The organism is Enterobacter sp. BIDMC 27 (genome assembly GCF_000534415.1).
In the GTDB taxonomy this organism is placed as follows: Bacteria; Pseudomonadota; Gammaproteobacteria; order Enterobacterales; family Enterobacteriaceae; genus Enterobacter; species Enterobacter hormaechei_C.
Genome location: NZ_KI973178.1, coordinates 4,374,761 through 4,429,379, shown reverse-complemented (window position 1 = coordinate 4,429,379; position 54,619 = coordinate 4,374,761). Strand labels below are relative to the sequence as shown.

Below are 54,619 nucleotides of genomic sequence, written 5' to 3'. Positions count from 1 at the left end.
ATCTGGGTCTGGAAGGACTCTTCCGAAATGGTGCTCTGCACCGGCTGCACGGTAATGCCTTTGCCCGGCAGGTCAGCGGCAACTGCGCTGGTGGAGACAAGGGTCGCAAACGCTGTGGCAAAAAGTACGTTATGTCGCATCGTTGTTCCTTATTTTGTAAATGGGCGGGTGAGTAACCCGACAGGGCCGGTGGTGTACCAGCGACGGTTGCCGCGACTACGTGAATCACGACCGACAGCCTGGGTCAGGCGGTCAAGAATGATGGCGAGGATCACAATCCCGACGCCGCCGACGGTCGCCAGCCCCATATCGAGACGGCCAATGCCGCGCAGTACCATCTGACCTAACCCGCCAACGGCAATCATCGAGGCGATCACCACCATGGACAGCGCCAGCATCAGCGTCTGGTTAACACCTGCCATAATGGTCGGCATCGCCAGCGGAAGCTGAACCTTAAACAGCATCTGACGCGGGCTGGCGCCGAACGAGCGCGATGCCTCTATCAGATCCGCAGGCACCTGGTTAATGCCCAGAATGGTCAGGCGAATAATCGGTGGCAGGGCGAAGATAATGGTCACGACCACCCCCGGTACGTTACCGATGCCGAACAGCATCACGATAGGCACCAGGTAAACGAACGCTGGCGTGGTCTGCATCGCATCCAGCAGCGGGCGGATAATCTTCGCGGCCCGGGGGCTGCGCGCCAGCCAGATCCCCATCGGCAGGCCGATCACCACGCAGAACAGCAGGGCGGTCAGCACCAGCGCCAGGGTGATCATCGCCTGAGACCACGCGCCAATCGCGCCGATGGCAATCAGGGAGATGAGCGTGGCGATCCCCATACCCGCGCTGCCGAACTGCCATGCGATCAGCGAGAACAGGATAATCGCCACCGGCGCGGGCATGCCCAGCATCAGCTGCTGGAAGCCGTTCAGGATGTAATCCACCGGGATGCGGATCCCCTGGAACACCGGACGGAAGTGGGTAACGACCCAGTCGATCCCCTCCGTTACCCAGCTATCCAGCGGGATCAGCGTCTTGTGGAACGGATCCATAATATTGAAATGCTCTGGGGCAGGCGCTGGTGCGCTGTTGAGCCAGTCTGCCGCGCCGCCGCCATCGGCAGGCGCAGGCGTCGACCCCCACGCATCGGCAGATTGCGCCGCGCTGTCCGCTGCTTCAGTGGTGCCCCATGGGTTTGATTGATCAGCCATTGTTTGTCCCCTCGCGATCTAAAGCCTGTAGCAGCATCCGTTTTGAGATGATGCCAACGTACTGTTGTTCTTCACCGACGACCGGCACGGCGCACGGCGCCTGACCCACGTGAGAGAGCAACTCGCTGAGCGGCGTTTCGGCGTCCACGGCAAGCGGAGCGTCAATCAACGCCGCATCGATTCCCTGGTTTTCGCTCAGGGCGGTTTTCAGAGAGTCGATGGAGACCACGCCGACAAATTTATTGCCGCGTTCAACCAGATAACCGTATTCACGGTCTTCGTCCTGCAACAGCTTCAGCGCGGAGCGCGGGCCAAAACCTGGCGTTTTACGAATAATGCCGTTTGGTGTTCGACGGGCAATATCTTTCGCACTGAATACGTGGCTAATATCCACGCCGCGGAAGAAGGTGCGCACATAATCATTCGCCGGATTATTGAGAATTTCATCCGGTGTGCCGACCTGCACCACTTCACCATTTTGCATAATGGCGATACGGTCGCCAATACGCATGGCTTCATCCAGATCGTGAGAAATAAAAACAATGGTGCGCTGATGTTTGGCCTGTAATTTTACCAGCTCATCCTGCATCTCGGTGCGAATTAAGGGATCGAGCGCCGAGAAGGCTTCGTCCATTAATAAAATGTCCGGATTAATCGCTAATGCACGCGCTAATCCCACACGCTGACGCATACCGCCGGAGAGTTCATCCGGATACGCATGAGCATAATTTTCCAGCCCGACCTGACGCAGTGCATCAAGGGCTTTTTCCTGACGTTCCTGAGCGGGCGTGCCGGCTAACTCCATGCCAAAGGCGGTATTATCGAGTACCGTCATGTGCGGCATCAGTGCAAATGACTGAAACACCATCGCAATTTTCTTTCTGCGCACCTCACGGAGATCTGCGTCTGATATTCTGGCGATATCCACGCCGTCTATCAGCACCTGTCCGCGGGTGGGTTCAATCAGGCGATTGAGAAGGCGAACCATAGTGGATTTACCCGAACCGGATAATCCCATGATGACAAAAATCTCGCCTTCTTCAATGGCCAGACTGGCGTCTTTAACGCCAAGCGATAGCCCGGTTTTTTCCAGAATTTGCTCTTTCGAAAGGCCTTTCTCAATATATTTGAAAGCACGCTGCGGGTGCTCGCCAAATACTTTATAAAGATTTTTCACTTCTAATTTAATTGCCATGCAATAGAGAGTGTCCTGTTATTTGTTTATGTCGATATGATTACCATGGTAAATAGTTAACTGGCATTACCCTAACATACTCAGAATCTGAGACAACCCTGGGCCGGCCTGAGGCCGGAATTTTGCCGCAAGCGAAACGGCTGAATTTCCCATGAATAAAGGGCTGAGGGCGGTTTGAATTTTTCTCAATTTTTTGCTGTTGCATGGGAGAATTTCGCCTGAATCGGTGTGATTCAGGCGAATATGACGGGGAAATTACAGTGTAGTACGTCGTGGAATATTCGGCTGGAAATAATGAAATGCAGAGTTAATTAATGAACGTTAATTCATTCATTAAAAATCCCAGTCCTCGTCTTGCGTTTCCACCGCTTTACCCATCACGTACGACGAGCCGGACCCGGAAAAGAAGTCGTGGTTTTCATCGGCGTTGGGCGACAGCGCCGCGAGGATCGCCGGGTTCACCTCCGCCATTTCTGGTGGGAATAACGCTTCGTAGCCCAGGTTCATCAGCGCCTTGTTGGCGTTGTAGCAGAGGAAGGCTTTTACGTCCTCTTCCCAGCCCGTTCCGGCGTACAGCTCTTCGGTATAGCTCAGCTCGTTGTCATACAGATCCATCAGTAAATCGAGGGCAAAACCTTTGAGTTCCTCGCGTTTTTCCGCGCTGACTTTCTCCAGCCCTTTCTGATACTTATAGCCGATGTAATACCCGTGTACCGCTTCATCGCGGATGATGAGGCGAATCAAATCGGCGGTGTTGGTGAGCTTGCCCCGGCTCGACCAGTACATAGGCAGCCAGAAGCCGGAATAGAAGAGGAAAGATTCCAGGAACACGCTGGCGATCTTCTTCTTCAGCGGCTCGTCGGCCCGGTAATATTCCAGCACCAGATCTGCCTTGCGCTGCAATGACGCGCTCTCTTCACTCCAGGCGTAGGCCGCGTCCACGTCTCTGGTCTGGCACAGGGTGGAGAAAATCGAGCTGTAGGAGCGGGCATGGACCGCCTCCATAAAGCTGATATTCGACATTACCGCCTCTTCGTGCGGGGTCAGCGCATCACTCATCAGCGCGGGCGCACCCACGGTATTCTGAATGGTGTCCAGCAGCGTCAGGCCGGTAAAGACGCGGATTGTCAGCTGCTGCTCGGCATGGCTCAGGGTTTGCCAGGCCGGAATATCGTTGGAGAGCGGGACCTTTTCCGGCAGCCAGAAGTTGCTGGTCAGGCGGTTCCAGACCTCCAGGTCTTTATCATCCTGAATTTTGTTCCAGTTAACGGCACTTACGCGTGACAGTTTCATCCTTTCTCCTTACAGCGCGCAGGACACGCAGCCTTCAATTTCGGTGCCTTCCAGCGCGAGCTGGCGCAGGCGAATGTAGTACAGCGTTTTGATGCCTTTCTTCCAGGCGTAGATCTGCGCTTTGTTGATATCCCGCGTGGTGGCGGTGTCCGGGAAGAAGAGCGTCAGCGACAGCCCCTGATCCACATGTTTAGTCGCCTCGGCGTAGGTATCAATGATCTTTTCCGGGCCAATCTCATAGGCGTCCTGGTACAGCGCCAGATTCTCGTTGGTCATAAACGGGGCGGGGTAGTAGACGCGCCCGGTTTTGCCTTCCTTACGGATTTCAATCTTCGACACGATGGGGTGGATGCTCGACGTGGCGTGATTGATATAGGAAATGGAGCCGGTTGGCGGCACCGCCTGAAGGTTCTGGTTATAAATGCCGTAGCGCATCACCTCTTCACGCAGCTGTTGCCACATCTCACGCGTCGGCAGGGTGATGCCAGCGCGGGCAAACAGCGCGCGTACTTTTTCGGTTTTCGGCTGCCAGTCGCCTTCCAGATACTGGCTGAAATACTCTCCGCTGGCGTAGCGGGACTGCTCAAAGCCTGCGAACCGCTGGTGGCGTTCGCGCGCCAGCATCATCGAGGTATGCAGCGCATGCCAGGTGATGGTGTAGAAATAAAGGTTGGTGAAATCCAGCCCTTCCGGGCTACCGTAGGCGATGCCCTCCCGCGCCAGATAGCCGTGCAGGTTCATCTGCCCAAGGCCGATGGCATGCGACGCGGCGTTGCCCGCCTCAATGGACGGTACGCTGCGGATGTGGCTCATGTCCGATACCGCCGTCAGCCCGCGAATGGCGGTCTCTACCGTGCGGCCAAAATCGGGTGAATCCATGGTATGGGCAATATTCAGCGACCCGAGGTTACAGGAGATATCCTTGCCCACGTCCGCGTAGTCGAGGTTTTCGTCGTAGGTGGACGCGCTGTTGACCTGCAAAATCTCCGAGCACAGATTGCTCATGTTGATGCGCCCGGCAATCGGGTTAGCGCGGTTCACCGTGTCCTCGTACATGATGTACGGATAGCCGGACTCAAACTGAATTTCAGCCAGCGTCTGGAAGAAATCGCGGGCGTTGATGGTTTTTTTGCGAATGCGATCGTCGGCCACCAGCTCGTCGTACAGCTCGCTTATCGCCACGTCGCCAAAGGCTTTGCCGTAAATCCGCTCAACGTCATACGGTGAGAAGAGCGCCATGTCGGCATTCTCTTTAGCCAGCTTAAACGTGATATCCGGGATCACCACGCCAAGCGACAGGGTTTTGATGCGGATCTTTTCGTCGGCGTTTTCACGTTTGGTATCCAGAAAACGCAGAATGTCCGGGTGGTGCGCGTGCAGATAAACCGCACCCGCGCCCTGACGTGCGCCAAGCTGGTTGGCGTATGAGAAGGCATCTTCCAGCATCTTCATCACCGGGATGACGCCGGAAGACTGGTTTTCGATGCGCTTAATCGGCGCGCCCGCTTCCCGCAGGTTCGAAAGCAGAAACGCCACGCCGCCGCCGCGTTTCGAAAGCTGTAGCGCCGAATTCACCGCACGGCCAATCGACTCCATATTGTCTTCAATACGCAGCAGGAAGCAGGAGACCAGTTCGCCGCGCTGGGCTTTCCCACAGTTAAGGAACGTTGGCGTGGCGGGCTGGAAGCGACCGGAGAGGATCTCCTCCGTGAGTCTTTCGGCCAGCGCTTCATCGCCCTGCGCCAGCGTCAGCGCCACCATCACCACCCGATCTTCAAAGCTTTCTAAATAGCGTTTGCCGTCAAAGGTTTTCAGGGTGTAGCTGGTGTAATACTTCCACGCGCCGAGAAACGTCTGGAAGCGAAAACCGCTGGCGTGCGCCCGTTCAAACAATGCCACCACGAAGGCGCGGTCGTAGCGTGTCAGGACACGCTCTTCGTAATAACCCTCTTTTACCAGCCAGTCGAGACGTTCCTGCTGGCTGCCAAAGACGACGCTGTTCGGGCGTACATGAGCGGCAAAAAAGGCGTCCACCGCCTCATGATCTTTGCCAAACTGAATGCGCCCCTCGCGGTCATAGAGGTTTAGCATGGCGTTTAATGCGTGGTAATCCGGCGTCGCCTGAATCACGCGTTCTGCGGTTGTCGTTGCCAAAATTCGTTCACTCCTTTACGCACGTTCTCTACGTCCTGCTGTGTCCCCATCAGTTCAAAACGATAGAGATACGGCACGCCGCATTTTTGAGAGATGACATCCCCGGCGCGGGCAAAGGCCTCGCCGAAGTTGCGATTGCCTGCGGCGATCACGCCGCGAATCAGCTGCCGGTTATGGGGATCGTTCAGAAAGCGGATCACCTGACGAGGCACAGCCCCTGCGGTGCCGCCACCTCCATAGCTGGGCACCACCAGAATGTAGGGTTCGTCTACCTGAATACGCTCCCGCTCGTTCAGCGGAATGCGTATCGCGGGCAGCCCGAGACGCTCCATAAACCGAAGCGTGTTTTCCGAGCTGCTGGAAAAGTAGACCAGCGTGCTCATGCACTGACGCCCTGAGCGGCAAGGCGGTTGATCATGTCCGGACGGAAGCCAGACCAGCTGGTGTCGCCGGCAACGACAACCGGAAGCTGACGGAAACCCTGCGCCCGCAGGGTGTCTGCCGCGTCGGGCACCTGATCAATATTGACCATCTCAAATGCCACGCCGCGGCTCTCCATCGCCCGTTTCGTGGCGTGGCACTGAACACAATCGTTACGAGTGTAAATAATAATGCTCATGATTCGTATTTCCATTTAGAATGAGAGAACGGCGCGAGTAAACGCGTCATGTTGTGTGTGTCTTTCTAAAGGGAATACTAGATGTAGTTGCGATAAGTTTCAACCACACAAGATATGGGAAATACAGATTAATAAGGCCCCAACGATGAGCCTGGCGGGGCAGGGCGGGCTGTGCGGGTTTTTCAGGCTGTCAGGCAAAGAAAAGCCCCGGCGCCTGAGGCGACCGGGGCTGAGAACGCGCGCTTACTTACGCAAGCTAAGCAGGGCGCCGACAAAAATCCCGACCGCCGCGACCGTTCCCAGCGTACAAAGTGGTTTTTCACGTACGAAGGTGGTGGCGCAGCTGGCCATGTCGCAGGCCGCCTGAGTGGTACGTGAGCGGCCATTCATCCTTGCCCGCGTTTCACGCAGCAGAGACTGAGCCTTACGTTTCGCGGCATCTGCTTCGTCCTTCGCGTCAGAGCCCCAGGATTTCAATACGGCTTCCAGCGTGTCCGCTAATTGGCTGACATCGTTACGAATATCCTGTGTGTCGTCATTAATATCGTTTCGGTTCGGTCTGTTAAACATACGATCCTCCATAATTTGTGTTCCCGTTTAGTTTAGTCCAGAAATGTAATATCTGAAGCGAGTCACGGCTTATCGGGCAGTTTATGGAATATTCTGAAAGCCCTGCTAATGCTGAATACTGTAAGGTTGCCGGGCAGGAATGATAATGAGGAAAAGATATGTATTTACGACCCGATGAGGTGGCGCGCGTTCTTGAAAAAGAAGGGTTCACCATGGATGAGGTAACATCAAAAGCGTACGGATATCGCCGTGGTGAGAATTATGTTTACGTCAACCGTGAAGCAAGAATGGGGCGTACTGCTCTCATTATTCACCCGACACTCAAAGACAGAAGCCTGTCATTTGCTGAGCCCGCCTCGGATATTAAAACCTGCGATCATTATCAGCAATTTCCGCTCTATTTAGGCGGCGAGACGCATGAACATTATGGTATTCCGCACGGTTTCAGCTCGCGTATGGCGCTGGAGCGGTTCCTGAAAGGGCTGTTTGGCGACGTACAATAACTCTGCGACTGGCCTGAGCCAGTCGCCTTACCTTACGCTTTTGCCTGGCTATAAGGGCTGACTTTAAACAGGCGGCGGCAGTAGTCAAGAAAGTAACCGTACACCGCACCCATCAGCATGGATACCACGATATTTGAACTTACCGCAGCGGCGATTTGATGCCAGTCTGCGCCCACCGTCAGCAAAATAACCACATACACCGGGGACTGGAACGTTACGTAAGCCAGCACGTCCGCCAGGTTTTTTACCCAACCCGCCGGGCTAATACGCCGGGCTAAACGCATCACTGCATCGCGATACAGGCCGTACGGCCAGGCAATCATGATATTCACCGGAATGGCCACCAGGCGCGACGAGAGGGATTGCTCAAAGGACATTCCCGACAGGAAAATTTCAATCAGCATATTCACGACGGAACAGTAAACGACCATCGCGAACGTATCCGCTACCGCATGGCGCAGGCGAGACTGCGGTGAGAACATGTCTGAACTCCTCGAACAGGACAAAAAAGTGGCGTTTTACCTGCGGCCCTTAGTGCTTTAGGTTGGTTTGCTATGAGTGTATAGCGTATCTCTCTGGCTTTTAACTAACAAGTAGTGATTAATTTTTATTTGCAGGCGCTTTGGCCATAAAATTCTCTAAAGTTGTGCGTTTTTTGCGCGCTTCGTTATTTTCTCTCCCTGTCTATATTTTATTAAAATAAATCAATGGATTAGCTTATCAGTGCGCGTGTAAAACCTCTGTTGTGTGGGAGAGTGGAGGCGGTTTTTTGAACTGTTTTAAACAGGGGTTTTTGGCCTGGGGAAGGGCGGTATATTACGCATTAAAACAGACATATATTTCGGGGTTATATTAACGGGATATTCTAAAACATTTACAATAATGTCAAAACGTCAGGGTGGGTAGATATCAGAACAAAAATCAATTATTCTGTTGCCTGATTTATGTTATACACACGAAGAAAGGTTTTTCATTATTATGGCTTTAACGTTACAGAATCTTAATAATATTCGTACCCTCCGGGCGCTGGCACGTGAATTATCCATGGATGTTCTGGAAGAAGTGCTGGAAAAATTCCGGATTGTCACTGAAGAAAAACGCAGCGAGCAGGCTGAATTAGAGCGTCAACGCGCTGAACAGCAGGATAAAATTAATGCTCTGCTGGAACTGATGAAAGCTGACGGTATTTCTCCGAGCGATCTGTTAGGCAGTGATCTGGCGCAGGCGGGTCAGCCGACGAAAAAACGTAAAGCGCGTGCGGCGAAATATCGTTTTACTGACGCGAACGGTGAAGAAAAAACCTGGACCGGCCAGGGGCGTACGCCAAAGCCAATTGCAACCGCACTGGCAAACGGTAAATCGCTGGACGATTTCCTAATCTGATGATTATTCGGGCGGTGTATTCCGCCCGATTATTGACTTAGCAGACGCCAAAGTCACCGTCTTCGGAGTACAGAACCACGTCCGCCGCTTTCAGGTGATATTTCTCGCCCTGCTCATTGCTGGCCTGCACAGCCACAATGTTTTCACCATTCACTTCGAGCACTTTCAGTTTCGGACCGCCCTGACGCGGTTGGACATAATCACCGACAGAAAACATAGCACCTCCTCATCATTGTCATGATCTTCACCATAGCCCACGTCCGGGGGCGGGGTACAGCCTAATCTTTCAGATACTCCTTATCAGGTACGTCGGTTCCACGGCATCACTTTCAGCAATCAGCGCGTTTGCCTGCTGCGGCGAAATAAGAGAAAGAGACATTGCGTTTCCTTAAGGTCAATTTCAGAACAGTAGAGCATTTAAGGCGGGGGTTTAAGCCAGTGTAAAGAGGGTAAAGGCAGGTAAAAGCGCGAGAGACGCATGGCAGTTAACCGTAAACTGGCTACGCTTAGAGAAGTGTCTTTTATAATTTTCAATTGGTTAGCTTGCACGGAGTTTTTTATGGGTTTTTGGCGCGTTGTTTTTACGATTATTCTCCCGCCGCTGGGCGTGCTGCTTGGCAAGGGGCTGGGCTGGGCGTTTATTCTGAATATCCTTCTGACCATCCTGGGCTACTTCCCCGGTCTTATCCACGCGTTTTGGGTTCAGACGAAGAGCTAGGTACGCCACAGTAAGTCACTGTAGATCCGGGTCAGCACGCCTTCCGGGCCAAACTGCTGTTTGATCCAGCGCGTGACCTGACCGGTCGCCGCATGCTGCGTGGCGAGCAGCATGCGCGAATCCTGACGTGGATTATTGATCCGCCGCGTTACCAGCAGCCCTTCCTCCACCGCCTCACGCGTCATATATTCCGGTAAAAAGCCAATACCTTCCCCCAGGATCTGACACTGGCATTTCGTGTTGAAGTCCGGCACCAGAATCGCCTCCTGACCGTGAAGCAGCCAGCCCACCTTCTTGTTGATGGTATGCGCGGTGTCCTCGACCATGATATTGGGATACAGACGCAGCTGACTTTCGGAAATGGGCTCCGGGGCGAACGCCAGCGGATGCGTGGGCGCGATGGCAAATACCCAGCGGATCGCCCCTATCTCGGTGTAATCAATGCCGCCGCCGTCCAGCAGCGTATCCGGCGCGCCAATGGCGATATTGGCCTGATTATTAATGATGGAATCCCAGACGCCGTTATACACCTCGGTCGTCACTGTGATCTGGCAGGTGGGAAACTGTTTTTTCAGCACCTGGAGCAAACGCGCGGTATGGCGTGGCGTATACAAAAGCTGGTTTATGCAGATGCGCACCCGCGTCTCAATGCCCTGAGAAATGGTATCAATCCCGCGCTTGATGGCATGAAAGTCATTCAGCAGGTCGGTCGCTTTACGATAAAAATAAAAACCGGATTCGGTCAGCTCAATGCTGCGCGTGTTGCGTACAAACAGCACCACGTCCAGTCCGGTCTCCATGCGTTTGATGGTGTAACTGATGGCGGAGGTGGTTACGCCCAGCTCGGCAGCCGCTTTGCTAAAACTGCCAAAACGTGCCGCGGTGGTGAAGGCCAGCAAATTCTCTTCGGTAAAGATGGAATTCATATTATGGCTCCTGGTGACCATCAGTTTTGAACATATTTTAACAGCGGCGTTACATCATAGTTGATGTCGATCACAGTTCTGGATTTTTACGTAGAACCGCGCTGTGTAAGGCTTTTTCAGCCATAAGGATAATGCACCCTGAAGCGCGTAAAAGCGGTAAAACATAAGAAAAAGGTTGCACAGACGCACATTTCTCCCGGACCGTTGAATTTAACTCAACAATGAATTGCGTGTCGATGAATCATTTTTAAGCGGATTCTTTTATGACCAGGCTGTTGCTATTCTCAGGTCATCAGAAGTGAAACATAGGGAGTCTGAATATGTCTGCAACTGCACTGGTTACAGAATTTCTGCTGGCGGCAGAAGAGGGCAATATCGACGCGCTAAAAGCCTGCCTGGAGAAAGGCGTGGATATTAACGCGACCAACCGCCAGAAAAGAACCGCCATTATTATTGCCAGCCTGAAAAAGCATTACGCCTGTGTGGAGTTTTTAATTGCCGCCGGGGCGGATATCGATAAACAGGACCAGACCTGTTTTAACCCCTTCCTGATCGGCTGCCTGACCAATGATTTAACCCTGCTGCGCATTGTCCTTCCGGCAAATCCGGATCTCGATCGTCTGACGCGCTTTGGCGGCGTGGGCATTACCCCTGCCAGTGAAAAAGGGCACGTTGAAATCGTGCGTGAGCTGCTGGAAAAAACCGACATCAACGTCAACCACACCAATTTTGTCGGCTGGACGCCGCTGCTGGAGGCCATCGTATTAAACGACGGCGGCGCAAAGCAGCAGGAAATTGTGAAGCTGCTGCTCGATCACGGCGCGAACCCGCACATGACCGATAAATACGGCAAAACCCCGCTCGAACTGGCGCGGGAAAAAGGCTTCAACGCGATCGCAGACCTGCTGCTGGCGGCAGGCGCATAGTGCATTCGGTCAGCCTTCCCCTGGCTGGCCGTTAATCAATAAACGCATTGTTACCGACGTGCATTTAGCACGACGGCGGCCCCCTTTTATCTTAAACAGGTGAAAATAATGCCAACCAAAATCGTCATAAAAAAGAATACGTATTTCGATTCGGTTTCCTTAATGTCGGTTTCCACCAAAGCCAATAAATTGCCGGGCGTCGAGCAGGCGTTTGTGGCGATGGCGACGGAGGTGATGCTGCCAACTTACTGATTTAGTGTATGATGGTGTTTTTGAGGTGCTCCAGTGGCTTCTGTTTCTATCAGCTGTCCCTCCTGTTCAGCTACTGACGGGGTGGTGCGTAACGGCAAAAGCACTGCCGGACATCAGCGCTATCTCTGCTCTCACTGCCGTAAAACATGGCAACTGCAGTTCACTTACACCGCTTCTCAACCCGGTACGCACCAGAAAATCATTGATATGGCCATGAATGGCGTTGGATGCCGGGCAACCGCCCGCATTATGGGCGTTGGCCTCAACACGATTTTCCGCCATTTAAAAAACTCAGGCCGCAGTCGGTAACCTCGCGCATACAGCCGGGCAGTGACGTCATCGTCTGCGCGGAAATGGACGAACAGTGGGGATACGTCGGGGCTAAATCGCGCCAGCGCTGGCTGTTTTACGCGTATGACAGGCTCCGGAAGACGGTTGTTGCGCACGTATTCGGTGAACGCACTATGGCGACGCTGGGGCGTCTTATGAGCCTGCTGTCACCCTTTGACGTGGTGATATGGATGACGGATGGCTGGCCGCTGTATGAATCCCGCCTGAAGGGAAAGCTGCACGTAATCAGCAAGCGATATACGCAGCGAATTGAGCGGCATAACCTGAATCTGAGGCAGCACCTGGCACGGCTGGGACGGAAGTCGCTGTCGTTCTCAAAATCGGTGGAGCTGCATGACAAAGTCATCGGGCATTATCTGAACATAAAACACTATCAATAAGTTGGAGTCATTACCCGCCTATATGACTAACGCCGCATATAACATTAACTCGGTGGTGGCGAATACGAACGGGATGATGCTTCAGACGTCGCTGCATAAACCACTGTCGCCAGAGATGATCAAACACACCCACAACCTGCTGAAAGAGGCGCGCAAGGAGATGGATGCTTTCGCGCAGGTGAAATTCAACAGCCTGGCAGAGACAAGGGCTGCTGAGGAGCTTCGCGCCAAATTTGACCTGGTTTATAACACCGTCCAAACCAAGCTCGGCTATCTTGAGCGACCGGAAGGATACCCGGGCTCGATGAACGGTGATATGGAACTGCGTACCGAGCTGCGTCAAAAAATTGAGAAGTATTCAGAAATCTCATCTGACCGGGGGTACGAATATGTATCAGTAGCTGAAAGCAGCTACAAGATGATGATTTGGGTAAGCGTGGTGATGATGGCCATCGCGATTTGCGTATTGTTAGCCGTTCGCTACTGGTTGCGTATTGCGCTGGTGCGCCGGATGGAAACTACCGTTGAGATGCTTCAGCGCGTAGCGGCAGGCGATCTGAGTCATGCCATAGAGACTGGCGCTGATAACGAAATTGGCAAAATGCTCAGGGAGCTTGAGAAGATGCGTGTCTCCCTGACCAACACCATTACCGGTATCCGTGAAGGGGTAGTGAATATCCATTCTAACGCCCAGGAGATTGCTCAGGGCAACAGCGACCTTTCCTCCCGTACCGAAGAACAGGCTGCGGCCCTTCAGGAGACGGCTGCCAGCATGGAGCAAATTAAAACTACCGTACGCCAGAATGCGGATAACGCACATGCGGCGCGCAGTCTGGCAGAAGGGGCAAGCATGAATGCCCAAAATGGCGGCGAGGTGATGGTAAACCTGGAAGCTATCATGGCGCAGATTACCGAAAGCTCCCGTCAGATTGCTGATATTAACGGCGTCATCGACAGTATCGCCAATCAGACCAACATTCTGGCCTTGAACGCAGCGGTTGAAGCCGCTCGAGCGGGAGAGCAGGGGCGTGGCTTTGCGGTAGTTGCGGAAGAAGTGCGTAACCTCGCCAAGCGCAGCGCCGATGCAGCGAAAGAGATTAATCAGCTGATTAATACCAGCGTTAACAATATTGATACAGGTTCGCGCCAGGTAAGCCAGGCGAGCGGCGTCATGCAGGACATCGTGACTTCGGTTGCTGAGGTGACGCAGATTATGGGCGAAATCAGTTCGGCCTCTGACGAGCAAAGTGCGGGTATCAATCAGATTTCGCAGGCCGTGAACGAGATGGATCTGGTGACTCAGCAGAACGCGGCGATGGTGGAAGAAGCGGCCATGGCGGCAGGCAAACTGGAATCTCAGTCGGACGAGCTTGAGCAGCTTGTTGCCCAGTTTACCCTGCGAGATGAAAAAGTTGAAAAACGCCATACGCCCGCGCCGGAAAAAATGACGTTGCGTCACGTTGAAAATGATAATGCGCAGTGGGAAACGTTCTGACATCTGCGGAAAGAGAATAATTGGCGTCAATAGTGCCGCCAATTATTCCTGTCAGGCAGCGCGATGATTAAATTAACAGAATGCGCATTTTTATAAAAGCTTATCGCACTTTTTGATTATGTGGTTTCAACTGATAATTGAGAATGTGAAGATTAGGTGGAAGAAATGCGTGGACGGTATATACACAGCTGAAGGGCTGGAGAATAAAACGGCATTGTGGTCAAAATACCATTTTATCGTCAGGCAAGAAGCGCTGCGTTTGCATAAGAGACTGCCTGCCAATGTCGAATTAGACGATCTCATTCAGGCGGGCTCCATGGGTTTTTTGAGTGCCATTGATAGCTTTGACCCTAAAAAAGGGGTGGCCCTTAATGCCTGGATCTCACAGCGTGTGAAATGGGCATTAATGGATGAGCTTCGGGAAAGTGATTGGGTTCCACGGCGCGTGCGATCGCATTCGCGGGAAATTGTGTCACTTATTCATCAGATCGAACAGGAAAAGGGGGGAGAAGCGACCGAAGCTGATATTGCTGAACGTATGGGCGTTTCGCTAAAGGAATTTCAGCAAATGCTGGCTGATAATAATAGCAGCCAGATGTACTCTATTGATGAACTTCAGGAAAACTATTCAGACAGTTGGGAGAGTAATGACGGCGAAAATGCACAGCTTAATCCGTTGAATGAGGCCATTCAGGAAAACTTGATAGCCAACATTGCTGAGCATATCCGAATGATCCCCAGGCGTGAACAGCAGATATTGCAGTTTTATTATCAGCAGGATCTGAACATGAAAGAGATTGGATTAATTTTGGGCGTTACCGAAACGCGCGTTAGCCAGTTGCACAGTTTAGCGATAAAACGCTTACGAAGCAGAATGGATCGGTTAAGGAAAGAATAACATAGCGATAACATTAACAAGATTAACAATATTTCCTAAGTAAAGTTAATTACGTTGCGTGATAATTAAGAATGTTTAACAATGTGTATTTTTATAGATAAATCATTTAGTTATGATAGTTTTCTGGTGCGCGTTGTTTTCTTAAAGCTTGCTAGGAAAATTCTTAATGAATATGATTTCGTCAGATTTGTGATGTAGCCATCCTTTGGCATTGAAAAGTTTTTCGATAATTTATTGAATCAGCTTGACTGAATTCAGCGATTATCAATGCCAAAAGACTCTCTGCATCGACCGGGTAAACATTTTGCCTTAACTATTTAGCCTTGTTTGTGGTTGAAAAACAGTGGGAGCTTTTTGTGTCCAATTTTGACGAGTATCTGCAAAACATTCACGATATTAATCTTTCTTATTTATTACTGGCGCAGCAGCTGATCAGACAGGACAAGTTTGCTGCCAGTTTTCGTCTCGGCTTATCCGAAGGCACGATTGATAATTTAAAAGAGTTGTCTTTACCACAGTTGATGAAACTGGCTGCGACCAATCAGTTGATTTGTCGTTTACGCGTCGATGACGAAGTGGTCATCGAAAATTTGACGAAAGATTCGCGTATTGAAGCTCTTCAGCAAATTCATACCGGCATCATTTTATCGACAAACTTACTTAATTCATTAAGCGAGTCCGATGCTGCTGTGACGGGAGAAGCATAAAATGTGCGAGAAAAGTTTATTGCAAGAAATTGAAGAGGTAAATATTGCCATGGGGTTAATTAACCTTGGGGCAAGAATGCAGGTTCTGGAATCTGAAACTTCTTTAAGTCGTCGGCGTTTACTGCGCTTGTATAAAGAGTTACGCGGCTGTCCGCCTCCAAAAGGGATGCTCCCTTTTTCTGAAGACTGGTTCATGTCATGGGAGCAGAATATTCACTCTTCCATGTTCTATAACATTTACCTTTATCTTCAGAAAACTGGGGGCGGGCGTCCTATTGAAATATTGATGAAAACCTACCGTCTTTATCTGGAGCAGTGTGGTTCTTGCTGCGACGATAAACCTGTCCTGGGGCTAACGCGTGCCTGGACATTATTACGCTTTATCGACTGCGGTATTATTTCCCGTAAGGCCTGTAGCGTTTGTTCCGGTGGTTTTGTGGTCACGACGGAATTCATCAAAAACCCGTTCACCTGTAGTTTGTGTAGCCCTCCTTCGCGGGCATTTAAGAAATCGCAGGTCAACCTCAGCGGAATCGCAGGCAATTATGCCACGCCGGAAATTATGACAGCCTGACGGATGTTCGATGGCAATGCACAGGATGGCGTTTTATTCGATGCCACGGCACTCGACATCGGTCAGCGAGTAAAAAGGAGAGAGTGTGTTAGTTATCTTTGGCTATCTTGTTGTTATTGCTACCGTATTTGGTGGGTTCGTACTGTCTGGTGGTAATCTGCTCGCGCTGTTCCAGCCTTTGGAATTGTTAATTATCGGCGGTGCCGGGGTCGGCGCTTTTATTGTTGGTAATAACATGAAATCCCTTAAGGCGACGGGTAAAGCTATCGTGAAGCTGTTCGTGGGGAAACGCTACAACAAAACGGTTTATATGGACCTGATGGCGCTTATGTTTTTGCTGCTGTCAAAAAGTCGTGTTCAGGGACTCATGTCACTTGAGAAAGACATTGAAGATCCGGCGGGCAGCGAAATTTTCAGCGCTTATCCTCGTCTGATGAGCGATCCGATGTTAAGCAACTTTATCCTCGATTACTTCCGCCTGATGATTGGCGGAAGTATGAACTCGCATGAAATCGAAGCGTTAATGGATGAAGAAATTGAAACCTGCGAAGAGGAGCTTGAGGTTCCGGCCCACAGTCTGAATACCGTCGGCGATGCCTTTCCGGCCTTTGGTATTGTGGCTGCCGTCATGGGGGTAGTGAACGCGCTCGGTGCCGCGGACCGACCCGCAGCCGAGCTCGGAATGCTGATTGGCCACGCGCTGGTGGGCACGTTCCTCGGAATTTTGATTGCCTACGGGTTTGTATTACCGCTCGCAACCCTGCTGCGTCAGATGAGTTCCGATCAGGTCAAAATCCTTCAGTGTATAAAAGTCACGCTGCTCTCCAGTCTAAACGGCTATGCGCCACAAATTGCCGTGGAGTTTGGCCGAAAAACCATTTTTACCAGCGAACGGCCTTCCTTTGAGGAGCTTGAAGAGCATGTGCGGGAAGTGAAATCCAGCGCCAGCCTTAAGTCTAAGTCTGCGGATGCCACGGCATGAAAAACGATTCCCCGATAATCATTTCGCGCAAGCGAAAGAAGAAAAAGCATGCTCATCACGGTGGTACGTGGAAAATCGCCTACGCCGATTTTATGACCGCGATGATGGCGTTCTTCCTGGTAATGTGGCTGATTTCTCAGTCCAGCACGGTGCAGCGGGAGATGATCGCCGATTACTTCCGCATGCCGCTTAAGCCATCTATGGCCAATGGCGACAAAACCAGCCTGAGCGACAGCATCATCCCCGGCGGCGGTGACGATCTGATGAAGCAGGACGGAGAAGTGGCGAATCATAAGCGGGTACAGAGCGAGCGGCAGCGCTGGATGGAGAGCCTGAAACAGGCCAGAGATAAATTGCAGCAGATGATCGAAACCGATCCCCGGCTCAATAACTTTAAATCCAACATTATGCTGCGTCTTACCAACGACGGCCTGCTCATTCAGATCACCGACAGCCAGGATCGCCCGATGTTTAGAGTAGGCAGCGAGCTGCCGGAATCCTATATGAACGGCATTTTGCAGGCGCTTGTGCCGCTGTTGCAGGAGTTGCCCAATAAAATCAGTCTCACCGGCCATACCGACTCGCTTCCCTATGCGGGCGGCACCTCCGGATACAGTAACTGGGAACTTTCTTCCGGACGCGCCAACGCCGCGCGCCGCGTGCTGGTTAAAGCAGGTCTTGACGATGAGCGTTTTCTTCGCGTGATCGGCACGGGAAGCCGTATGCCTTTAGAAAACAGTGATCCCTCAAGTCCGGCGAATCGCCGTATTAGCATTTTGGTATTAAGTAAAACCAAAGAACAGGATATCCGTCTGGAAGACACGCGCATGCATCGCCCAGAAAACGTCCTGAACAACACTACGCAGCAGGAGGTAAGGGGGTATAGCGATGGACATGAATGATTTCACCGAGATCTTTTTTACCGAAGCGGAAGAACTGCTGGCCGAGATGGAGAAGCATTTGCTGGAGATTGATGCCGCATCGCCGAATCCTGAACAGGTAAATGCCATTTTTCGCGCAGCGCATTCTTTGAAAGGCGGGGCAGGGACTTTTGGCTTTAATGCCCTGCAAGAGACCACGCATCTACTTGAGAACCTGTTTGACCAGGTGCGAGCCGGAGAACGCTCGCTTAACCGAACGACCGTTAATCTATTTCTGGAATGTAAAGACATTATGCAAGCGCAACTGGAAGCCTATCAGTCTTCGCAGGAACCTGATGAAGCGAGTTATCGCTATATTTGTGAAGCCCTGCGCAAGATTGCTCTGGAAGACAAACATGCCCAGACGGCAGTCGAGTTGCAAGACAAAGCCGTGACGCAGCAGGGGGCAGCTGATGATGAGCTTTTACTCTGCGTGACGTTGAAGAAAATTCCTGAAAGCGAGCGGGCAATGCTTCAGGAAGAGTTATCCCACATGGGAGAGATTGTCGCTACGGAGAAGGCTGATGATGGCATGGTGGTTCAGCTGCGCACGAGCGCCTCTGCCGATGATATCTCCGCGGTGCTGTGTTTTGTGCTTGAAGAGTCGCAAATCCTTATCGAGCATGTCGTTCAACCAGCGTCGGTTGAAGTGACTTCTCCTGTTACGGACAAGGCTTCTGTAGTCGCGGACCATTCAGAACCGCCTTCACGACCTGCCGCGCCGGTGCCAGCCCGCAGTAATAGTCAGGAATCGGGCAGCATCCGCGTGGCGGTCAGTAAAGTCGATCAGATCATTAACCAGGTGGGTGAGCTCATCATCACCCAGGCGATGCTATCTCAGCTTTCCAAAAAACTTGATCCAGCGAGCTACGACATGCTCTCCAGCTGCGTGGCGCAAATGGAGCGTAATACACGCGAGCTTCAGTCATCAGTCATGTCGATTCGAATGATGCCAATGGATTATGTGTTTAGCCGCTTCCCGCGGCTGGTGCACGATCTGGGTTCTCGCCTGAACAAAGAGGTAGAGCTAACTCTTCGTGGCGGCTCGGCCGAGCTGGATAAGAGCCTGATCGAACGCATTATCGACCCACTGACTCATCTGGTGCGTAACAGTCTCGATCACGGCATTGAGCAGAAAGAAGAACGTGCCCGTAAGGGGAAGTCGGTAGTGGGCAATCTTATCCTCTCGGCGGAACATCATGGCGGCAATATCATCATTGAGGTGACTGATGATGGTGCCGGACTGAACCGGGAGAAAATCCTCGCGAAAGCCCGCTCCCAGGGAATGAATATCAGCGACACCCTCAGCGATGAGGACGTATGGATGCTGATTTTCGCCGCGGGATTTTCCACCGCAGAAAGCGTGACAGATGTTTCCGGGCGCGGCGTGGGTATGGACGTGGTCCGTCGTAACATTATGGCCATGGGCGGCCATGTCGAAGTCCTTTCAAAGCCGGGAGAAGGCACGACGATACGCATTATTCTGCCGCTGACGCTGGCAATCCTTGATGGCATGCTGGTGAAAGTTGGACAGGAGATCTATGTTCTGCCGCTCGGCGCGGTAATGGAATCGCTGAGGCCCGGCGAGGATATGCTCTGCCGCTTCGTCGGGGAGGAACGTCTGCTGCAAATTCGTGGCGAATATCTTCCGCTGGTGATGCTGCGTCAGCGCCTATCGGTGCCCGGCGAGACCGCACCTGAAGATGGCATTGTGGTGATCGTCCAAAGCGCTGGATGCCGCTACGCCCTGTGGGTCGATCAGCTCATTGGTCAGCAACAGGTTGTGGTAAAAAACCTCGAACAGAACTATCGCAAAGTACCGGGCGTTTCAGCCGCGACCATTCTCGGTGATGGCAGCGTTGCGCTAATCCTCGACGTGGTTGAACTGTCGACGATGAACGGACAAAAGGAAAACCATGTCAGGCCGACGTTCGGTAAGCAAGGAGTAACAGCATGACCCAAACAACGACAAAGCCTGCGGGCGCGGACGCCATTGCGCAGGAGTATCTGGTTTTTCGTCTCGGTAACGAAGAATATGGGATCGACATTCTGAAGGTACAAGAGATACGTGGATGCGATAGCGTTACTCGTATCCCGAACGCGCCAGGTTTTATCACCGGCGTGACCAACCTGCGCGGTGTGATAGTGCCAATAGTTGACCTTCGCGTGCGCTTCAGTCTTCCTGACGTTCAGCAGGATGACAGTACGGTAGTGATCATCCTTAACCTCAATAATCGCGTTGTAGGAATCGTGGTAGACGGTGTGGTTGACGTGCTGTCGATGGACATGGATCAGATTAAACCGACGCCGGACTTCGCGTCCATGCTATCAAGCCGCTATCTTCTTGGGCTTGGCGTGATGGAAAACAGAATGATCATCCTGGTCAATATCGAAATGCTGCTCAGCCGTGAAGAGATGGATATGGTGGATTCAATGCTGGAAACTAGCCTGGCCTAGCCTGATATATACCCACCGCCATTATAAAATCCCCCTGCGATTGCAGGAGGGATTGATTAAGCATTCTATGACCGCAGGCGCTTACCGGTCTGGGCATCAAACAAGAACATTTTTTCCGCGTCTACGGTGAGGAAGACCTTCTGACCCACGTTGATATCCAGCTTTTCATGGGACACCACGATCAGCTCCTGATCGTTGATACGCACCCGGATCTCCTGTCCTTCCCCGGTCATTTCTATCAGCACGATTTCCGCTGGCATCCCTGACTCGCCGAGCCGGATATAGTGCGGTCGGGTGGCGCAGATGATCTCCATCCCTTCAATATGTGAGCGGAGGGGGCAGGGGAAGCGGTAGCCGTTGTTGAGCACAATCTCGCCGTGCTGAATCACGCCTTTAAGGGTGTTAATTTCCGGCGTGCCGATAAAGCCCGCGACAAACAGGTTATCCGGGTTACGGTACAGCTCTTCCGGGGTGCCGACCTGCTCAATATGTCCGGCATTCAGCACCACAATCCTGTCCGCCATGGTCATCGCTTCCGTCTGATCGTGCGTCACGTAGATGGTGGTGCGACCCATCCGCTGGTGGATCTTACGAATTTCTCCGCGCATTTTATGGCGCAGTTTGGCGTCCAGGTTGGAGAGCGGTTCATCAAACAAAAAGGCCTTCGGGTCACGCACCAGCGCGCGTCCCATCGCCACGCGCTGACGCTGGCCGCCGGAAAGATCCCGCGGGAGGCGATCGAGCAGATGCGTCAGGCCGAGGATTTCCGCTGCCTCTTCCACGCGCGCCATCCGTTCCGCTTTTGAGACGCTGGCAAGCTTCAGGGCAAAACTCATGTTGTCCCGCACCTTCATGTGTGGATAGAGCGCATAGCTCTGGAACACCATGGCGATATCGCGTTTTTTGGCGGGCAGAGTGTTGACCACCTCCCCGTGCATCAGCAGTTCACCGGAGGTGATGTCTTCCAGACCCGCAATCATGCGCAGCAGGGTGGATTTCCCACACCCGGACGGGCCGACCAGCACAATAAATTCGCCTTCGTGAATGCTCAGCGAGATCCCTTTAATGATGCTGACGTTGCCGTAGGATTTACCGAGATTATTTAAAACGATTTGGCTCATGTTACTCTCCTCGCCCGGCGGTGTGGCCTGGCTGCAATAATGGCATGACGTGCTGGCGGTAAAGCGCCGCCGCAGCGAGATCCTGCTGGATAATGCTTTGTGCTGATTCGCTGAAGCGCAGCGCGGCCGTACGCAGATCCAGGTGGTTGGCGCTATCAATACCCGCCAGCACCTCAGGTTCGACAATGGCTTCCCCGTGCAGCGCGCCTAAAATCGCGCCGCTCATCACCCCGATAGAGTCGGTATCACGGCCTGAATTGATGGCGTCTTCCACCGCGCCGCGAAACTCGCCTTCGCGCAGCAGGCAGAAGGCCAGCGCCATTGGCAGTTCCTCAATCGACATCAGACGCGAGGGCTGGTAGGCCATGGTCGGGACGCCCGCTTTTTCCGGGCCGTGCATCAGGTCATCACCCATCGGTGAGAAGGGCAAAAGCGCATCGTGCAGGGCGTCAACGACCTGTTGATAATCCCATGCGGTTCCACGGTAGCGATGCGCGACCTCAAGCGTTGCCGCGATGGCCTGGTGGGTGCCGTCTTTAGCCAGTTTCAATGCGATGTTGGTGATAGCCTCAATGGTGATGCCAGGAATAAATGCCGCTGCAACGCAGGCGGCGAAGACCCCGGCGGCCTCCAGCCCATAGCTCTGCTGATGCCCCTGGGTGAAATTAATGGCTTCCTGGTAAGCTGCCTCAGGGTTGCAGGCATTAATAGCTCCGATGGGGGCGGCATACATGGCTGCGCCGCAGTTCACCATATTGCCCACGCCGCCCTGGCGCGGATCGCAGGCGGCCAGTTGCAGACGATGGAAGATCCATTTTTCCGGATAAAACAGGCGCTCAATAACCAGCGCTTCCCGATCCAGTTCCGGCACCCAGCGCGGTTCCCAGGCAATCTTCCGCACAAAAGACTCCCCCATATCCCACGCATCAACGTGACGGCCCAGCTCGCTGTAAACCTCCATCAGGCAGAGCGTCATCAGCGTATCGTCGGTGATGATACCGTTGCCGCGTACGCGGTTGTTGCGCCGTGCGGACGGCTCGTCCATCCGGTGCCAGCGCTGGTGGATGGAGGTGACGCGGCCATATTTCTCCGCGATTTGCCGGGCGGAGAGTTTCTCAACCGGTCCGCCTAAGACATCACCGAACGCCACGCCATACAGCATGCCCAGAATGCGGGACGTGAACGATAAATCAGCGGCTTGAGTAACGGTCATTTTAATTTTTCCTCTGCATATTCGGTCATGGCGTTTCCACCTGCGGCTTTCCAGGCGCTGACATACTGATCCCACTGATCAAATGACGCTTTGCCAGAGACAAACTGGTACGCCCACTGGTTATAAATACTGCTGGTTGAGTCGATGGCGGCGGCAAACGACGCCGGGAAGATAAAGGCGTTATCCGCCGTAAAATAACGTTGTGAATTGTCGATATAGCGCAGCATCGCGGGCGTCCGCCACTCCACCGGCGGCTTCCAGTTGGCGGCCTGGATAAACCGCGGATACCAGGCATTAATTTTTGGCGTCACGTTTATCGTGTTGCCCTTACGAACGTAGTGCGTGTTCTCGAAGCCCATCTGCTCCATCATTTGCCCTTCCGGGCTTGCCAGAAAATCGAGCAGGATCATCACTTCCTTTTTATGTTTCGAGAGCGAGGACATGGCAAAGCCGCGCGTTTCCATGGAAACATCTGTCGCCGCCAGCCCTTTACCTGCCGGGCCTTCGGGTGGGTCGAGCAGGGTGAGGGTGGCGTCAGGATGGATCTGACGCATCTTTTCCTGGTACACGCCGACGTTGCCTGGCGATGAGACGGATACCACGCCAACCTTGCCGGTATAAAACTCATCCTCTTTTAGCTCCCAGTTGGTGGTGATGTACTGGGAGGAGAGCAATCCTTTCTGATACAGCGAATGGTAGAACTCCAGCTTGCTCCGCTCCTGCGGGCTTATCTGGGCGTTGATCAGATTGCCCTGATCGTCCTTGAGCCAGGTGGCGTGAATGCCAAACGCCGGGTTCATAAAACCGTCGAGATCGCGCAGGTCTTTCTCGGAGGTGATCCCCCAGCTATCCGTCTTACCGTCGCCGTTGTAGTCACCGGCGTGGATCGCATTGAACAGCGTGACGTACTCCGCCAGCGTTTTGGGTGATGCGCTGAATCCGCTCTTCTGTAACCAGTCCTCACGGATCACCGGCTGGCGCGCGCGCAGGGGAAAGACATACAGCAGGGTCGGATGGTTTTGCAGGCGAAGCCGGTTGTGCGGCCACAGCGCCTCTTTCAGATAGCGGGTTTGCGTAATCCACGGACGCCAGTCTTCAAGAATGCCCTGTTCGACCATCTTCTGGTCGCTGCCGTTGAAATAGATCAGATCAGGGATGGTGCCGGAGAGCAGCATCACGTTCAGCACGTCGGAGTAGCCGGAAGACGACAGGTTGACGATCTCAATGTGGATATCGTGTCCCTGGCGTGCCAGCGCCTGCTCGATTCGCTGAATATGCGCGACATCTTCGCGGTTGGTGGTCAGCAGATCTTTTTCCACAATCCGGATAGTGACCGGCTCGGCCCAGGCGGCCTGGCATAACAGCAGGCCGCAGGCGATTGCTGTGAATAATTTCATCGTCATCGCTCCTGTTAACCCTTCACCGCGCCGGACATGGTCCCTTTGGTGAAGAAGCGCAAAATAATCGGGTAGATGGCAATCAGCGGGGCGATGGTTAAGGTGATCATCCCGGCTTTCAGCGCCTTGATGCTGATCTGGCTGGCATCGGTGTAGTTCGACATGCTTTCGACGCCTACCATCGCCAGCTTATCGCCCTCGACGACAAACTGACGCAGCACCACCTGCAACGGCCATTTGTCCGGGTCGTTGAGGTACACCATGGCGCGGAAAAACTCGTTCCAGTGCAGCACCATGTAAAATAACGTGATCATGGCAATGGACGATTTGGCGACCGGCATAATGACGTACCACAGCGTCTGGAACGGGTTCGCGCCATCGAGTTCGGCGGCTTCCAGCAGCTCCTCCGGGATCTCTTCGAACAGGCGAACCAGAATAATCAGGTACCAGGCGAAGACCGCGCGATACAGGATGACGGACCAGTAGCTGTTCAGTAGCCCCAGCTTTTTCATCACCAGAAAATCGGGGATGATGCCCGGCTCAAAGACGATGGTGAACAGGACAAACATAAACAGCCAGCGGCGTCCCGGCAGGCGTTTTTGCGCCAGCGCCCAGGCCAGCAGCACGGTGAAAACTACGTTGATGATGGTGCCCACCACGGTAATCAGCATCGCATTGCCAAACCCGCGCAGCACGGCTTCGTTGGTCAGCAGCAGCTTCCATACGTCCAGCGAAAAGCCCTGCGGAATAATCTCCAGGCCGCTCATACCGGGCACGTTTGCCGGGCTGGAGAAGGATATCGCCACCAGGTTGAGGATCGGTTGTAGCGTCACGACAACCAGCAGCATCAGTACCGAGAGAATGAGCACGTATTCGATGCGCTCAAAAGGGGTGCTTCGTGATGAGATGCGCATTACCAGACTCCTTTACCCGTCAGGCGTTTTGAAACGTTATGTGCCAGCACGATAAGGATCATGCCGATCACGCCTTTGAATAACCCTGCGGCGGTCGCCAGCGAGAACTCCCCGGTGCGCAGGCCCATGCGGTAGACGTAGGTGTCGATGATGTCTATCTGACCGTTCACCACGTCGTTGGTCATGTTGAAGACCTGATCAAAACCCTGGCTCAGGAACAGCCCGACGTTGAGGATAAACAGCGTGGCGATGGTCGGGGTGATAGCGGGCAGGGTGATGTGCCAGATTTTGCGCCAGCGCCCGGCACCATCCATTTCCGCCGCTTCATACAGCTGTGGATCGATGGCGAGGATCGCCGCGATGTAAAGTAATGAATCCCAGCCCGCGCTGCGCCACATTTCAGTGAACACCAGTACCCAGCGGATAGAGCCGCTGTCGGTCATAAAGGGGATCGGGTCATAGCCCATCGATTTAATGATGTCGTTAACCGCGCCATCAACCGGCGAGAGCGTGGCAATCGCGATACTGGCGATCACCACCCAGGAAAGATAATGCGGCAGATAAATCACCGACTGGACAAATTTACGGTAACCGGATGAGCGCACTTCATTGAGCAAGAGCGCCACGATAATGGGAACCGGAAAAATAAAAATCAGCTTCATTGCGCCGATAATCACGGTGTTCTGTATCACCTGCCAGAAAACAGGGGATGACATCAGCGTGGCAAAATACTGCATCCCGACCCAGATATTCGGCGGGATAATACGGTACTGCTCAAACGCAATTTTGGTTTCCCAAATGGGTAAATAGTGCCAGATAAAAAAATAGATAACCCCAGGCAGGGCCATCACGTAGAACGGCCACCACCGGCGTAACGTCTGGCGGCAACGTGCCATGCGGGATAGTGTTTGCTGGTGAGGCATGTTATTTACCTGCGGTATCGCGCCGCCGGGTTTAGATTCTGTCAGGGCTTTCATCGGACATACTCCCATTACTGAAATGGTTGTCGTGAATATAATCTGTGTTTGCAGAAATATGCGTGCGTTAAATTTTCTCGGTGAGAATGTTTTTATCGTTATATTGCGCGAGGCGGGTCAGGACATCTTTATATTCAGGCATATTTGATGCGCCTTCTTTTTCGACGGCCAAAGAGGCGAAAGCACAGGCAAATTTTGCTGCCTGAATAATGGATTCCCCTTTCGCCATCGCGGCGGCGAATGCGCCGTTGAAGGCATCGCCAGCACCGGTGGTATCCACACATACGGCTTTCAGCGCCGGGATATGAATAAATTGCTCACCGTCATAAATAAGCGCGCCTTTCGCTCCCATGGTGATGATGACGTGACCTACCCCTTTCGCTTTAATGGCTCTGGCGGCTTCCTTCGCGCTGGCAAGGTCCACGATATGAATGCCGGACAGCAATGAGGCCTCAGTCTCGTTTGGGGTCAGAAAGTCCACGTTCTTCAGGCAGCTAACCACATCAGATGACCAGGGGGCAGGGTTCAAAACCACCTTAATCCCGTTACGGCGGGCAATTTCAATGGCCCGAAAGGTAGCGGGTAGATTATTTTCCAGCTGGGTTAAAAAAATATCTGAGTTTTTCACTTCAGGGGTAATCGCTTCAACTTCATCGGCTGTAATGGACCGATTGGCCCCAGGGCTGATGGCAATCATATTTTCACCATCACTTTGACAAACATAAATAAGCGCGGTGCCGGTTTTCTGATCTTTATCCTGATAAAGCGTGAAGCTGTCGATAGCAGAAGATGAAAGATGTTCAAAGGCCATCTGACTAAACTGATCGTTACCCACCTTACCGACAAAATGGGTTTTAACATTGCATTTGCTTACGGCCAGCGCCTGATTGGCGCCTTTGCCGCCGGGTCCAATAATGGTATTTTCGGAGAAAATAGATTCTCCGCTTTGCGGGAAACGATCGACATTAGCAATAATATCAACGTTGAATGAACCCAGAATACAGACTTTACCTTTCATCTTTCGCCCTTTATGTCGGGATTTGATCGTTTTTCTTGACTGCGCGGAGTCAAAAAAATGAATGATATTGCTATCTAAATTATTGACTGATTGGGTATGAAAAATACGGCGTTTGATAATTGCCCCACCGTGGCATCGCTCAATGCCGCCTTCCTGCGCTAATAAGTTCAGGTCGCTGCGAATCGTTTCCCTGGTGACGTTAAATACTTTCGCAAGCTGATTCACCGTCGCCCGTTCGTACCTGTTAAGCCAGGTCAAAATTGCATAATGCCGTTCTTTATTGAGCATAAGGTCACCTCTGTAGTTATATTATTGTTTCCTTGTTGTTAATGTTTTGGTGTTGTTCACAGATCGTTCGACAAAACAAAAGGAAACGGAAATAAATGAGGTGATAAATATTTAATATCAATGGTTTATGTTGATTGCGGGAAAGGGGGTGGGCTTTGATATGCAGTGCGGGGATTTCAACGATGGCACGGGCCATGACGCAACGTTAGATCTTTCTCGGACAACGACAGACACAAAAAAGCCCGCAGGGCTTGCGCCGTGCGGGCTTTCAGGACTTCATCGGATGACTCTGGTAATCACCGATGGAGAATTTTGGTGGAGCTGCGGGAGTTGAACTCGCGTCCGAAGTGTATTTAACTCATTGAAAATAAACAATTCTGTCGCTGTGGCAGGCGTCAAGTGCATTTTACGTGCATATTGAGATCTGTCTAACGTCCTGATTCTGTCCAACATTTTGAAATATTTACCCCGCTACAGAGCGGCTGAAATCGCGGTTTTACCGTCATATTCAGCTAGGTATTTACCGTAGTTGCGGAATATCATTTCCGGCCCTTTGTGGCCCATCTGTCCGGCAAGCCAGAAGAGGTTAACGCCCTGGCTAATATGCTTGGTGGCGAAGGTGTGCCGCGTCTGGTACGGGTTACGATAGCGAACGCCAGCTTTTTTCAGGGTCGGCACCCATGCTTTTTTACGGATCGCGTCGGCGTTCGCCCAGGGTTCTCCCGTTTTCGGATCGCTGAATATAAACTCACTTTTCATAAAGGTGTATTGCTTCTGCGCCTGCAGGGCCGCCAGCGCCTCACTGTTCAGCTCCACCTTACGGGTACCGGCTTTTGTCTTGGTGCCTTTAAGTACCCCTACGACACTGGCCGCTTGAACGTGGGCTGTGTTCGCGATGTTGTCGAGATCAGGCCAGCGCAGCGCGCACAGTTCGGAGCTCCGCAGACCGGTATTGAAAGCAAATCGGAACAGGTTTTCCCATTCCGGGTACCGGCAGCTCTGGTAAATAGCGAGGGTTTCCGCTGGCGTGAACGGGTCAACCTCGTAATCGTCGGCGTTTGGGCTGCTGTCGATCACGTGGTACCGGCTGGCGCTGACTAGGGTTACCGGGTTAATGTTCAGCAGGCCATCCGTAACAGCTTCATCGATGGCGCTGCGCAGAAACGAAAGGTTATTCCTGGTCGTTTTCAGCTTTGTTTTCCGGCTGGCTATCCAGTTTTTAAGGACCGCTGGCGTCAGTTCTGACACGTGGAGTTTATGCAGAGCTGACAGCGCAGACAGGCATTTTTCATAACCGTTGATAGTCGACGGGGACAGGTTGCGGTTCTGGCAGATTTTCAGGTACTCGTCCAGGTAGGACTTTATGTTTTTGGTTTTCTTCACCACCCCGAACAGTTCCAGCTTTTTGGAGTTGGGGAAATATTTCGCATATTCAAAGGTGCCACTGACGATCTGGTTTTGTATCTCCCGAGCAGGCGCTCGGCGTACTTCACACCGCGCGCGTTTGCTTCCATTTTGGAGAGGGGCTCAGCAAGCCGAACTCCAGAAGCAAACCCTGATTAGCCAGGCGAATGAATACATTGATAGTAAGCAATGGCCGTCGAAACTGGCACTCGGCCGCCTGAAAGATGATGAAAAGGCCTCATTTAATAAGTGGCTTGATTATCTTGATGCGCTCGAATCGGTAGACCCATCAAAAGCACCAGAAATAGTCTGGCCTACAATATAAAGTAAGACATCAAGGGTAATTTACGCCCTTGATGTCTTCATGTGCTTGTTAATAGTTTAAACTATCCTAAGATCTTCATTTATTACAGATGCTCCCGCCGAGATAAATTAGTAAATTTTTATCATTCTCGAAAATGGAGTATTGAGGCATGGAGTAAATAAGATTCATCTCACCATTGCAAGCCATTTTCTCTAATTCATAGGAAATCTGCCTGTCCTTGCCAGAGAACTTTATGTTCCTAATCCCATTGTTAACTAATGACTGACTTAATGTCATGTCATAGTAGTTGTTCTTTATGTGATCTAGTATTGGGAATACTCTATTTGAAGTTTTTGACGCCTCTGAATAGTCTGTTGCGCCGAATATGTATGTATTTTTCTTTGATTTTAAAAGTGAAAGCTTTTCGCTTAAGGAAAATAATACATATGAATCGTAGCGTTGCTGATGATAAAGTGAAGATGCAGTGGCATAAATCACTGATGTTGATGAGAATATCAGTGCGATAGATAAATATGCTGCGATACGATTAAAGAAATCATTGAATGTGGCGGGGATGGCAAGGGCTAGGAAAACTATAAACGCTATTGGAAATAAAACTCGCGTTGGATAGTACCCATTACTAAGAATCAGATTTACTCCAGCAGAACAAATTAATATTACAACTGGAGCAAATACCATTAGTGAAAGGTTTAAAAACCTTGAATTCCCCGCGCCCTCTTTAACTACTACAATAATATGTTTTGCGTATACAATGATAAAAGCTAACGTTGCTACTGCTATTAATATAGCAGCGACGTGACCATAAGATTGCAATGCTGTTGAAATAGAGGTCTTAATTCCTATGTAAATGTTACTTGCTAATCCAGTAGTTAAGTCTGCCCTCTTTTCAGTGGATTTAATGGTATTAAGTACAACAACGAAATAGTATAAAACGCAAGACACTACGGTTAGCCCAGCAGATTTTATTATGTACTCTATGTTTTTGTTGTTGTGTTTTTTGGATTGAATAAATGTAGTTATTACCAATATCGGGAATATTGCAATGGCTGGTTGGTAAAAAGAAAGACATGCAATAAGTGATGCTAGCGCATATATAGTCCTGTTTTTGTTTAGCAAATCCCACGCTAGAACAGGTAACAACATGGACAATATCATTGATAATGAATCAAACCTGAACAACATATTACCAAGTAACAGTGGGTTTACTGCTACAGTTATACATATTAGAACATTCCCAATGGTGATTTTATGGAATGTATTTTTAAGTAAAAGAATTGTTAAATAAGATAACGCAACAATACTCGATAACTGAGGCAAAGGTGTAATGTCGGCAAGGCGGTCAGAACTGGTGCTCAAGAACATAGCAAGCCATTCTGTTAGTGGTCTGCCTAATTCAATCCACCCAAAGTATCCTTTAATTGACCTAGTGATATCATCAACCAGATAGAGCCTGTCATTGATCAGTGGGTAGTATCCGATCGATATTATTATGAGCGAGAATATCCACGCACTGAACAATGAAAATTCTTTTTTGTGAAAGCTAACCATTTAATTTCCCTTCAAAATATAACGAGGTCTGTTTTTAACCTCAATATAAATCCTGCCGATGTACTCGCCGAGAACTCCAATACCGATTAATTGCACACCGCCGAGGAACAAAATTGATACCAATATAGAAGGATAGCCTCTTACTGGATTTCCGAATGCTATGGTGTCAATAATCATCCACGCTCCGTACATAAAGGCCATGCCGGCAACGAACAAACCGATATACGTCCACATGCGCAGTGGAAAAGTTGAGAAACTTGTAATGCCCTCTAATGCAAGGTTCCACAGCTTCCAGCCATTGAACTTAGAATCCCCGGCCACACGTTCTGCGCGGGCATATTCAACAACATCAGTGCGGCCGCCAACCCAACTCAAAACTCCTTTCATGAAAAGGTTGCGCTCTGGCATCAGCTTGATGTTTTCAACCACATTTCGAGACATCAGGCGGAAGTCGCCAACGTTTTCCTCGATCTGCGGATTGCTGATTTTGTTGTGCAGCTTATAGAACCACTCTGCGGTCTTACGCTTGAGTCGCCCATCGGTGGATCGGTCAGAGCGTTTAGCCAGCACCATATCTGCCCCAGCCTGCCACTTCTCAATCAGGTGTGGAATGACCTCAATTGGGTCCTGCAGGTCTACATCAATCGGGATAATCGCGTCACCGGTTGCATTGTCAAGCCCGGCGAACAGCGCTGGCTCTTTACCGAAGTTGCGAGTGAATGACAGCGGAACTACAAGAGGGTCAGCTACAGCAAGCGCGTTTATGATTGATTCTGTGGCGTCTTTACTGCCGTCATTGATGAAGATGATTTCAACATCATGCTGCTGCAGACCTTCAAATTCCCGTACAGTTTTATAGAAGATTGGAATGGCTTCCTCTTCATTGAACACCGGCACGACCAAAGAAATTTTCATTTCGCATCCCTAAAGACAATGAATTTTGAGTATATGAACCCGGCAACAAGACTGAATCCTGAGAACGCTAAGAGGGTTAAAATAGGCGACGCACCAATCGCATCTGCGATGTACCCTGTCATTCCAGCCATGATGCCCATGAATGCGACGAACGCGATATAACGCCCTGACGTTGCCTGTGATTTGAACGTCCATCTTGCGTTAGCGAAGAAACTAAACGTAACCGCAATGAAGAATGCGGAGACGTTTGCAACAGCCTGAGTAGCTTCGAAGAAATGAAGAAGCGCGCCGAAGCATACCCAGTGCATAGCAGTGTTAATTACGCCTACTGAAATGTAGCGACTAAATAACTTTAACATTTGAAAAATCAGTCAATTCTGAAAGATGACAAGTTTAGCATTGCGTATGAGAGTGTTCTAGATTTAATCCTGTACAAGCCACATATCGGCCTCTTCAAACATTTCCTCCAGCATACGGTTCAGTTTTTCCCGATCGCTTTTGCTGGCATCGCTATTCAGGGCGTTTGCCTGCATCGGCTTCACCTTCACCTCGGCATCAGGGAAAATCTGGTGCACTCGCTTCGTCAGCTCTGCCAGGATAATCTCTCTGGCCCCTTCGAGCCCCTCCACATTACGTTTGTCATAAACCAGTTCAACGAACATAAAAGCCTCCGGAAAACCACTGTGGTTGTATACAGTATTTTTAATGTGATAATAAACAGTGTCAAGGCGAGCGGAGCGCGAAAGGGGGTAGGTGTTTTTGTTACCCTTAGTTACAAATAGAAAAACCCCAGACCGTGAGATCTGGGGTTTTTTTAAAGTGCACGTGCATTTCACGTGCATATTTTGTCTTTTCTCGGTCTGCGCACTGTCTGGTCAGTGTCCGTAAGTGGCTGTTTTTATTGCCGCTGTCCGGTTGCAGTCCCATCAAAGTGGTGGAGCTGGCGGGAGTTGAACCCGCGTCCGAAATTTCTACATCCTCGGTACTACATGCTTAGTTTGTCTTTACATTCGCACGCCAGCTGCGGACAAACACGCCACTAACGAACTAGCCTGATTAGTTTTAACGCTTCAACCCCAGGCAGGATTTCCACGCGATCTCTTTTGGGTTTGACCTCTCTTTGATCCCCGTCTTAAGAGCGGAAGCTAGGGAGAGAGGGCTCTTAGCAGGTTATTAAGCTGCTAAAGCGTAGTTTTCGTCGTTTGCGACTATTTTTTTGCGGCTTTTAACGAGGCAAACCGCCCCTCGGCATGCACCTTGGGTTTCGCAAATCCCGTCGAATCCAGAATCAGCCCCAATAGTGTTGAACTCAGTATACCAGATTTTACTTCCTCGACACCAGCCCGAAACGCTAACTTATTGAATAGTACAATAAGTGCGCAGAATCAACGTCCTGCGTTTTTCATGATACGTGCTTTGTCGAGCTGCCACTCGCGTGCTTTCAGGTCAGTACGTTTGTCGTGCTGTTTCTTACCTTTCGCCACGCCGATTTTCACTTTGCACCAGGCGTTTTTCCAGTACAAAGAGAGCGCCACCACGGTGAAGCCTTCGCGGTTGATGCGTCCGTAGAGGGATTCCAGTTCGCGCTTGTTCAGCAGCAGCTTACGGGTGCGGGTAGGATCGCAGACGTAATGTGAAGAGGCGACGGTCAGCGGCGTAAAATTCGCGCCGAACAGGAAGGCCTCACCGTCTTTCAGGATCACGTAGCTGTCGCCGATATTGGCTTTCCCGGCACGCAGCGATTTTACTTCCCAGCCCTGCAACGCAAGGCCTGCCTCGAATTCTTCTTCGATGAAATACTCGTGGCGAGCACGCTTGTTAAGCGCAATGGTCGCCGAACCAGGTTTATGTGCTTTTTTCTTCGTCATAAGTGTCGTAAAGCCGTCGGTAATCTGATTTTAAAAAGTCACCTCATTGCGTCCTGTGAGGTCTAACGCGCTATCTTAGCACGAGATAAGGCTTAGCGTTTTTTTAACAGGTGATAAATGTTATTATTTGTCTGTTGTGTGACCATGGAAAATGCTATGCCTCAGATTAGCCGTACCGCGCTTGTTCCCTACAGCGCGGAACAAATGTATCAGTTAGTGAACGACGTTCAGTCCTATCCGGAATTTATTCCGGGATGCACCGGTAGCCGGGTGCTGGAATCCGGCCCGACGCAGATGACTGCGGCCGTGGATGTCTCCAAAGCGGGGATCAGCAAAACGTTCACCACGCGCAATACCCTGATGAGCAATCAGAGTATTTTGATGCATCTGGTGGATGGTCCGTTTAAAAAACTGATGGGAGGGTGGAAGTTTACGCCACTGAGCGCTGACGCCTGCCGCATTGAGTTTCATCTGGATTTTGAATTTACCAATAAGCTGATCGAACTGGCGTTTGGCCGTATCTTTAAAGAGCTGGCCTCGAATATGGTTCAGGCGTTCACCACGCGCGCCAAAGAGGTTTACAGTGTCGCATAAGATTGCTGTTGAGGTGGTGTATGCGCTGCCGGAGAAGCAGTATTTGCAGCGCGTGACGCTTGAAGAGGGCGCCACCGTTGAGGCGGCTATCCGGGCCTCCGGCATCCTTGAACTTCGCCGTGATATTGACCTGGCGAAGAATAAAGTCGGGATTTATAGCCGTCCGGTAAAGCTCGGTGATGTGCTGAAAGAGGGCGACAGGGTTGAAATCTATCGTCCGCTGATTGCCGACCCGAAAGAGCTGCGCCGTCAGCGAGCAGAGAAATCCGGTAAGTAGCCAAAAAAAACATTCACAAAAAAGGTGCTCAATGAGCACCTTTTTGCGTTGCTGACGCCTGATTATTTGGTCAGGGCAGGCTTGTTGTCGATGTTGGTCAGCACGCCGGCACTGCTGAAGGTCAGCGTCAGGGTTTGCTGGGTCACATCTTCATGACCAGGCTGCTGGCGGAATACATAGAACCAGGTGTTTGTGCCGAACGGATCGGACATCATCGGGGTTCCCAGGGCATAAGCGACCTGCTGTTGTGTCATACCCACGCGGATTTTGGACACATCGTTAGGGGTAAGGTAGTTCCCCTGGTTGATGTCAGGACGGTAAACCACTTTCTCCAGAGTGGAACAGCCTGCGGTCAACATCAGAAGAACCGCTGCGGCAGCGGTCAGCGTTTTACAGCGCATAGTGATTTGATTCCTTTTCGGGCCCGAGCAGTACGCGGCTCATATGTAATATGCCGATGATAATAGACCTTGCCCCACTTTGAAACCGGTCTGGCGGCGTTTTTGTTGTTCTGTATGACCCTGAGATCCCGAAAAAGTTTATGCCGCCAGCAGTTCTTTCGCATTCGCAAGCGTATTGCGGGTGACTTCACTGCCGCCGAGCAGGCGTGCCAGCTCCTGCAAGCGTGAGCGTTTATCCAGCGGCTTCATGTGCGTTTCCGTCATTTCGCCATCGGTTTCCTTGCTGACGATAAAGTGGTGATGACCACAACCGGCGACCTGCGGCAGGTGAGTCACGCACATGACCTGCGTCGATTCACCTAACTGACGCAGCAGTTTGCCGACAACGGCCGCGGTCGGGCCGCTGATACCCACATCCACTTCATCGAAAATCAACGCCGGGGTTTCCATTTTACGGGCGGTAATCACCTGAATGGCCAGGGCAATACGCGACAGTTCACCGCCGGAAGCCACTTTCGAAATCGCCTGCAAAGGCTGGCCCGGGTTGGTGGTGACGCGGAATTCTACGCGATCTGCGCCTTCCGCCGTCAGGTGATTCTCTTCAAAGCGAACATCTATGGTGAACACCCCATGCGGCATCGCCAGCGTATGCATGCTGTCGGTAATGTGCTGGCTAAGCTCCAGCGCATAGTGTTGCCGCACGTCATGCAGCCGTTTCGCCGTTTCCAGCGCCTGCTGATGATGCAGATTAACCGCCAGAGACAAGGTTTCAAGGGAATCGGCCTGATCGTCCAGCTGCTGCTGTTCCTCCAGCAGAGACTGATAGTAATTCGGCAGCTCTTCCGGGGTTACGTGATGCTTACGCGCCAGTGAAATCTGACGGGAGATGCGTTGCTCAAGTTCGAACAGACGGTTCGGGTCGAGATCCAGACGTTCGCAGTAGTGGCGCAGTTCATCCCCGGCTTCTGAAATCTGAATCGCGGCCTCTTCCAGCATTTCCAGTACGCCAGAAAGCTTATTGTCCATGCCGGTCAGTTCGGTCACAAGCTGACGCACGTTATACAGCTGGCTCTGCAAATTCACGTCTTCGCCATCCGCCAGCATGTTAAGGGCAGTCTGGCTGATGGAAAGCAGCTGACCGCTGTTGGCCAGACGCTTGTACTCTTCGTCGATTTGCTCAAATTCACCCGCCTGCGGGTTAAATTCGTTCAGCTCTTTCAGCTGATATTCCAGCAGCTCGGCGCGCGCGGTACGCTCCTGGCTTTGCTGCTGATGCTGCGCAAGTTCGCGGCAGCTTTGATGCCACTGACGATAGTGCTCCGCCATGAGTTGAGTAAGCGCGTACTCACCTGCGTAGCCATCAAGCAGGGCTTTCTGTTGTTCGGGTTTGATTAACTGCTGGTGCGCATGCTGACCATGGATCTGGATGAGCAGCTGGCCCAGCTCGCGAAGCTGGGAAAGGGGAACCGCTGTACCATTGATAAAACCGCGGGAGCGGCCATCGCTGCTGATGACGCGGCGAAGTAAACACTCACGTCCGTCTTCGAGCTGGTTCGCTTCCAGCCAGCGCAGGGCGGCAGGGGTGTCTTTCAACGAGAAGCGGGCGCAGAGATCGGCACGGGCGGCGCCTGTGCGCACCATATCCCCCTCAGCACGACCGCCGAGGCACAAGCCGAGGGCATCAATGGCAATGGATTTACCTGCACCGGTTTCACCGGTAATCGCCGTCATTCCGCTATGGAAGTCGATCTCAAGCTCACGAACAATGGCAAAGTTGCTGATGGTCAGTTGTGCCAGCATAATTGTTTTCCTGTATGAAAAACCATAACTGTGTTTGTATACAGTATAAACTGGTTTTATATACAGTAAAGTGCTGGATGCAAAATCAGAACAATTTTTTTGACCAGCCGAGCTTGGAGCTTAATGTGTTGAAATAGCTGTAATCTTTCGGGTGAATCAGGTTCAGATGGTAATCGCAGCGGCGAATGAGGACATCTTCACCTTCCTGAATGGGGAGCGCAATCTGACTGTCGCAGCTGATCTCCAGGTCGTTACGGCGATGGGAAAAACGCAGGCGGATGGTGCTGTCGCCGTTGATCACCAGCGGACGCGCCGAGAGCGTATGCGGGAACATCGGCACCAGGGTAATGGCATCCAGCGATGGCGTCAGGATTGGACCTCCGGCTGAAAGCGAGTAGGCAGTTGACCCCGTCGGGGTTGAAATAATCAGCCCGTCAGAACGCTGCGAGAAAGCGAATATTTCGTCGATATAGACTTCGAACTCGATCATGTGCGCCACTTTACCGGGATGGAGAACCACCTCGTTAATGGCGGTGCTGATGCGCTTCTGGCAGTCCTGCTGACACACCTGGGCTTCCAGTAAAAACCGTTTTTCACTGATATAGTGGCCTTCCAGCACGTCCGCCAGCTGCTGCTGCGCATTGTCCGGGTCGAGGTCGGTCAGGAAACCGAGATTGCCACGGTTAATACCAATAACCTTAATATCATAGCGAGCCAGCGTTCGCGCCGCGCCCAGCATATTGCCGTCGCCACCGACCACCACGGCGAGATCCGCCTGCTGGCCAATTTCCGCCAGCGTGCCGGTTCTGACGCTTTTAAGCTGCAACTCCTGGGCGATCTGCTGCTCGACCATCACTTCATAGCCTTTACCACACAGCCAGCGATACAACATTTCATGTGTCGTCAATGCGGTAGGGTGACGCGGATGGCCGACGATCCCAATACACCTGAAATGATTATTCATTTTCTGGAGGTCCTTGTGCCTGATGAATGATGACAATCTGCCTTGTTCCCTTGAATCCAGGAAACTGATCCCCATAATAAGCGAAGTTAGCGAGATGAATGCAGAAAAACGCGGAGAAATTCATGAGTAGTAAAGAACAGAAAACGCCTGAGGGGCAAGCCCCTGAAGAAATTATCACGGAACAGCACGATGAAGTTGAGGCAGTAGAGCCAGACACGTCTGCTGAGCAGGTGGACCCGCGCGATGAAAAAATTGCCAACCTGGAAGCTCAGTTGGTAGAAGCGCAGAATCGCGAACGCGATGGCGTACTGCGTATCAAAGCGGAAATGGAAAACCTGCGCCGTCGTACCGAGCTGGACGTTGAAAAGGCGCACAAATTTGCGCTGGAGAAATTCGTCAACGAACTGCTTCCGGTGATCGACAGCCTGGATCGCGCGCTAGAAGTGGCGGATAAAGCTAACCCGGATAACGCGGCGATGATTGAAGGCATTGAGCTGACGCTGAAATCCATGCTGGATGTGGTGCGTAAGTTCGGTGTTGAAGTGATTGCCGATACGGATGTACCGCTGGATCCAAACGTTCACCAGGCCATTGCGATGGTGGAATCCGAAGACGTTGCCGCGGGTAACGTGCTGGGCGTGATGCAGAAAGGGTATACCCTGAACGGTCGTACTATTCGCGCTGCGATGGTGACCGTGGCGAAAGCGAAAGCATAACGTGCTGCCTGTAGTGCCGGGTGGCGGCGTTCGCCTTACCCGGCCTACATTTTATTCGGCGATACTTTCGCGTAAAGGTTTAACGGGCAGGACCTTCACCTGCTTAATCATGTTGTCCTGAACGTCCAGAATATCAATATCATACTGTTCAATGCGCACGCGCGTGCCTGCCGCCGGGATCTCTTCCAGCGCTTCCAGGATCATTCCGTTCATCGTCCGCGCTTCGTCTTCCGGCAAATGCCAGTTGAACGCTTTATTGATTTCACGAATGTTGGCGCTGCCGTCGATAAGCACTGACCCGTCGTTTTGCGGGGTGACTTCTTCCGCAAGGGAAGGCGACATTGACGTGGTAAAGTCCCCGACAATCTCTTCCAGAATATCTTCGACCGTCACCAGCCCCTGTATATCGCCGTATTCATCCACCACCAGGCCGACTTTCTTCTTGTTTCGCTGGAACTTCACCAGTTGCGTGCTGAGTGGGGTGCCTTCCGGCACGTAGTAAATTTCGTCGGCGGCGCGCAGCATCACCTCTTTGGTGAACTCGTTTTTCTCAGTCATCAGACGATAGGCCTCGCGCACGCGCAGCATGCTGATGGCATCGTCGAGGGAATCGCGATAGAGGACGATACGCCCGTGCGGGGAGTGTGTCAGCTGGCGGACAATGGCCTTCCAGTCGTCGTTGATATCAATCCCGACGATTTCATTGCGCGGCACCATGATGTCGTCAACGCTGACCTTTTCCAGATCCAGCACCGACAGGAGCATGTCCTGATTGCGGCGGGAGATCTGCGAGCGGGATTCATTCACGATGGTACGCAGTTCGTCTTTGCTGAGCGCGCTACTAATGGTGACGTCTGCCTTTATACCGACCATGCGCATCAGCACCCGTGTCACCATATTCAGCAGCCAGACCAGCGGCATCATCAGAATAAGCAGCGGTGCTAACAGGAAGCTGCTCGGGTAGGCGACTTTTTCCGGGTAAAGCGCGGCGATGGTTTTGGGCAGCACTTCCGCAAACACCAGCACCACAAACGTGAGCACACCTGTGGCAATCGCCACGCCTGCGTTGCCGTACAGACGCATCCCGACGATGGTGCCCAACGCAGAAGCGAGAATATTGACCAGGTTGTTACCGATAAGCACCAGGCTAATCAGCCGGTCCGGCTTACGCAGAAGCTTTTCGACACGACGCGCGGCACGGTTACCCTGCTTGGCGCGATGACGTAACCGGTAGCGGTTCAGCGTCATCATGCCGGTTTCAGAGCCAGAGAAATAAGCGGAGATGACCACCATGATGATCAGAATGACGATCAGCGTGGTGGTAGAGATGTGTTCCAGGGGGAACTCCTTTTGTTACTTAGCCAGCAAATTGCTGTATGAAGCGGCTACCAAAATAGGCAAGCGTGAGAATGCCCGCACCCGCTACGTTGAACCAGACCACGCGACGACCGCGCCAGCCTTCATGATAATGGCCCCATAACAGGACAATATAGACAAACCACGCGATGATGGAGAGGACCGCTTTATCGATATTCTCCACGCTGAACAGGTTCTTCATATAAAACAAGCCCGTGCACAGCGTCAGCGTCAGCAGAACCACACCGACCTGGGTGATGTGGAACATCTTACGCTCAATCACCATCAGCGGCGGCATTTCGTGGTTAAACGCCAGCTTTTTATTTTTCAGCTGGTAGTCAATCCAGGCGAGTTGCATGGCGTAAAGGGCGGCGATGATCAGCGTCGCGTAGGAGAACAGCGACAGGCCAATATGCACCAGCATCCCCGGCGTGGCTTCCAGGTGAGTAATAAACTCATTGGGCATGAACGTGGCTAACGCCAGGTTGATCAGCGCAAAGGCGTAGACTATCGGCAGCAGCAGCCAGCCACGGTTTTTAGACGCGACAATGGTCATGACCGTACAGATCATCAGGCTGACCAGCGAGCCGACGTTCAGTACGCTCAGATTCTGCACGCTGCCGTCGCCGGGAATGATGCGTGATTCCAGCGCAAACGCATGGCTAATCAGTGCGATCACTGCCGAAAGAATAGCCATGCGCCGCCAGCCGCTGTTTTTTTGCAGCAGGCCAGGAATGATCAGCGCGAGGCTGACAGAGTAGGCAACAAGGGCGATCAGTGCGAAAACAGGCATATAGGCGTCGACAGTTGTCTTAATAAGAAAGAGAAGCAGTATAACGTTACGTGACGCCTGCTCCAACCGTTGCATAACAACAAAGGCGCCTTCATGTTATACTCCGGCAAAATTCTGTGTATGTGTCGCCCAGGCGACCTAACGTTTCTACCCCAGGCGAGAGACAATGTTTGATAATTTAACCGATCGTTTGTCGCGCACGCTGCGCAACATCAGCGGCCGTGGACGCCTCACCGAAGAGAACATCAAGGAAACGCTGCGCGAAGTGCGCATGGCGCTGCTGGAAGCAGACGTCGCGTTGCCGGTCGTACGTGATTTTATCAACCGCGTGAAAGAGAAAGCGGTTGGCCATGAAGTGAACAAGAGCCTGACTCCGGGTCAGGAGTTCGTCAAAATCGTCCGTAACGAACTGGTTTCGGCGATGGGTGAAGAGAACCAGGTGCTAAACCTGGCGGCTCAGCCGCCGGCCGTCGTGCTGATGGCGGGTCTGCAAGGTGCGGGTAAAACTACCAGCGTCGGTAAGCTGGGGAAATTCCTGCGCGAAAAGCACAAGAAAAAGGTGCTGGTGGTGTCGGCGGACGTGTATCGCCCGGCGGCGATCAAACAGCTGGAAACGTTGGCCGAGCAGGTTGGCGTAGACTTCTTCCCGTCCGACGTGGCGCAGAAGCCTGTCGATATCGTTAACGCGGCGCTGAAAGAGGCGAAGCTGAAATTCTACGACGTGCTGCTGGTGGATACCGCCGGTCGTCTGCACGTTGACGAAGCGATGATGGACGAAATCAAGCAGGTGCATGCCTCTATCAATCCGGTAGAGACCCTGTTTGTTGTTGACGCCATGACCGGTCAGGATGCAGCGAACACCGCAAAAGCGTTTAACGAAGCCCTGCCGTTAACCGGCGTGGTGCTGACCAAAGTCGACGGCGATGCCCGCGGCGGTGCGGCGCTCTCTATTCGTCATATCACCGGTAAGCCAATCAAGTTCCTCGGCGTGGGCGAGAAAACCGAAGCGCTGGAGCCGTTCCATCCGGATCGTATTGCCTCCCGTATCCTCGGCATGGGCGACGTGCTGTCGCTGATCGAAGATATTGAAAGCAAGGTTGACCGCGCGCAGGCGGAAAAACTCGCCAGCAAGCTGAAAAAAGGCGACGGTTTCGATCTGACCGACTTCCTTGAGCAGCTGCGTCAGATGAAAAACATGGGCGGCATGGCAAGCCTGATGGGCAAACTGCCAGGCATGGGCCAGATCCCGGACAACGTCAAATCCCAGATGGATGACAAAGTGCTGGTGCGTATGGAGGCCATCATCAACTCGATGACGCTGAAAGAGCGCGCGAAGCCAGAAATCATCAAAGGTTCCCGTAAACGCCGTATCGCAGCCGGTTGCGGCATGCAGGTGCAGGACGTTAACCGCCTTCTGAAACAGTTCGACGACATGCAGCGCATGATGAAGAAAATGAAGAAAGGCGGCATGGCGAAGATGATGCGCGGCATGAAAGGCATGATGCCTCCCGGTTTTCCTGGGCGTTAATCGCTTTTGAGATTGCTTTTTGCCCGAAAATGAGTAAAATTTTCGGGCTTTTAATATGACACCCGGGCTCCGTTCCTCGATGGGGCCCGGTTGTTTTATTCACACAAGAGGATGTTATGGTAACTATTCGTTTAGCTCGTCACGGCGCTAAAAAGCGTCCGTTCTACCAGGTTGTTGTGACTGACAGCCGTAATGCACGCAACGGTCGCTTCATCGAGCGCGTTGGTTTCTTCAACCCACTGGCCGCTGGCGCAGAAGAAGAAACCCGTCTGGATCTGGATCGTATCGCTCACTGGGTTGGCCAGGGCGCTACTGTTTCCGATCGCGTTGCTACGCTGATCAAAGCAGCAAACAAAGCAGCTTAATCTGTCACGGTGGTCATGATGAGCAATAAAGCACCTGTTGAACCGATCGTATTGGGAAAAATGGGTTCTTGCTACGGTATCCGTGGTTGGCTCAGAGTGTTTTCCTCCACTGAAGACGCTGATAGCATTTTTAATTACCAGCCCTGGTTTATCCAGAAAGCCGGTAAGTGGGAAGAGGTCGAGCTGGAAAGCTGGCGTCACCACAATCAGGACATCATCATCAAGCTGAAAGGCATTGACGATCGTGATGCCGCGAATGCGCTGACTAATTGTGAAATTGTCGTGGATTCGTCGCAGTTGCCACAGCTGGAAGAGGGTGACTACTACTGGAAAGACCTTATGGGTTGCCAGGTAGTGACCACTGAAGGCTACAGCCTGGGGAAAGTCATCGACATGATGGAAACCGGGTCAAATGACGTTCTCGTCATTAAGGCAAACCTGAAAGATGCATTTGGCATCAAGGAGCGGTTGGTTCCGTTCCTCGATGGACAGGTTATCAAGAAAGTCGATCTCACTACTCAAACCATTGAAGTAGATTGGGATCCTGGTTTTTAAATTCTCCGGATAAACGGTAAAAGACGGCGCTATGTGGATTGGCATAATTAGCCTGTTTCCTGAAATGTTCCGCGCGATTACCGATTACGGGGTAACTGGCCGGGCAGTAAAGAATGGCCTGCTGAGCATCCAGAGCTGGAGTCCTCGTGACTTCACGCACGACCGGCACCGTACCGTGGACGATCGTCCTTACGGCGGCGGACCGGGGATGTTGATGATGGTGCAACCCTTACGGGACGCCATTCACACAGCAAAAGCCGCGGCAGGTGAAGGCGCGAAGGTGATTTATCTGTCACCTCAGGGACGCAAGCTTGATCAAGCGGGCGTGAGCGAACTGGCGACGAATCAAAAGCTGATTCTGGTCTGTGGTCGCTACGAAGGGATAGATGAGCGCGTAATTCAAACCGAGATTGACGAAGAATGGTCTATCGGCGATTACGTTCTCAGCGGTGGTGAGTTACCAGCAATGACGCTGATTGACTCCGTTGCCCGGTTCATTCCGGGTGTACTGGGCCATGAAGCTTCGGCAACGGAAGATTCGTTTGCCGATGGATTGCTGGACTGTCCACACTATACTCGTCCTGAAGTGTTAGAAGGGATGGAAGTCCCGGCAGTATTACTGTCTGGAAACCATGCCGAGATACGTCGCTGGCGTTTGAAGCAGTCGCTGGGCCGAACCTGGCTTAGAAGACCTGAACTTCTGGAAAACCTGGCTCTGACTGAAGAGCAAGCAAAGTTGCTGGCCGAGTTCAAAACTGAACACGCGCACCAGCAGCATGAACATGATGGGAATGCGTAATACGCTCCCGAATATCAGTTTACCCAGGATAAGAGATTAAATTATGAGCAACATTATTAAGCAACTTGAACAAGAGCAGATGAAGCAGGACGTACCTTCCTTCCGTCCAGGTGACACCGTGGAAGTGAAAGTATGGGTTGTTGAAGGTTCCAAAAAACGTCTGCAGGCATTCGAGGGCGTGGTTATCGCTATTCGTAACCGCGGTCTGCACTCTGCATTCACTGTTCGTAAAATTTCCAACGGCGAAGGCGTTGAGCGTGTCTTCCAGACTCACTCTCCGGTAGTTGACAGCATTGCTGTTAAACGTCGTGGTGCTGTACGTAAAGCTAAACTGTACTACCTGCGTGAGCGTACTGGTAAGTCTGCTCGTATTAAAGAGCGTCTGAACTAAGATTCGCTTAAGCGACATCCTGTTAGAAAGGGCTGGCCGAAAGGCTGGCCCTTTTTTTATCCCATCGCACCTCTCGCGTTAACCCTTCCGTCATAAATCATTTACAATGTTCGCCTCTTGGGTGGAGGGTAAGTGGATAACGTACTGCATCAGCGTAACTGGAAACGCGCAGCGGCATTGACCGCGCTGTTTGCGATCCTGCTGATCGTCGTGGCGCCGCTGATCTCCGTCTCGCTGCAAAAAGATCCCATGAGCGCCATGCCGGGTATGCACCATGACATGAGCATGATGTCGATGGACGAGCATCATAGTGATATGCCGCATTCTATGCCAGTTGACCATGCGGAAGCATGCGGCTACTGCGTGCTGTTAGCGCATGTGCCGGGCGTGATGCTGGCGCTTATCGTTCTGCTCAGCGTGGTGTTGCAGCGGCTGCGCGTGAAACCGCCTCGTCAGGCGGTCAGCCACTGGCACTTTTTCCCCTGGCTTTACCCCGATACCCGCGCGCCGCCGCGTCGGTCTGCTTTCTCCCTTTAAAACAAAATCACTCACTTTTTGCCTTAAAAAGGAAAAGTATGACTACCTGCACTCCGCGCGCGGCATGGGGAAACCTGCTGCGTCGCCTCCATTTCTATATCGGGCTGTTTGTCGGTCCGTTTATCTTCTTCGCAGCGCTGACCGGAACGCTGTATGTCGCCACGCCGCAGCTTGAAAAGGCGCTGTACCATCATGCACTCCACACGGATGCCGTGGGTGAGGCGCAGCCTCTTGCTGAACAAATTGCCGTGGCGGAAAAGGCCGTGGGTTCAGCGCTGCGTTTACATGCTGTACGTCCGGGGCTGGAAGGGGGCGAAACGACCCGCGTGATGTTTGCCGACCCGGCGCTGGGTCCCTCCGAGCATCGGGCTATTTTTATTGATCCCACCAGCCTTGAGATTCGAGGGGATATGACCGTGTACGGCACCAGCGGGATTTTACCGCTGCGTCAGACTATCGATTATCTGCATACCTCGCTGATGCTGGGCAACATCGGGCGCCTCTATAGCGAGTTAGCCGCCTCGTGGATGTGGGTTGCTGCCCTGGGCGGGATCGCGCTGTGGTTCTACACCCGACCGAAGCGCCGTATTAACAATCGTTTCCAGAATCGTCGTCGCCTGCATGTGATCTTAGGCTGGACGTTACTGGCGGGAATGCTGCTGTTCTCAGTCACCGGGTTAACCTGGTCACAATGGGCCGGTGGCAACGTCGATAAGCTGCGTGCAGAGATGAACTGGCTGACGCCGCAGGTAAGCACCACCCTTTCCGGTGCGCCGGAAATGAGGGATGAACACGCCGAACATCGTGGTCATCACGGGGGAATGACGATGCCTGAAATGCCAGTCAAACTGTCGCTTTTTGACAACGTATTGCAGGTCGCCCGCCAGTCAGGGATTGATGCGAACAACGTTGAGATCCGTCCGGCAAGCAGGGTCGACCAGGCCTGGACGGTGACGGAAATCGATCGCCGCTGGCCTACGCAGGTTGATGCCGTTGCCGTGGATCCCCACTCACTGAAGGTGCTGGACAGCACTCGCTTCGGGGATTTCCCGCTGATGGCTAAACTCACCCGCTGGGGCGTGGATTTCCATATGGGGATCCTGTTTGGTCTGGCAAATCAGCTGCTGCTCATCGCGTTTGGCGTTGCGCTGTGTGTGTTAATTATCTGGGGATACCGGATGTGGTGGATGCGTCGCCCTGCAACGTCAGCCGCGAACCCGGTACAGACGCTCTGTCAAAGCTGGCTGGCATTGCCGCTGTGGGGAAGGGGAGTGACGTTCCTGATAAGCCTCCTGCTGGGGCTGGCGTTGCCGGTAATGGGCGTCAGTCTGGCGGTCTTTATTGTGATTGACTGGCTGCGCTGGCGAGCAGGTTCAGGCGTGTCGCTCGCCGGAACAGCCGTTAAATAGCCTTAAGGCGTGCTGATGACTACCGCAACCCGGCGGTTTTCAGCTCGCCCCTGCGCAGTGCGGTTGCTGCTGACAGGGTATTTTTTGCCTAAGCCCCGCGTAGTGAGATTGCTGCGCGGGATATTCGCGCCCTTCGCCCAGGCATCCGCCACAACATTGGCACGTTTTAACGAAAGCGCTTCGTTGTAGCTCTCTTCGCCATAGTTATCCGTATGGCCATCCATCCTGGCGTGGTTCAGACCGGTTGCCGCCAGGCGTGAGGCCATAGTCTGGATCTGCGTTTCACTTTCCGGGCGCAGCCTGGCGTCATTTTTATCAAACAGGATCTTATCCGACAGGCCCAGAGACCAGTCGCCATTCAGTTCGTTAAAGCCGTAGGATTTCATGGCCGCAATTTGCTCTGGCGTGAATTTCCCTTCAGGGGATGACTGGCATCCGGACATTACCAGTGATGCCAGTATTAACGGCGCAAAGTATCGCTTTAACATATCGTCTTCCTTTCAGGATATTGTTTTCGAACGCTGGTTTTTGACCAGATACATATTGCGATCGGCTTGCTCCAGTAATGCTTCAACGGAGGCATTTTCCCACGCCAGAGCAAAGCCAATGCTGAGGGACATTGATGCTGTGTGCCCGTTATGCAGATCAAACGGACGGATAAATTGCTGCGACAGAGCAGCGCAAATAAATTCGACCTCACGTGCGGTGTGGACGCCGTAAAGGATCATGGCAAATTCATCGCCGCCAAGACGGTAAGACTGATGACGTTTTTCGCCAAACTCGACCATCCTTTTGGCGGCTTCGATCAGTACGCAGTCACCCGCGGCATGACCCCAGGTGTCATTGATAACCTTAAAGTTATCACCGTCCAGGAAGAGCAGGGCAGAATTGGTTTTTGCTGAAGCGTCGTTCATTAATGCCGCAATGTTGTTGCGAAACGCGGCGCGGTTTGCAAGCCCCGTGAGCGGATCGTGCATGGCGGTACGCAACAGTTGAGCGTTTTTCGCCTGTAGCTTGAGCTGCCACTCTTCCATTTCATCCAGCAGGCTGTTGAAGTCTTCACCAAACTGGTGGAACTCTTCAATGCGGCCTTCCGTTACCCGGCGAGAGAAGTTGCGGTTAGTGCGAACGTCATGCACAACGTCAGTGATGTTTTGCATTTCAACAACCATGCCATGATGTAGCGAGCGAGTGATGGTCAATGCGACGGCAGAGGCAAAAAGAATGCAGCCGGTGAGGACCGCAAATGAGAGCCAGATAAAGTGGCTAATCAGGCTGTCTCGCGCGGTCAGACGAATTTCGCCAATCACATTGCCGTTATGTATGATGGGCTGTGCGACAGGAACAGGGAACAACCACCGGTTGACCAGCGCGCCCAGCGTGTCGGTATTATCCGCCGGGTTCCATGACCACCAGGCAAACCGTTTATGATGTGCGTTAAGCACTTCCGCCACGGCGAACTGCCCCTGCTTGCCGAGGGTCGCCAGCGTTTCATTTGCCGCCACGGCATCGTTGAACACCAGAGAGGCTTCAAGGCTGTGGCTCATGGTGGCGCCGGTAAGTTCGAGGTTTTTTTGCGCGTATTGCTTTAATGTCACCACGGAAGCGAAACACAGCAGCAACCATATAAACGTCATCGTTATAATGACGCTTATCATGCTGATTCGTCGCAACGTTCTTTTAAACGTCGGACGCGGTGTTGGTGCGACTTCCTTATTCATGCTTCTTATTCCGTGCGAGCATTAATACATCCGGATTGACTCTTACGCCACTGCGCGCCAGCGCATCCAGATTTACGGAAAACCTGACGAGGTTGTGCTCTATTATCAGACAAAATGCGCTGCCAATAACGCATTCAGGATTTTGTTCTGACATTAATAGCAACGCCTGGCCCTGATATTGATTTATTATTTCCTGTTGTTTTGCCGGCGACTCGCTCCCGAAATAGAGGGCATCACACCTTGCTGCGAGTGCTTCCCGATCGCTATGCACAATGACAGGACTATAGGGCAACGGGTTGTGTTCATCTTCACTGCTGAGCGCCTGTCTGTAATGGGAAGAGGCATAAATACAGAGCTTAGGCTGGCCGGACAGTGCTGGCCATCGGGTGTAGCTCACAATGCCAGAAACAATCGAACGTACTGATTTATCCGTTTCCGTGAACGAGCCTGCCGTTGCAGGGGCTACTAAAATGAACAGTATTAGCACCAGGGGGAGTCGGAGCAAAGCGATCAAGATTGCATTTCTCATCAGAATCCGCCAAACCGCCCCGGAAATAGATGTCCTTAAGAATTGTCGGCAGAATACCATTGTTTATCAAAGCCGTCATTATGTCAGAAATATCCCTGTTTTGACCTAAGCTAAATCTTACAGTGAGCTATATTCAGAGGAATTAAGGCAGGCTCAATTAAGCCTGCTGGAACGCATACTTTCATCCAATCCTTGTTGCCAGGATTCATGCAGTTTTACTGCATTTTCAGTTGCATCGCAGCTGGCAGGAAATGATTTGCCCGCTAATCCCCAGGCGTGAATAAAGCCCTCTTCGCATATTTTTTTCTGTCCGTCAGCGTAGCCACGAAGATATTCCGCTCGATCAACCTGAGGGTCATTAAAACTATCGGCCAGAGCCTGGTTATCTTTAACCGGAACACCATTCATAGCGTCTTCTTTACCGGCCGTGAACCAGTCCGGGCTGGTCCAGTCAGGCTGAAAAGTATAAGGATTGATCTGGCAACCCGACAAAATCAGCGACAACAACATAAAAGCAATTGAACGCATGGCTATTCTCCTTTTTGTGAGCATAGCCTGGCTTACAGGCATGCGTGTGTAATTTTAACTTTACGATTTTAGGCCATGACTTTTGCAATTAAAGGGTTGATGTAAAGTAATGTGTACGTATTTTGGATTGAAATCTTTACTTAATGTGATATCGTTGTGTCACCTCTTCGAGGAAAACCACTATCGCAAACGAGTTTGACAGGATCGCAATCATGCAAAAAGACGCGCTGAACAACGTACATATCACTGACGAACAGGTGTTAATCACCCCGGATCAACTGAAGGCGGAATTCCCGCTGAGCGTCGCGCAGGAAGCTCAGATTGAGCACTCGCGCCAGACCATTTCTGACATTATCGCTGGCCGCGATCCGCGCCTGCTGGTGGTATGTGGTCCTTGCTCTATTCACGATCCTGAAACCGCCATTGAGTACGCTCGTCGATTTAAAGCATTAGCGGAGGAGGTCAGCGATAGCCTCTATCTGGTGATGCGCGTCTATTTTGAGAAGCCACGTACGACCGTTGGCTGGAAAGGGTTGATCAACGATCCGCACATGGATGGCTCGTTTGATGTGGAAGCCGGCCTGAAGATTGCGCGTCGCCTGCTGGTAGAGCTGGTCAGCATGGGGCTGCCGCTGGCAACCGAGGCGCTGGATCCGAACAGCCCGCAGTACCTCGGCGATCTGTTTAGCTGGTCTGCGATTGGGGCGCGCACCACCGAGTCACAAACCCACCGCGAGATGGCGTCTGGCCTGTCTATGCCGGTTGGTTTTAAAAACGGTACCGACGGCAGCCTGGCGACGGCGATTAACGCCATGCGCGCCGCCGCCATGCCCCATCGTTTTGTCGGGATCAACCAGGCGGGCCAGGTATGCCTGCTGCAAACGCAGGGCAACCCGGACGGGCATGTGATCCTGCGCGGTGGTAAAGCGCCAAACTACAGCCCGGCGGATGTCGCGCAGTGTGAAAAAGAGATGGAACAGGCGGGACTGCGTCCGGCGCTGATGGTAGATTGCAGTCATGGTAATTCGAATAAAGATTACCGTCGCCAGCCTGCGGTTGCAGAATCTGTGATTGCTCAGATTAAAGATGGCAACCGTTCAATTATCGGCCTGATGATTGAAAGTAATATTCATGAAGGCAATCAGTCATCGGAACAGCCGCGTAGCGCGATGAAGCCCGGCGTCTCGGTCACCGATGCCTGCATTAGCTGGGAAACCACCGATGCGCTGCTGCGTGAGATCCACAAAGATTTGAACGGCCAGCTGGCGACGCGTCTGGCATAAGAGGGTAGTTATGGTTGCTGAATTGACCGCATTACGCGATCAAATTGATGAAGTGGATAAGGCGTTGCTGGATCTTCTGGCGCGCCGCATGGCACTGGTTGCTGAGGTCGGCGAGGTTAAAAGTAAATACGGCCTGCCGATTTACGTTCCGGAGCGCGAGGCCTCTATGCTCGCCTCCCGCCGTAAAGAGGCGCAGGCCTTGGGCGTTTCACCTGATTTGATTGAGGACGTCCTGCGTCGCGTGATGCGCGAGTCCTATTCCAGCGAAAACGACAAGGGCTTCAAAAGCCTCTGTCCGTCGCTGCGCCCGGTGGTTATCGTCGGTGGTGGCGGGCAGATGGGGCGTCTGTTTGAGAAAATGCTGACGCTTTCTGGCTATCAGGTGCGCATTCTGGAGAAAGAGGACTGGTCGCACGCGCCGGAGCTGATGAAAGACGCCGGAATGGTTATCGTCAGCGTGCCGATCCATGTGACGGAGCAAATAATCGCGAAACTTCCTCCGCTGCCGGAAGATTGCATACTGGTGGACCTGGCCTCCGTTAAAAATGGTCCGCTACAGGCAATGCTGGCGGCGCACACTGGCCCCGTGCTTGGGTTACACCCGATGTTTGGCCCGGACAGCGGAAGCCTGGCGAAGCAGGTAGTGGTTTACTGTGACGGACGGCAGCCGGAAGCCTACCAGTGGTTCCTGGAACAGATCCAGGTCTGGGGAGCACGTTTGCACCGCATTAGCGCGGTAGAGCATGACCAGAACATGGCGTTTATTCAGGCGCTGCGCCACTTTGCAACCTTCGCCTATGGGCTGCACCTGGCGGAAGAGAACGTTCAGCTTGAACAATTGCTGGCGCTTTCCTCGCCAATCTATCGTCTGGAGCTGGCGATGGTCGGGCGACTGTTTGCCCAGGATCCGCAGCTTTACGCCGACATCATCATGTCGTCTGAAAATAATCTGGCGCTGATCAAGCGCTATTATCAGCGTTTTGGCGAAGCGATCACCTTGCTGGAACACGGCGATAAACAAGCCTTTATCGACAGTTTCCGTAAAGTGGAGCACTGGTTCGGTGATTACGCCACGCGATTCCAGAGTGAAAGCCGCACGCTGTTGCGCCAGGCAAATGACAGTCGCCAGTAATGCGATGATGTATATACTGAAAGCCAGCAATGCTGGCTTTTACCATATATTGGGTGGATATGGTTTATCAACCACTTACATTAATACGTTAATAAAAACAATAAGTTAAAAAAAGCTGTAACCATCTGGAACCGTTTCTAATACCCCGAAGTGTGGACGCAATGTGGACACTCCGGGGGGAGCAGAATCTACAGCGATATCCCTCCTGAAAGCGGATTCAATGCAACGGCATTTTGCAGGTACTCCGGTGACAAATGCGCATAAGTCATCGTCTGCTGGATGTTTGCATGACCCAGTATTTGCTGTAATGCAATGATGTTACCCCCGTTCATCATGAAATGACTTGCGAAGGTATGACGCAAAATATGCGTTGCCTGATTTGCAGGAATATCGGGTTTAACCATTTTCAGCACCTTGCAAAAACTCACGTAATCGACGTTGAACAGATTCCCGCTGGCATTCTTCTTTATCAGCGATTCAAGCTCAGAAGAAATCGGTACAGTGCGCTTTTTTCCGTTTTTGGTTTTCAGGAATGTCACACGTCCGTTTACTATCTGTGCCGGTTTGAGTGTTGCCAGCTCTGACCACCGCCCGCCGGTACTAATCCCCAGCAGGGCAACCAGCAGATCATCACCTGTAAATGACTTAAGCAGCAGCGCAATTTCTGCTTTGTTAAGGAAAGCCATTTCAGGGTTAGCCTCTGCCAATGGTGGCAAACCATGAACGGGGTGCACCCCAGCAAACTCTTCAAGCTGAATCAGCTTCGTGAACATGCCTGATAAGCGGTACATGTCACGGTTTATCGTCGATGCGCTGACGCCCTCACTAAGCCGCTTTGAACGGTAATCCATAAGTGTTCTTTTGCTTAACCTTGTAACTGGCATGTCTCCCATATCACCAATGGTTTTAAGCAAATGGTTAAACTCCTTCGTTCCGCGCTCATGATTCTGTCCGTAATACTTCCACCATACGTCCAGCAATTCTGAAAGCGTTCTACGATCCGCTCGCTTCCCAGCCCATTCTTTGGTCTGTGCGTTCGCCAGCGTGTAGCGCTCAAAAGCCAGTGCTTCGGCTTTCCTGTCAAACTTCCGGCGAATGCGACGTCCTTCGCGTCCGCGCGGTCTAATGTCCACTTCGTAACGTCCATCATCGAGCTTCTTAATTGACATAAGAAAGCCCTCCGGTGGGGTTAAGACTATCTTGGTAACAAATAGTGAAAATGTAATGCTTATAAAGAGTTAACCAATCTTTTTCTCGGAGTGGTCTGATTTTGTTGGCTCTTGCCCATTGTGCGCGAAAGCCGGTGCGATCTGACCAGCTTGCGGGGCGGTTTTATCCGTCATTAACCAAAGGGTGTATTTCTGAAAAAGAGGAGCGTTGGTCACTCGAAGCACAACACTTAACCCTGGCTCCTTTTGTCCACTTTCGTAATTCTTGATCGTACCTAAAGCTATTCCGCTCATTTCACTGAATTTTGTCTGAGTTAACCCTTCGGCTTTCCTGATGGCTTTTAATTTTTCAAATGTCTGCATTTGACAGTAACCTATTGGTGACTTATATTCCCCATCGAGGTAATAAATGGATTACCTTTTTGGGCGTGAGTCCAGCGCCTCAGGAAGCATCCTGAACCGTTCTAAACCCGCTGGATCTGACAAGGTTAGCATGTAACCACATGAGAATGGAGTGTGTTATGGAAGCAAACGACTACGTTATCCAGTATCCGCTTGACGCGGTACACCCTGATAAATTCGCGGAATTGCTGGGAAAACCTCGCACCGCAGTAGTAGCAATGATTGAAAAAAACAAACTGCCGGTCATTGAGTTTCGCGACCCGGCAAAACCAAAAGCGCGTGCCGGTGACAAGCTTGTTTTCATTCCTGAGTTCAATCGCGGCGTGCGTGAGGCGTTTTATAACCGCCCGGCTGAACAACGTGATGCATGGTTGTTGTGGATGGGGTTATGACTATGAATGAACCACGTTGCATAGCTCAGTTACTCCGTAACGAGAGCCCGACCCCGATTAACTTCACCATCACCCACGGCCGGGGACGTAAAGGCATCATTATCCGTACCCGTAAGCCTGGTATTTTGACCGCTGTTGTTAAGCGCATTATGAAAATCAGAGAGGTGTCAAAATGGCTGTGATGACTCTTGATTTGGTACAAAAACAACCTGCCGCACTGCGCGTTGTCATCGGCAAACATCTTGCAGAAGCTCGCTGGCAGGACTCTTGCGATTTTTACAATCAGATGATGGAACGCGACCGCCTGACGGTCTGTTTTCATGCTCAGCTTAAACAGCGTCACGCGACCATGCGTTTTGAAGAAATGAACGATGTAGACCGTGAGCGTCTGGCCTGCGCGATTGACGAGCTGCGCGGTGCGTTTTCTAAACGGCGTCAGGTCGGAGCCAGTGAGTCGGCGTATATAAGTTTTCTGACAGTAAGCCAGCGCCGCACTTTATTCCTTCACGCAGGTTTAACTGAAAAGGAATTTAATCAGCCTTACTGGCGAGTTAATGAAGAGTCATGTTATTGGCGTGAGAAATTATTTCGTGCTCTACGTGAGTTATTCAGCCTCTTTGAATATGCCCCAACTATTTTGACCTCGGTTAAGCCCGAGCAATATTTGCATTAACTTAATAAAAGAAATTTTTACGCGCTTGAATGCGTGGGACATCTTTTTGTCTGGAGCCGGGTAAATGGAAAAAGAAATATCAGTTCCTCGCAGCCATATGAAAGAGCTGTTAGCGCAGGCCACCTTTGAGGCTCAGGTAGTCACCGCGACACGTTTTGCGTCTGCGCTCGATTCTCTGATAGCGCACATTTGTAAGTCTGAAATGAACCGCACGGAAATCATTGAGCTGTTGGGGAAGGAATCCGAAAAGATTCATAACTCTATTTTAAATCAACGTTAAATTAGTAAGGGGCTGTATGAGCATTAATATCGTCATTGATAATAAATTTGTAATTACCAGCGACCCATTCCAGTTTATTTTGCAGGAAAAGAAAGTCGCTAAGTCTGGCAAAAATGCCGGTAAAGAGTGGCTCGATACCATTGGCTTTTATCCAACTATCAGCAAGCTGGTTTCCGCTTTAGTGCTGCACAACATTTTAACCGGCGAAGCTCGTCAGTTTTCTGAATTAGAGAAGCAAGTCGAGCAGTTAGGTCTAAAATGTCTCGAAGCATTCACTGCTAATGGCCGTTGAGACCCGGGGGCGCGTTGCCCCCTCGCCACCCCCGCCACTACCAAAAAGCACCGGTGAGACTTTCGTCGGTGCTTATCCGTGGAACAAATCTCGCGAGGCCATTGGCCGCGACAGACCCCTTACACGTGCCGAACTCCGTCAGGTGCAAGGTGTTTTAAACCGGATTGACCGCCTGCCGTTTTTTCTGCAAACGCTGTTTACCTCGCGTTATAACTTCATCCGCCGCAC

General features: G+C 51.9%; 67 protein-coding genes and 1 other RNA gene (2 of these 68 cut by a window edge). 33 read left to right on the top strand and 35 right to left on the bottom strand.

Annotation, left to right across the window (positions count from 1 at the left end):
- From proX to L463_RS02045, 8 genes are all read right to left on the bottom strand, one after another.
- Window positions 1-140: the beginning of a glycine betaine/L-proline ABC transporter substrate-binding protein ProX gene (gene proX, locus L463_RS02010; RefSeq protein WP_017382774.1), read on the bottom strand. 856 nt of this gene lie to the left of the window's left edge; 140 of the gene's 996 nt are visible here — the first part of the coding sequence; it begins with the start codon at window positions 138-140; its stop codon lies off the left edge, out of view.
- A gap of 9 nt (window positions 141-149) precedes the next feature.
- On the bottom strand, window positions 150-1,214 hold the full coding sequence (gene proW, locus L463_RS02015; RefSeq protein WP_015571659.1) for a glycine betaine/L-proline ABC transporter permease ProW: 1,065 nt from the start codon (window positions 1,212-1,214) through the stop codon (window positions 150-152).
- The gene (gene proV / locus L463_RS02020) at window positions 1,207-2,409 is read right to left on the bottom strand and encodes a glycine betaine/L-proline ABC transporter ATP-binding protein ProV (protein ID WP_023295312.1); all 1,203 of its coding nucleotides are present in this window, start codon (window positions 2,407-2,409) and stop codon (window positions 1,207-1,209) included. The genes proW and proV overlap by 8 nt, the downstream gene beginning before the upstream one ends.
- Window positions 2,410-2,742: 333 nt before the next feature.
- Complete coding sequence (gene nrdF, locus L463_RS02025) at window positions 2,743-3,702, bottom strand: class 1b ribonucleoside-diphosphate reductase subunit beta (RefSeq protein WP_017382773.1); 960 nt, start codon at window positions 3,700-3,702, stop codon at window positions 2,743-2,745.
- Between the two features lie 9 nt (window positions 3,703-3,711).
- Window positions 3,712-5,856 carry a class 1b ribonucleoside-diphosphate reductase subunit alpha gene (gene nrdE, locus L463_RS02030; RefSeq protein ID WP_017692796.1) on the bottom strand — a complete coding sequence of 715 codons (2,145 nt, stop codon included), beginning with the start codon at window positions 5,854-5,856 and terminating at the stop codon, window positions 3,712-3,714.
- A complete protein-coding gene (gene nrdI / locus L463_RS02035) occupies window positions 5,829-6,239 on the bottom strand; it encodes a class Ib ribonucleoside-diphosphate reductase assembly flavoprotein NrdI (protein ID WP_015571656.1) in 411 nt (136 codons plus the stop codon). The genes nrdE and nrdI overlap by 28 nt, the downstream gene beginning before the upstream one ends.
- Window positions 6,236-6,475 (bottom strand): glutaredoxin-like protein NrdH, encoded by a 240-nt coding sequence (nrdH, locus tag L463_RS02040; protein ID WP_017382770.1) that lies wholly within the window; start codon window positions 6,473-6,475, stop codon window positions 6,236-6,238. The genes nrdI and nrdH overlap by 4 nt, the downstream gene beginning before the upstream one ends.
- Window positions 6,476-6,718: 243 nt before the next feature.
- Window positions 6,719-7,045, bottom strand: coding sequence for an ElaB/YgaM/YqjD family protein (locus L463_RS02045; RefSeq protein ID WP_017382769.1), 327 nt, complete (start codon window positions 7,043-7,045; stop codon window positions 6,719-6,721).
- A gap of 158 nt (window positions 7,046-7,203) precedes the next feature.
- On the opposite strand from L463_RS02045, the gene L463_RS02050 reads away from it, so the two are divergent.
- Window positions 7,204-7,548: a DUF2002 family protein gene (locus L463_RS02050; RefSeq protein WP_006811693.1), complete on the top strand. Its 345-nt coding sequence runs from the start codon at window positions 7,204-7,206 to the stop codon at window positions 7,546-7,548.
- A 32-nt stretch (window positions 7,549-7,580) separates the two neighbouring features.
- Here L463_RS02050 and alaE read toward each other — a convergent pair whose 3' ends face one another.
- The gene (gene alaE / locus L463_RS02055; RefSeq protein ID WP_015571653.1) at window positions 7,581-8,030 is read right to left on the bottom strand and encodes an L-alanine exporter AlaE; all 450 of its coding nucleotides are present in this window, start codon (window positions 8,028-8,030) and stop codon (window positions 7,581-7,583) included.
- 496 nt (window positions 8,031-8,526) lie between these two features.
- Between alaE and stpA the strand changes: the two genes are divergently transcribed.
- Window positions 8,527-8,931, top strand: a complete 405-nt coding sequence (gene stpA, locus L463_RS02060; RefSeq protein WP_015571652.1) for a DNA-binding protein StpA — start codon at window positions 8,527-8,529, stop codon at window positions 8,929-8,931.
- A gap of 37 nt (window positions 8,932-8,968) precedes the next feature.
- On the opposite strand, the gene L463_RS02065 is transcribed toward stpA, so the two are convergent.
- A complete protein-coding gene (locus L463_RS02065; protein ID WP_015571651.1) occupies window positions 8,969-9,148 on the bottom strand; it encodes a YodC family protein in 180 nt (59 codons plus the stop codon).
- Window positions 9,149-9,490: 342 nt separating this feature from the next.
- On the opposite strand from L463_RS02065, the gene L463_RS02070 reads away from it, so the two are divergent.
- Window positions 9,491-9,649 carry a YqaE/Pmp3 family membrane protein gene (locus tag L463_RS02070; RefSeq protein WP_003862203.1) on the top strand — a complete coding sequence of 53 codons (159 nt, stop codon included), beginning with the start codon at window positions 9,491-9,493 and terminating at the stop codon, window positions 9,647-9,649.
- On the opposite strand, the gene L463_RS02075 is transcribed toward L463_RS02070, so the two are convergent.
- Window positions 9,646-10,575, bottom strand: coding sequence for a LysR substrate-binding domain-containing protein (locus tag L463_RS02075; RefSeq protein ID WP_023295311.1), 930 nt, complete (start codon window positions 10,573-10,575; stop codon window positions 9,646-9,648). The genes L463_RS02070 and L463_RS02075 overlap by 4 nt on opposite strands.
- A gap of 320 nt (window positions 10,576-10,895) precedes the next feature.
- On the opposite strand from L463_RS02075, the gene L463_RS02080 reads away from it, so the two are divergent.
- From L463_RS02080 to L463_RS02120, 11 genes are all read left to right on the top strand, one after another.
- On the top strand, window positions 10,896-11,501 hold the full coding sequence (locus L463_RS02080; protein WP_015571649.1) for an ankyrin repeat domain-containing protein: 606 nt from the start codon (window positions 10,896-10,898) through the stop codon (window positions 11,499-11,501).
- 108 nt (window positions 11,502-11,609) lie between these two features.
- The gene (locus L463_RS24385; RefSeq protein ID WP_154815463.1) at window positions 11,610-11,753 is read left to right on the top strand and encodes a hypothetical protein; all 144 of its coding nucleotides are present in this window, start codon (window positions 11,610-11,612) and stop codon (window positions 11,751-11,753) included.
- Between the two features lie 33 nt (window positions 11,754-11,786).
- Window positions 11,787-12,484 (top strand): IS1-like element IS1B family transposase gene (locus tag L463_RS0123005; RefSeq protein WP_095033700.1). Its coding sequence is split into 2 segments (ribosomal slippage): window positions 11,787-12,036 and window positions 12,036-12,484, totalling 699 coding nucleotides; the frame shifts between segments, so codons are not numbered across the junction.
- Between the two features lie 22 nt (window positions 12,485-12,506).
- Window positions 12,507-13,979 carry a methyl-accepting chemotaxis protein gene (locus L463_RS02085; protein ID WP_049025089.1) on the top strand — a complete coding sequence of 491 codons (1,473 nt, stop codon included), beginning with the start codon at window positions 12,507-12,509 and terminating at the stop codon, window positions 13,977-13,979.
- A 169-nt stretch (window positions 13,980-14,148) separates the two neighbouring features.
- Window positions 14,149-14,877, top strand: a complete 729-nt coding sequence (fliA, locus tag L463_RS02090; protein WP_032104661.1) for an RNA polymerase sigma factor FliA — start codon at window positions 14,149-14,151, stop codon at window positions 14,875-14,877.
- A gap of 356 nt (window positions 14,878-15,233) precedes the next feature.
- Entirely contained in the window at window positions 15,234-15,584 is a 351-nt protein-coding gene (gene flhD, locus L463_RS02095; RefSeq protein ID WP_023295279.1) for a flagellar transcriptional regulator FlhD, read from the top strand.
- Window position 15,585: 1 nt separating this feature from the next.
- Window positions 15,586-16,158, top strand: coding sequence for a flagellar transcriptional regulator FlhC (gene flhC / locus L463_RS02100; protein ID WP_015571589.1), 573 nt, complete (start codon window positions 15,586-15,588; stop codon window positions 16,156-16,158).
- An 85-nt stretch (window positions 16,159-16,243) separates the two neighbouring features.
- On the top strand, window positions 16,244-17,140 hold the full coding sequence (motA, locus tag L463_RS02105; RefSeq protein WP_017692837.1) for a flagellar motor stator protein MotA: 897 nt from the start codon (window positions 16,244-16,246) through the stop codon (window positions 17,138-17,140).
- Window positions 17,137-18,042, top strand: coding sequence for a flagellar motor protein MotB (motB, locus tag L463_RS02110; protein ID WP_017692838.1), 906 nt, complete (start codon window positions 17,137-17,139; stop codon window positions 18,040-18,042). Before motA ends, motB begins: the two co-directional genes overlap by 4 nt.
- Window positions 18,029-20,017 (top strand): chemotaxis protein CheA, encoded by a 1,989-nt coding sequence (gene cheA / locus L463_RS02115; protein ID WP_032104658.1) that lies wholly within the window; start codon window positions 18,029-18,031, stop codon window positions 20,015-20,017. Before motB ends, cheA begins: the two co-directional genes overlap by 14 nt.
- Complete coding sequence (locus L463_RS02120; RefSeq protein ID WP_015571587.1) at window positions 20,014-20,517, top strand: chemotaxis protein CheW; 504 nt, start codon at window positions 20,014-20,016, stop codon at window positions 20,515-20,517. Before cheA ends, L463_RS02120 begins: the two co-directional genes overlap by 4 nt.
- Before the next feature lie 65 nt (window positions 20,518-20,582).
- On the opposite strand, the gene L463_RS02125 is transcribed toward L463_RS02120, so the two are convergent.
- The 7 genes from L463_RS02125 to xerC form a co-directional block, all read right to left on the bottom strand.
- On the bottom strand, window positions 20,583-21,638 hold the full coding sequence (locus L463_RS02125; RefSeq protein ID WP_015571586.1) for an ABC transporter ATP-binding protein: 1,056 nt from the start codon (window positions 21,636-21,638) through the stop codon (window positions 20,583-20,585).
- A 1-nt stretch (window position 21,639) separates the two neighbouring features.
- Window positions 21,640-22,851, bottom strand: a complete 1,212-nt coding sequence (locus tag L463_RS02130) for an ADP-ribosylglycohydrolase family protein (RefSeq protein ID WP_032673306.1) — start codon at window positions 22,849-22,851, stop codon at window positions 21,640-21,642.
- Window positions 22,848-24,248 (bottom strand): extracellular solute-binding protein, encoded by a 1,401-nt coding sequence (locus tag L463_RS02135; RefSeq protein WP_032104642.1) that lies wholly within the window; start codon window positions 24,246-24,248, stop codon window positions 22,848-22,850. The genes L463_RS02130 and L463_RS02135 overlap by 4 nt, the downstream gene beginning before the upstream one ends.
- Window positions 24,249-24,262: 14 nt before the next feature.
- Window positions 24,263-25,162 carry a carbohydrate ABC transporter permease gene (locus L463_RS02140; protein WP_017692842.1) on the bottom strand — a complete coding sequence of 300 codons (900 nt, stop codon included), beginning with the start codon at window positions 25,160-25,162 and terminating at the stop codon, window positions 24,263-24,265.
- Complete coding sequence (locus L463_RS02145) at window positions 25,162-26,085, bottom strand: ABC transporter permease (protein WP_223825259.1); 924 nt, start codon at window positions 26,083-26,085, stop codon at window positions 25,162-25,164. Before L463_RS02145 ends, L463_RS02140 begins: the two co-directional genes overlap by 1 nt.
- Before the next feature lie 121 nt (window positions 26,086-26,206).
- Window positions 26,207-27,445, bottom strand: coding sequence for a ribokinase (gene rbsK, locus L463_RS02150; RefSeq protein WP_032104640.1), 1,239 nt, complete (start codon window positions 27,443-27,445; stop codon window positions 26,207-26,209).
- A gap of 471 nt (window positions 27,446-27,916) precedes the next feature.
- A complete protein-coding gene (gene xerC / locus L463_RS02155; RefSeq protein ID WP_228332951.1) occupies window positions 27,917-28,897 on the bottom strand; it encodes a site-specific integrase in 981 nt (326 codons plus the stop codon).
- On the opposite strand from xerC, the gene L463_RS24130 reads away from it, so the two are divergent.
- Entirely contained in the window at window positions 28,809-29,174 is a 366-nt protein-coding gene (locus L463_RS24130) for a tail fiber assembly protein (protein ID WP_080024809.1), read from the top strand. The genes xerC and L463_RS24130 overlap by 89 nt on opposite strands.
- 75 nt (window positions 29,175-29,249) lie before the next feature.
- Here L463_RS24130 and L463_RS02160 read toward each other — a convergent pair whose 3' ends face one another.
- The 6 genes from L463_RS02160 to smpB form a co-directional block, all read right to left on the bottom strand.
- Entirely contained in the window at window positions 29,250-30,722 is a 1,473-nt protein-coding gene (locus tag L463_RS02160) for a glucosyltransferase domain-containing protein (RefSeq protein WP_023295273.1), read from the bottom strand.
- On the bottom strand, window positions 30,723-31,637 hold the full coding sequence (locus tag L463_RS02165; protein WP_023295272.1) for a glycosyltransferase family 2 protein: 915 nt from the start codon (window positions 31,635-31,637) through the stop codon (window positions 30,723-30,725). It abuts the gene before it with no gap.
- The gene (locus tag L463_RS02170; protein WP_023295271.1) at window positions 31,634-31,996 is read right to left on the bottom strand and encodes a GtrA family protein; all 363 of its coding nucleotides are present in this window, start codon (window positions 31,994-31,996) and stop codon (window positions 31,634-31,636) included. The genes L463_RS02165 and L463_RS02170 overlap by 4 nt, the downstream gene beginning before the upstream one ends.
- Before the next feature lie 63 nt (window positions 31,997-32,059).
- On the bottom strand, window positions 32,060-32,299 hold the full coding sequence (locus L463_RS02175) for a DinI family protein (RefSeq protein WP_023295270.1): 240 nt from the start codon (window positions 32,297-32,299) through the stop codon (window positions 32,060-32,062).
- 270 nt (window positions 32,300-32,569) lie between these two features.
- Window positions 32,570-32,933, bottom strand: a transfer-messenger RNA (tmRNA) gene (ssrA, locus tag L463_RS23835).
- A gap of 89 nt (window positions 32,934-33,022) precedes the next feature.
- Entirely contained in the window at window positions 33,023-33,505 is a 483-nt protein-coding gene (gene smpB / locus L463_RS02180; RefSeq protein WP_003863115.1) for an SsrA-binding protein SmpB, read from the bottom strand.
- Between the two features lie 156 nt (window positions 33,506-33,661).
- Here smpB and L463_RS02185 point away from each other — a divergent pair, with 156 nt between their 5' ends.
- Entirely contained in the window at window positions 33,662-34,099 is a 438-nt protein-coding gene (locus tag L463_RS02185; protein WP_195758491.1) for a type II toxin-antitoxin system RatA family toxin, read from the top strand.
- Window positions 34,089-34,376, top strand: coding sequence for an RnfH family protein (locus tag L463_RS02190; protein WP_003863119.1), 288 nt, complete (start codon window positions 34,089-34,091; stop codon window positions 34,374-34,376). Before L463_RS02185 ends, L463_RS02190 begins: the two co-directional genes overlap by 11 nt.
- 62 nt (window positions 34,377-34,438) lie before the next feature.
- On the opposite strand, the gene bamE is transcribed toward L463_RS02190, so the two are convergent.
- The 3 genes from bamE to nadK form a co-directional block, all read right to left on the bottom strand.
- On the bottom strand, window positions 34,439-34,777 hold the full coding sequence (gene bamE / locus L463_RS02195) for an outer membrane protein assembly factor BamE (protein ID WP_003863121.1): 339 nt from the start codon (window positions 34,775-34,777) through the stop codon (window positions 34,439-34,441).
- A gap of 138 nt (window positions 34,778-34,915) precedes the next feature.
- On the bottom strand, window positions 34,916-36,577 hold the full coding sequence (gene recN / locus L463_RS02200; RefSeq protein ID WP_032104293.1) for a DNA repair protein RecN: 1,662 nt from the start codon (window positions 36,575-36,577) through the stop codon (window positions 34,916-34,918).
- An 85-nt stretch (window positions 36,578-36,662) separates the two neighbouring features.
- The gene (nadK, locus tag L463_RS02205; RefSeq protein WP_017383004.1) at window positions 36,663-37,541 is read right to left on the bottom strand and encodes an NAD(+) kinase; all 879 of its coding nucleotides are present in this window, start codon (window positions 37,539-37,541) and stop codon (window positions 36,663-36,665) included.
- Between the two features lie 122 nt (window positions 37,542-37,663).
- On the opposite strand from nadK, the gene grpE reads away from it, so the two are divergent.
- Entirely contained in the window at window positions 37,664-38,257 is a 594-nt protein-coding gene (grpE, locus tag L463_RS02210; protein WP_003863126.1) for a nucleotide exchange factor GrpE, read from the top strand.
- A gap of 51 nt (window positions 38,258-38,308) precedes the next feature.
- Here the strand turns inward: grpE and L463_RS02215 are convergent, their stop codons facing one another.
- Both L463_RS02215 and L463_RS02220 read right to left on the bottom strand, forming a co-directional pair.
- A complete protein-coding gene (locus tag L463_RS02215; RefSeq protein ID WP_032104292.1) occupies window positions 38,309-39,595 on the bottom strand; it encodes an HlyC/CorC family transporter in 1,287 nt (428 codons plus the stop codon).
- Between the two features lie 19 nt (window positions 39,596-39,614).
- Entirely contained in the window at window positions 39,615-40,406 is a 792-nt protein-coding gene (locus L463_RS02220) for a cytochrome C assembly family protein (protein ID WP_014832951.1), read from the bottom strand.
- Window positions 40,407-40,572: 166 nt separating this feature from the next.
- On the opposite strand from L463_RS02220, the gene ffh reads away from it, so the two are divergent.
- The 7 genes from ffh to L463_RS02255 all read left to right on the top strand — a co-directional run bounded on the left by ffh (window position 40,573) and on the right by L463_RS02255 (window position 45,990).
- Window positions 40,573-41,934 carry a signal recognition particle protein gene (gene ffh / locus L463_RS02225; RefSeq protein WP_003863132.1) on the top strand — a complete coding sequence of 454 codons (1,362 nt, stop codon included), beginning with the start codon at window positions 40,573-40,575 and terminating at the stop codon, window positions 41,932-41,934.
- A gap of 116 nt (window positions 41,935-42,050) precedes the next feature.
- Window positions 42,051-42,299, top strand: coding sequence for a 30S ribosomal protein S16 (gene rpsP, locus L463_RS02230; RefSeq protein WP_003863133.1), 249 nt, complete (start codon window positions 42,051-42,053; stop codon window positions 42,297-42,299).
- Window positions 42,300-42,314: 15 nt separating this feature from the next.
- A complete protein-coding gene (rimM, locus tag L463_RS02235; protein WP_015571575.1) occupies window positions 42,315-42,854 on the top strand; it encodes a ribosome maturation factor RimM in 540 nt (179 codons plus the stop codon).
- A 31-nt stretch (window positions 42,855-42,885) separates the two neighbouring features.
- Complete coding sequence (gene trmD / locus L463_RS02240) at window positions 42,886-43,653, top strand: tRNA (guanosine(37)-N1)-methyltransferase TrmD (RefSeq protein WP_014832949.1); 768 nt, start codon at window positions 42,886-42,888, stop codon at window positions 43,651-43,653.
- Between the two features lie 43 nt (window positions 43,654-43,696).
- Window positions 43,697-44,044: a 50S ribosomal protein L19 gene (gene rplS / locus L463_RS02245; RefSeq protein ID WP_002914145.1), complete on the top strand. Its 348-nt coding sequence runs from the start codon at window positions 43,697-43,699 to the stop codon at window positions 44,042-44,044.
- A gap of 132 nt (window positions 44,045-44,176) precedes the next feature.
- The gene (locus L463_RS02250) at window positions 44,177-44,581 is read left to right on the top strand and encodes a DUF2946 domain-containing protein (protein WP_017692856.1); all 405 of its coding nucleotides are present in this window, start codon (window positions 44,177-44,179) and stop codon (window positions 44,579-44,581) included.
- A 38-nt stretch (window positions 44,582-44,619) separates the two neighbouring features.
- Window positions 44,620-45,990 carry a PepSY-associated TM helix domain-containing protein gene (locus L463_RS02255; RefSeq protein ID WP_023295267.1) on the top strand — a complete coding sequence of 457 codons (1,371 nt, stop codon included), beginning with the start codon at window positions 44,620-44,622 and terminating at the stop codon, window positions 45,988-45,990.
- Between the two features lie 2 nt (window positions 45,991-45,992).
- Here the strand turns inward: L463_RS02255 and L463_RS02260 are convergent, their stop codons facing one another.
- The 4 genes from L463_RS02260 to L463_RS02275 form a co-directional block, all read right to left on the bottom strand.
- Complete coding sequence (locus L463_RS02260) at window positions 45,993-46,478, bottom strand: OmpA family protein (protein WP_017382956.1); 486 nt, start codon at window positions 46,476-46,478, stop codon at window positions 45,993-45,995.
- Window positions 46,479-46,490: 12 nt separating this feature from the next.
- A complete protein-coding gene (gene dgcN, locus L463_RS02265; RefSeq protein WP_017692859.1) occupies window positions 46,491-47,711 on the bottom strand; it encodes a diguanylate cyclase DgcN/YfiN in 1,221 nt (406 codons plus the stop codon).
- Complete coding sequence (locus L463_RS02270) at window positions 47,704-48,240, bottom strand: regulatory sequestration protein YfiR (protein WP_015571570.1); 537 nt, start codon at window positions 48,238-48,240, stop codon at window positions 47,704-47,706. The genes dgcN and L463_RS02270 overlap by 8 nt, the downstream gene beginning before the upstream one ends.
- Window positions 48,241-48,393: 153 nt before the next feature.
- Window positions 48,394-48,768, bottom strand: coding sequence for a DUF2799 domain-containing protein (locus L463_RS02275; protein WP_017383979.1), 375 nt, complete (start codon window positions 48,766-48,768; stop codon window positions 48,394-48,396).
- A gap of 212 nt (window positions 48,769-48,980) precedes the next feature.
- Here L463_RS02275 and aroF point away from each other — a divergent pair, with 212 nt between their 5' ends.
- Together aroF and tyrA are read left to right on the top strand one after the other, a co-directional pair.
- Window positions 48,981-50,051: a 3-deoxy-7-phosphoheptulonate synthase AroF gene (gene aroF, locus L463_RS02280; RefSeq protein ID WP_006811632.1), complete on the top strand. Its 1,071-nt coding sequence runs from the start codon at window positions 48,981-48,983 to the stop codon at window positions 50,049-50,051.
- 10 nt (window positions 50,052-50,061) lie between these two features.
- Window positions 50,062-51,183 (top strand): bifunctional chorismate mutase/prephenate dehydrogenase, encoded by a 1,122-nt coding sequence (tyrA, locus tag L463_RS02285; RefSeq protein ID WP_023295266.1) that lies wholly within the window; start codon window positions 50,062-50,064, stop codon window positions 51,181-51,183.
- 188 nt (window positions 51,184-51,371) lie between these two features.
- Here tyrA and L463_RS02290 read toward each other — a convergent pair whose 3' ends face one another.
- A complete protein-coding gene (locus L463_RS02290) occupies window positions 51,372-52,352 on the bottom strand; it encodes a phage integrase (protein ID WP_023323611.1) in 981 nt (326 codons plus the stop codon).
- A 69-nt stretch (window positions 52,353-52,421) separates the two neighbouring features.
- Window positions 52,422-52,715: a helix-turn-helix domain-containing protein gene (locus L463_RS02295; RefSeq protein ID WP_023323610.1), complete on the bottom strand. Its 294-nt coding sequence runs from the start codon at window positions 52,713-52,715 to the stop codon at window positions 52,422-52,424.
- 158 nt (window positions 52,716-52,873) lie between these two features.
- Between L463_RS02295 and L463_RS02300 the strand changes: the two genes are divergently transcribed.
- From L463_RS02300 to L463_RS02325, 6 genes are all read left to right on the top strand, one after another.
- Window positions 52,874-53,146, top strand: coding sequence for a Cox family DNA-binding protein (locus L463_RS02300; RefSeq protein WP_023295263.1), 273 nt, complete (start codon window positions 52,874-52,876; stop codon window positions 53,144-53,146).
- 2 nt (window positions 53,147-53,148) lie between these two features.
- Window positions 53,149-53,328, top strand: a complete 180-nt coding sequence (locus L463_RS02305; protein ID WP_032627926.1) for a hypothetical protein — start codon at window positions 53,149-53,151, stop codon at window positions 53,326-53,328.
- On the top strand, window positions 53,319-53,819 hold the full coding sequence (locus L463_RS02310; protein WP_023323608.1) for a hypothetical protein: 501 nt from the start codon (window positions 53,319-53,321) through the stop codon (window positions 53,817-53,819). The genes L463_RS02305 and L463_RS02310 overlap by 10 nt, the downstream gene beginning before the upstream one ends.
- A gap of 64 nt (window positions 53,820-53,883) precedes the next feature.
- On the top strand, window positions 53,884-54,099 hold the full coding sequence (locus L463_RS02315) for a DUF2732 family protein (RefSeq protein ID WP_023323607.1): 216 nt from the start codon (window positions 53,884-53,886) through the stop codon (window positions 54,097-54,099).
- 16 nt (window positions 54,100-54,115) lie between these two features.
- Entirely contained in the window at window positions 54,116-54,391 is a 276-nt protein-coding gene (locus L463_RS02320) for a DUF5405 family protein (protein WP_023323606.1), read from the top strand.
- Window positions 54,381-54,619: the 5' portion of a replication endonuclease gene (locus L463_RS02325; RefSeq protein WP_047726085.1), read on the top strand. The gene runs 2,047 nt beyond the window's last position; 239 of the gene's 2,286 nt are visible here — the first part of the coding sequence; it begins with the start codon at window positions 54,381-54,383; its stop codon lies beyond the right edge, outside the window. The genes L463_RS02320 and L463_RS02325 overlap by 11 nt, the downstream gene beginning before the upstream one ends.

Excerpts from the sequence above, each read along its gene's own strand:
- proW (WP_015571659.1), bottom strand. The coding sequence starts at position 1,214 with ATGGCTGATCAATCAAACCCATGGGGCACCACTGAAGCAGCGGACAGC.
- proV (WP_023295312.1), bottom strand. The coding sequence starts at position 2,409 with ATGGCAATTAAATTAGAAGTGAAAAATCTTTATAAAGTATTTGGCGAG.
- nrdF (WP_017382773.1), bottom strand. The coding sequence starts at position 3,702 with ATGAAACTGTCACGCGTAAGTGCCGTTAACTGGAACAAAATTCAGGAT.
- nrdI (WP_015571656.1), bottom strand. The coding sequence starts at position 6,239 with ATGAGCACGCTGGTCTACTTTTCCAGCAGCTCGGAAAACACGCTTCGG.
- nrdH (WP_017382770.1), bottom strand. The coding sequence starts at position 6,475 with ATGAGCATTATTATTTACACTCGTAACGATTGTGTTCAGTGCCACGCC.
- L463_RS02045 (WP_017382769.1), bottom strand. The coding sequence starts at position 7,045 with ATGTTTAACAGACCGAACCGAAACGATATTAATGACGACACACAGGAT.
- L463_RS02050 (WP_006811693.1), top strand. The coding sequence starts at position 7,204 with ATGTATTTACGACCCGATGAGGTGGCGCGCGTTCTTGAAAAAGAAGGG.
- alaE (WP_015571653.1), bottom strand. The coding sequence starts at position 8,030 with ATGTTCTCACCGCAGTCTCGCCTGCGCCATGCGGTAGCGGATACGTTC.
- stpA (WP_015571652.1), top strand. The coding sequence starts at position 8,527 with ATGGCTTTAACGTTACAGAATCTTAATAATATTCGTACCCTCCGGGCG.
- L463_RS02065 (WP_015571651.1), bottom strand. The coding sequence starts at position 9,148 with ATGTTTTCTGTCGGTGATTATGTCCAACCGCGTCAGGGCGGTCCGAAA.
- L463_RS02070 (WP_003862203.1), top strand. The coding sequence starts at position 9,491 with ATGGGTTTTTGGCGCGTTGTTTTTACGATTATTCTCCCGCCGCTGGGC.
- L463_RS02075 (WP_023295311.1), bottom strand. The coding sequence starts at position 10,575 with ATGAATTCCATCTTTACCGAAGAGAATTTGCTGGCCTTCACCACCGCG.
- L463_RS02080 (WP_015571649.1), top strand. The coding sequence starts at position 10,896 with ATGTCTGCAACTGCACTGGTTACAGAATTTCTGCTGGCGGCAGAAGAG.
- L463_RS24385 (WP_154815463.1), top strand. The coding sequence starts at position 11,610 with ATGCCAACCAAAATCGTCATAAAAAAGAATACGTATTTCGATTCGGTT.
- L463_RS02085 (WP_049025089.1), top strand. The coding sequence starts at position 12,507 with ATGACTAACGCCGCATATAACATTAACTCGGTGGTGGCGAATACGAAC.
- flhC (WP_015571589.1), top strand. The coding sequence starts at position 15,586 with ATGTGCGAGAAAAGTTTATTGCAAGAAATTGAAGAGGTAAATATTGCC.
- motB (WP_017692838.1), top strand. The coding sequence starts at position 17,137 with ATGAAAAACGATTCCCCGATAATCATTTCGCGCAAGCGAAAGAAGAAA.
- cheA (WP_032104658.1), top strand. The coding sequence starts at position 18,029 with ATGGACATGAATGATTTCACCGAGATCTTTTTTACCGAAGCGGAAGAA.
- L463_RS02120 (WP_015571587.1), top strand. The coding sequence starts at position 20,014 with ATGACCCAAACAACGACAAAGCCTGCGGGCGCGGACGCCATTGCGCAG.
- L463_RS02125 (WP_015571586.1), bottom strand. The coding sequence starts at position 21,638 with ATGAGCCAAATCGTTTTAAATAATCTCGGTAAATCCTACGGCAACGTC.
- L463_RS02130 (WP_032673306.1), bottom strand. The coding sequence starts at position 22,851 with ATGACCGTTACTCAAGCCGCTGATTTATCGTTCACGTCCCGCATTCTG.
- L463_RS02135 (WP_032104642.1), bottom strand. The coding sequence starts at position 24,248 with ATGAAATTATTCACAGCAATCGCCTGCGGCCTGCTGTTATGCCAGGCC.
- L463_RS02140 (WP_017692842.1), bottom strand. The coding sequence starts at position 25,162 with ATGCGCATCTCATCACGAAGCACCCCTTTTGAGCGCATCGAATACGTG.
- L463_RS02145 (WP_223825259.1), bottom strand. The coding sequence starts at position 26,085 with ATGCCTCACCAGCAAACACTATCCCGCATGGCACGTTGCCGCCAGACG.
- rbsK (WP_032104640.1), bottom strand. The coding sequence starts at position 27,445 with ATGCTCAATAAAGAACGGCATTATGCAATTTTGACCTGGCTTAACAGG.
- L463_RS24130 (WP_080024809.1), top strand. The coding sequence starts at position 28,809 with ATGTTTTTGGTTTTCTTCACCACCCCGAACAGTTCCAGCTTTTTGGAG.
- L463_RS02160 (WP_023295273.1), bottom strand. The coding sequence starts at position 30,722 with ATGGTTAGCTTTCACAAAAAAGAATTTTCATTGTTCAGTGCGTGGATA.
- L463_RS02165 (WP_023295272.1), bottom strand. The coding sequence starts at position 31,637 with ATGAAAATTTCTTTGGTCGTGCCGGTGTTCAATGAAGAGGAAGCCATT.
- L463_RS02170 (WP_023295271.1), bottom strand. The coding sequence starts at position 31,996 with ATGTTAAAGTTATTTAGTCGCTACATTTCAGTAGGCGTAATTAACACT.
- L463_RS02175 (WP_023295270.1), bottom strand. The coding sequence starts at position 32,299 with ATGTTCGTTGAACTGGTTTATGACAAACGTAATGTGGAGGGGCTCGAA.
- smpB (WP_003863115.1), bottom strand. The coding sequence starts at position 33,505 with ATGACGAAGAAAAAAGCACATAAACCTGGTTCGGCGACCATTGCGCTT.
- L463_RS02185 (WP_195758491.1), top strand. The coding sequence starts at position 33,662 with ATGCCTCAGATTAGCCGTACCGCGCTTGTTCCCTACAGCGCGGAACAA.
- bamE (WP_003863121.1), bottom strand. The coding sequence starts at position 34,777 with ATGCGCTGTAAAACGCTGACCGCTGCCGCAGCGGTTCTTCTGATGTTG.
- recN (WP_032104293.1), bottom strand. The coding sequence starts at position 36,577 with ATGCTGGCACAACTGACCATCAGCAACTTTGCCATTGTTCGTGAGCTT.
- nadK (WP_017383004.1), bottom strand. The coding sequence starts at position 37,541 with ATGAATAATCATTTCAGGTGTATTGGGATCGTCGGCCATCCGCGTCAC.
- grpE (WP_003863126.1), top strand. The coding sequence starts at position 37,664 with ATGAGTAGTAAAGAACAGAAAACGCCTGAGGGGCAAGCCCCTGAAGAA.
- L463_RS02220 (WP_014832951.1), bottom strand. The coding sequence starts at position 40,406 with ATGCCTGTTTTCGCACTGATCGCCCTTGTTGCCTACTCTGTCAGCCTC.
- ffh (WP_003863132.1), top strand. The coding sequence starts at position 40,573 with ATGTTTGATAATTTAACCGATCGTTTGTCGCGCACGCTGCGCAACATC.
- rpsP (WP_003863133.1), top strand. The coding sequence starts at position 42,051 with ATGGTAACTATTCGTTTAGCTCGTCACGGCGCTAAAAAGCGTCCGTTC.
- rimM (WP_015571575.1), top strand. The coding sequence starts at position 42,315 with ATGATGAGCAATAAAGCACCTGTTGAACCGATCGTATTGGGAAAAATG.
- trmD (WP_014832949.1), top strand. The coding sequence starts at position 42,886 with ATGTGGATTGGCATAATTAGCCTGTTTCCTGAAATGTTCCGCGCGATT.
- rplS (WP_002914145.1), top strand. The coding sequence starts at position 43,697 with ATGAGCAACATTATTAAGCAACTTGAACAAGAGCAGATGAAGCAGGAC.
- L463_RS02255 (WP_023295267.1), top strand. The coding sequence starts at position 44,620 with ATGACTACCTGCACTCCGCGCGCGGCATGGGGAAACCTGCTGCGTCGC.
- L463_RS02260 (WP_017382956.1), bottom strand. The coding sequence starts at position 46,478 with ATGTTAAAGCGATACTTTGCGCCGTTAATACTGGCATCACTGGTAATG.
- dgcN (WP_017692859.1), bottom strand. The coding sequence starts at position 47,711 with ATGAATAAGGAAGTCGCACCAACACCGCGTCCGACGTTTAAAAGAACG.
- L463_RS02270 (WP_015571570.1), bottom strand. The coding sequence starts at position 48,240 with ATGAGAAATGCAATCTTGATCGCTTTGCTCCGACTCCCCCTGGTGCTA.
- L463_RS02275 (WP_017383979.1), bottom strand. The coding sequence starts at position 48,768 with ATGCGTTCAATTGCTTTTATGTTGTTGTCGCTGATTTTGTCGGGTTGC.
- aroF (WP_006811632.1), top strand. The coding sequence starts at position 48,981 with ATGCAAAAAGACGCGCTGAACAACGTACATATCACTGACGAACAGGTG.
- tyrA (WP_023295266.1), top strand. The coding sequence starts at position 50,062 with ATGGTTGCTGAATTGACCGCATTACGCGATCAAATTGATGAAGTGGAT.
- L463_RS02290 (WP_023323611.1), bottom strand. The coding sequence starts at position 52,352 with ATGTCAATTAAGAAGCTCGATGATGGACGTTACGAAGTGGACATTAGA.
- L463_RS02295 (WP_023323610.1), bottom strand. The coding sequence starts at position 52,715 with ATGCAGACATTTGAAAAATTAAAAGCCATCAGGAAAGCCGAAGGGTTA.
- L463_RS02300 (WP_023295263.1), top strand. The coding sequence starts at position 52,874 with ATGGAAGCAAACGACTACGTTATCCAGTATCCGCTTGACGCGGTACAC.
- L463_RS02305 (WP_032627926.1), top strand. The coding sequence starts at position 53,149 with ATGAATGAACCACGTTGCATAGCTCAGTTACTCCGTAACGAGAGCCCG.
- L463_RS02310 (WP_023323608.1), top strand. The coding sequence starts at position 53,319 with ATGGCTGTGATGACTCTTGATTTGGTACAAAAACAACCTGCCGCACTG.
- L463_RS02315 (WP_023323607.1), top strand. The coding sequence starts at position 53,884 with ATGGAAAAAGAAATATCAGTTCCTCGCAGCCATATGAAAGAGCTGTTA.
- L463_RS02320 (WP_023323606.1), top strand. The coding sequence starts at position 54,116 with ATGAGCATTAATATCGTCATTGATAATAAATTTGTAATTACCAGCGAC.